Origin of the sequence: Acinetobacter sp. ANC 5414 (assembly GCF_013004295.1) — a bacterium.
Taxonomy (GTDB): Bacteria; Pseudomonadota; Gammaproteobacteria; order Pseudomonadales; family Moraxellaceae; genus Acinetobacter.
Genome location: NZ_JABERM010000032.1, coordinates 1 through 57,671 on the forward strand (window position 1 = coordinate 1; position 57,671 = coordinate 57,671).

The window sequence follows — 57,671 nt, forward strand, 5'->3', positions numbered from 1 at the left end:
GTGATGTCCTAAAAAGACTACCCACCCATAAAGTCACAGAAATTGAGGATTTGCTACCTCATCGTTGGAAACCTGAACCTCGTTAAAACATAGCAATGGGATTCAGCGGATGCTTACTGCTTAATTAAAATATCGTGGTATTGAAATCACTCAGAATAAAAAGTACGCATAAAATTTTAATAACATGGCGTTGTGCAAATTATCCCATCGATCACAAGCATGATGAGCTGTATTTGAATGATGCTAGCTTGTCTCGGATTAAACTGGATTTTATTCCACTGATTGTTTGAGCGCCGATTACACTACCTTTAGCGGCTTGGCTATTTAGAAATAGACTTTCAACGGTGAATTTCTAAAGAATGTCTTTATGCAGCTGTCTGACATTTGGAATTTCGGTGTAGCGTAATACACGATAACCGGCTTCATGCAGCATGTGGTCACGAAATTTATCTTCTTCAACTTTGTATAAATGCGTCGTTTTCCTAATTAATAAAATAGTTGTCAAATAAAATTTAAATTATGAAATCTATTTTGCATATTTGAATCAATCAAATTTAGTTAAAATCAAAATGTAAATATTCAAATATTAGATTAGAAATCTGATCTTAATCGCTTACAATGCTAGGTTAGTTAATTTCTTATATGTTTAATGATACAACACAGATTTAAAACTTATATTTCATTTATTTACTTAATTTTTATAAATTTTTTCTTGAGCTCAATTATCATAGCAAACAGTTATTCTTTGATTAACTTAATTAGGGGGGGACATGATCGAATCGTTGTGTAATGTAGATGAAACGAACGTTGATCAACATACTTTCAAAGTCTTAGAGTTGAATGATGAACATTTTAATACCTTGAGAGATTATTTAATCTCTAAATTACCAGAGCATTATTTATCTTCTAAATCATTTGCAAGAACTATGGAAAGTCTTGGTCATGCTGTAGCCTATGAAAAACTAAAATTAAAATTTCCAATTTCTCCTAAAATTCGTTCAGGTGATATAGGAGAAATTATTTCCTGTACTTATATGGAAGAACAATTAGGATATTTAGTTCCAATTAGAAAATTACAATGGCGTGATCATAGAAATATGGCTATGCGTGGTGATGATGTTATTGCACTGAAATTTGAAGAGGATAATATTCACTTCATTAAATGTGAGGCAAAATCTGCAAAAAGTTTAAGTACGAATACACTAGTAGAAGCCAGAAAAGAATTAGATTCTTACGATGGTAGGCCTTCACCTCATTCGATAGATTTTATTATTGAGCGATTGTTTGAAACCGAAAATGATTCAATAGCTGCTCAACTTGAATCTTACATTTATAAACAATCCATGAAAAATAATGATGTTAAACATTTACTTTTTGTAATTACCAAATCAAATCCGAATAGCCTTCAAAAGGATGCATTCAATAATTATAAAGGTGGTTTCCCTCAAATTTCGATCGGGCTTAAAGTAAATAAACATTCTGAATTAATTGATGAAATTTTTTGTGGTTTAGACAAAATTTATGAATAATGAATCTATAGATCAACTAATTGAACAGCATTTAGAGCCAGGATATAGAGGACGTCTCTTAGACAGAGGCTTATCTAGATCAATGATATGGCATGATGGTCTTTTGCCTGAAAATGCACCTCATTATTCGGAAGATCTATCTTATGATTTATTATCATACGGATATTCATTGTTATCTCTTGCAATTAAAAGTATTGAAACGAATGGTAATCTTGATTTGCGTCTCAAAGCATTTGAGAAAGCTGCTACTGCATTAATGGTTGTGGTAAATGGTGGCGATAAAAATTATACCCAAAGAGCATTCCATATTCTTCTATCAGCTTCAGCATATCATTTGGCACATTATTCAGCCAAAGCCTATAGTTTACTAAAGAAATATGAATATTTATCTAACAGTAATATTTTAGAAAATGCTCTAAGATTACTTATAACTAGAAATTTAAAAAAATTAAATCAATCTATTCCAATTTGGAAAATTGAAATAAAGAAAAAATTAGATGAGTTTGTAGATATAGAAAGTAGATCAACTATTGAAGAACTAGATGATATTTCTGCAAATTTTAATTTTATTAATCTTGTGCTAACAGAGAGATATTTAGAAGTTTTATATGATTTTTTGAATGCACTAGAAACAGGTGATGCTCGTATTATAGACAGGATTGAAGAAAATTTAGTTAAAAATATCTCGATTAGTTTGGAATATAATTTTTTAGAAGAATGGTGGATCTTCAGAATAACTAAATATCTACTGCGGGATTTATGGTATCAAACGTATCATTATATACTTCCAAAAAATAATGATGACGTTAATTGGAATCATTTTAGATTAAAGTTTATTAAAAATTTACTAAAAAAGAAAAATGCAGAAATTGACTTATGGCCCTCTCAAATTGAGGGTGCTAAAAGAGCAATAAATGATTCTGAAAATTTAATAATATCTTTACCAACAAGTGCTGGAAAAACCAGGATTGCTGAATTATGTATTTTAAGAGCTTTATCTCAAAGTAAAAAAGTAATGTTTATTACACCGTTAAGGGCTCTTTCTGTTCAAACAGAAATGACCTTATCAAGTACCTTTTCAAATCTCGGTATTAAAGTTTCCTCTCTATATGGTGGTCTTGGCTTATATGGATTTCAAAAAAATCAGTTTGAAGATAGTAATATTTTAATTGGTACACCTGAGAAGTTAGAATTTGTTTTAAAAAATGATCCAGAGCTATTACAAGAAATTGGCTTAGTAATTTTAGATGAAGGCCATATGCTAGGTTTAGGTGAGCGAGAGATTAAATTTGAGACTTTAGTTCAAAATTTATTAAATAGACCAGACGCTTATTCAAGGAGAATTGTCTGTTTATCTGCTATTTTACCTAGCGGAACTGATTTGGATGATTTTGTTGACTGGCTTGGGTATCCAAGTGAAGGTAAAGCTATTACTTCTGAATGGAGACCTACAGACTTACGTTTTGGCGAAATTTATATAAATAATGACTTAAATAGTTACAGATTAGATTTTACCCTTGGGACTCATAATCCTTTCATTCCTATATTTATTCAGAAAAAATCTGTAAGTTCTAGAAGTCAATTTCCAAATAAAATTCAAGATTTAAGTCTTAGCATAGCCCATAAATATGTTAATGATGGTCAGAGTATTTTAATTTACTGTCCTGAAAAAAAATCTGTAAATATTTTAGCAAAACGCATCATTGATATTAATAGACAGGGTCATTTATGTCTTGATCTTGGCGAAATAAAAAGTGATTTTTATACTGCGGCCTTGAACCAAGGAAAAGAATTACTAGGACCTACTCATCCAGTAATACTTTGTCTAACATTAGGTATTATTATACACCATGGAAGTCTACCTAAAGAATACCGTACAGCAGTTGAGTTGTTACTTAAAAATACTCGCGTAAATTTAATTATTTCCTCACCGACTCTAGCTCAAGGATTGAATTTACAAGCGAATGTTGTACTTTTTTATTCTATTTATCGATTTGGTAGACCAATTCCAGCATCTGAATTTAGAAATGTTATTGGGAGAGCGGGAAGGTCATTTGTTGATTTACAAGGAATAGTGTTATTTCCTAATTGTAAAAATGAGAGAAAAAAAACAGCACAATGGAATTCTCTAATTTTAAATAAAGATAATATGTCTTTAAATAGTGGTTTAGGAATGTTGGTGCTGGAGTTAATTAATAGAGTAACTATTAGCTTAGGTGAGGAAAATATTCATGAAATTTATGAATATATTATTAATTCTAATTATATATTTGATTTCCCTGAAGTGCACAATGAGTCCGAAGATGAAATTGTTAAAGCACAACAACAGTGGAAAAAATATTTAGGATTATTAGATTGCTCTATAATTAATTTAATAGGTATTGAAGATATAGCTATTGAAGAGATAGCTGAATATATTGATGTATTATTAAGAAACTCATTTTTTTATAAACAGATCAGTAGACTATCTTCAAGTGAACAATTGCTTTTTAAAGGTTTGATTGAAAAACGTGCAGAATATTTATGGAATACTACCACTATTGAATCAAGACAACAGGTATATTTTTCTGGTGTTAGTTTAGAAACTATCAATGATAGTCAAGGTGTTATAGAAAATATTTTTTCTCTTATTGGTGAAGTTCAAATAGAACTTACCTTAGATGATTCGAATAATAAAATTATAAGTTCTTTATTAATTCAAATAGCAGAAAATATTTTTTATATTCATGAATTTTCTCCAAAAAGCTTTCCAGAGAATTGGAAGAATATATTAGATGATTGGTTAAATGGACGAAATTACTTAATTATTGATAATACTGATATTGTTATAGATTTTATTGAAAAGTATGTAGCTTATAATCTCATTTGGGCGATTGAGTTTTTTAAGATACGTTATAATAGAGGTGTTGATAATAATATTGAACAAAATACCTTTGACTATATAAGTCAGGTATTTGATTATGGATGCCTGAATAAAAATGCCTTATTTCTAATGCAGTTAGGTTTAAAATCTAGAAAGCAGGCATATGAGATTGCTGAATATTTAAACTTTTCAGATATAGGATCATTAGTTAAATGGTTAAAACAAACAAATTTACATCGTAATATCAATATTCTAGGTGAAAAAAATACTAAATCCTTAATAGATCTTTCTATGGGGATAGGAAGAGATCAAATAGATTTAATTAGTAAATGTTTAGATGATTTGATTGTAACTTGGTCTATTGATGATCCATTAGATTATATTTTTACTAATATTAAATTAGTAAATATTGATAAAACGACATATATATTATCTAGTACAGCTGAGATTATTGGAAAATTACAACTTCACCTAAACTTAGATTTAATGGATATCATTCATTTATATATTCAAGAAAATCATAAACTTGATATTTTTTTTCAATGTTTAGAATATGATGATGTAGTAATGATTGGCTGATTTTTACAAAGTAATAAAAGTTATCATAATTGTTTAATGATCAAATATTCGGTGTTGAAAAAACAATTTAAGGAGACGAGTATTTGCGTTTCAACTTATCGTGATGACTAGGTTTCAGTGTTAAAACAGCTTGAAAATGTTAAATAATTTAGTTTTTCATCTAAAGCAATTAACCAATCATAAAGTTCAATAAAATCTAAACGTCTCTCAAAATTTTCAACTTTAGCGACATAGGATTGATGTTTTTTTAAAGACGAGGCTAACTGTACCTGAGTCATTTTTTTCGACTCACGTAGTTCAATTAATTCGTTAATAACTTTCCTATACCTAGGATCATGTATTGAGCTCATGGCTCAAAATGTTGTACTATTCCCACAAATATCCCAAAATGGGATATTTTTTATTAGTATATACTGGGTGTTATATTTTATGTCATTAAATCATGGACTTAACTATTATTTGGTTAAATATTTGTCGAATCAAAATTTTAGAGGCAGTGAATTTAAAGAAATATTTAATGGCTTTATAAAAGAATATCCAGAGTTTTCGTCAAATAATAGTTATCAGCGTACTTATCGTATTATAAGAGAACTGGTTAATTGTGATTTGATGACTCTTAAGCGTACTCACCATAACTACAAATACACTTCAAATTACTCGGTTTCATCTCTAAATAGTTTTTTGTTAAAACAAGATACTACGACGGACTTTAAGGATAAATTAAAAAGTGAATTTACGGAAGTAAATTTAAATATAGAAAAAATTCGTTTAGAAATTAACTTTTTTGATAAATATATGAAAGAGTATCCGATCCTAAAAGACACTATCCTTCAATTTAAAAAGAAAAGTGAACAACAACTCACTTACTTAGAATCTCAAATTTGTGTCTTAAATATGATTAGGACAAATGTTTAATATGAGCTAATTTTCATGTGAACGACTATAAACTAAGCATGATTTTTATTATGTAAGCGTTTTTGGATACTTCTTAGATGAATACTATCTGTTTTTTGTGATAGGGGTAATTTGCTACGAGAAATTTGATCTTTTATGTATTGTATTTGATTTTCTGTAAATACCCCAGTATCAAAAGATTGAATGTAATTTATCCATTCTGAGCCTTGAAAAACATTATGAGGTAAATGCGTTTTAAAAGTGCAATCCTCACTAAATACTACTAGTGAATGAATATTTGAAGATATACTTTTTGAATCAAGTATGAATTTTAATACACTGATATGGCGATAATTTTGAAGGATAGGATTCTGAAATTCATAAGATTTCTTAGGGAATTTTTGAACCCATTTTTGTTTGGATTCTGATGCATAAATCCAGCCACTATAGTTTTTTGTTTCAATAACGAACAAGCCATATCTACATACTATAATGTGGTCAATTTGAGTAGTATATTCATATGCATCTCTTATTGTGACGTTGTCGTATATAAAATATTCATCATTTAGTTCTGTTAGAAAATCTTTCTTAATTTTTTTCTCCCCAATAAGTCCTTTCATTTCTGATGTTACATCTTTCTTTTTATGCTGCATAATCGTTATTAAAATGAGTAATGCAGAACTTACAATAAAAATAACGAGAGACATTTTTAAACTAAAAAGGATGAAAAGTGGATTAAAACATGCTTGGGGAGGAAAAAAATATTCTAATTTTTTAAAGAGTTAAAGATTGATCGTTTTTAAACTTTATGATTATTTTTGAATCAAATATATAGGAAGGATAGATACATTCTATTTAAATAATAGACCTCTTGCGAAAGTCAAAACCACCTCAATATAAATTTTATGAGATATCAGAAATTAAACTGTTTTTCAGATTCTGAATTTAAGCGCTTGGTTGGCGTACCTCGACAAGTTTTTACTGAAATGGTAGAGGTTTTAGAAAAAGCAGAATCACTCAAAAAGAAATCAGGTCGTCCTCATACTTTAGCTATAGAGGATCAGTTGTTATTAACGCTCAATTACTTACGGAACTACAGCACTCAACTGGAATTGGCGGCAAATTACCATATCGCTGAAAGTAATGTGAATCGAACCATTAAAAAGGTTGAAGATGCATTGATGAAATCAAGATGTTTTACTCTGCCAAAACGAAGCATTACCACAGCAGACGAACACTTTAACTGGGTCATTATCGATGCGACAGAATGTTCAATAGAACGCCTGAAAAAAAAATCAGAGTAAGTTCTACAGTGGTAAAAAGAAGAAACATACGCTAAAAACACAAGTGATCTATCATCCGAAGAGCAAACAAATCATAGGGCTAGATATATCGAATGGCAGTCAGCATGACATTAAACTGGCAAGAAAAACGGTTAAGAAATTCAAACATTGTGAATATGTTATGACCGATTTAGGTTACTATGGATTAGAGCAAGATGGCTTTAAATTATTGATGCCAATAAAGAAAAAGAAGAATTTACCTTTATTTGCTGTTGAGAAAAAGTACAATAAAATGATTGGAAAAATACGAGTTGTGATCGAACACATCAATAGTCAATTGAAAACATTTAGAATATTAAGTGAACGCTATCGAAATAGACGGAAAAGATTCGGTTTACGCATTAACTTAATCGCTGCACTGGTAAACCGGATAAATTTTCAATAATGACTTTCGCAAGAGATCTAATGAATTTATATTTTGTTCACGACTCATTTTAAAAAATTAAAGTGTTGATCTTAGAAAAAACATCAATTTTATATCTACACTTTGTAGAATTTATATCACTTAAGGGTAATCCCAACAAAATAAGCATGTACAAAATAAAAATAGCAGTTTTTAACTGCTATTTTTATGGTTTTCAAATCACTTTTAAAAAACAAACTCGATACCTGCACCATACAACCAGCCTTTTTCTGAGTCAGTTGCTTGTTGGAATTCGGTTTCTTTCAACCCTTTTTCATATTGATAGGCAACATCAACAAAAGGTTTAATTCGTTTGGTAATCTCGTAACGAGTTTTCAACCCTGTCTTTAATTCGGATAATCCAGTTTTCGAAGCATAGTCGGAGTCATCACTGAACACAGCATCCATTTCTAGATAAGGTTGTGTAATTAACTTTTGGGTTAACAAGAAATCACGTTCTACTTCAAAACTTGCCCCCCAGAAATTATTCTCCCCTCCATAAAGATATGCTTGTGTTTCAAAGAAATAAGGCGCTAATCCTAATATACCAACAACGCCATCCACTCGATTATTGTTGTTATTTCTATCTTCACTATATCTTACACCAGCTTGTATATCCCAAAAGGGTGCTACATTGCGACTGTAAAGTGCAGATGCATCATATTTAGGATCATTTCCTTCTGACTTATCTAAATTTGCTTTGATAAATATACGATTTTCATCTGTTCCAATCAAAGTTTCAAATTTTGTTCCTAGATTACCTTTACCGTCTTCATCAACCATCCATTCATTTTTAAGTTTTGTCGTTTGATAAATTTGTCCACCATGTTCTTTAAGGTGATTATCATGAGGTGAGTTATAGCTCTCACGCTCAATCTGGACACTTTTACCCCCCATATTTGCATTTTCCATTGAAGAATATTTTGGATAAACTGCTTGTGGGGAATATCGTAAACCTCCTGGTTCTTGTAATAGAATTTTCATTCCTTTAGACAGGGGTTTTGACTGCATGTCCTTACTTTCTGACATAGGGATATCATTTGCAAAAACTAAACCTGAAAATCCGATTAGAGCAACTGATAAAAGTGTTTTTGAAAATAATTTTTTAGTGATGGGCATGTTGATTAACTCCCTTATCATTTGTGAGGGGCTGAGCAACAATCTCTTTCGTATCAGTATCGTTGCTATCTACATTTGCCACAATAAGCTTATTCATCATTCCAGCAGACATGTGATATAACAAATGGCAGTGGATAGCCCATTCACCTAATTCATCAGCAGTAAGTAAAGTCGTAACCGTTTTACCTGGTGGAACAATTACTGTATGTTTATTTGGCATATTGCTTGGATCTTGACCATTTTCAAGCTGCATAAACATTCCATGTAAATGCATTGGGTGAGCCATCATACTGTCATTGACGAATTTCAAGCGAATACGTTCGCCATATTTCACTTTAAACGGCTCTGTTTCATTGAACTTCTTACCGTTAATAGTCCAAATATACCGCTCCATGTTTCCACCAAGACGGATCTCTATCTCACGTTCAGGTGCACGAGTATCTTTTTGAGGATCTAACGATTGCAAATCACTATATTGAAGTACTTTTTGCCCCACTGGAGTGGAGGCATTTGCCCAGCCATATACCACTTCTTCATCATGTTTTTTTGATACAGATGAATTAGCTTTATTTATTGGCATATCGTGATTCATACCATGCATCGAATGGTCTACTGATGCTTTGTTTGGCATCGACGGTATATCGTGATCCATACCGTGCATTGAATGGTCTTCTGATGCTTTTTTTGGCATCGATGGCATATCGTGATCCATACCATGCATCGAATGGTCTGCTGATGCTTTGTTTGGGATCGACGGCATATCATGATTCATACCTGACGAAGAGCCATGATCCATCCCCATATCTTCCATAGTCAATAAAGAGCGTGGACGTGGTTTTGGCATATCAACTTGTTTTACATGTGATGTATTTTCATCATGTAAGGTTCCAACCGAAAAACCAGTACGATCAATAGATTCAGCTTCGATTTGATAATGTGCTTGTTTGGGTTCGACAATGACATCATAAGTTTCAGCAGTACCTATACGAAATTCATCTACAGGGACAGGTTTTACAGGTTGGCCATCAGCGCTAACCACTGTCATTTTTAAGTTTGGAATGCGTACATCAAAAAATGACATTGCAGAAGCATTGATAAAACGGAGGCGAACTTTTTCACCCGCTTTAAAATTACCGGTCCAATTTTGTTGAGGTGTTTTGCCATTCATTAAAAATGTATAGCCTGTTACATCGGACATATCTGTTTTCAGCATCCGCATCTGATTCCACATAGAGCGGTCTTGCCACGTTGCCTTCAATCCATCACGCTTAACTTGTTTGATGACATCGAATACTGTTTCTCGACGGTTCTGATAATAGTCTGCTTCTTTTTTAAGATTTTTCATGACTTGATCACTTGTCGAATTATGAAAATCAGAAAGCAAAACAACATAATCTCTATCGGCTTTTTCATTTGGCGATAAAGGGACTTTATTTTTAGGATAAATAACTAAAGCACCATATAAGCCGTCTTGTTCTTGCCCTTTACTATGGGAATGATACCAATAAGTACCATTTTGGCGGACCTTGAATTTATATTCATAGGTTTTATTGGGAGCGATACCCTCAAACTGGTTGAACCCTGGTACACCATCCATGATTCCGGGTAATATCAAACCATGCCAATGGATTGAAGAGTCCTGATTATTCAACTTATTATGAACACGAATAACGGCATCATCTCCTTCTTCAAATTCAAGAAGAGGGGCAACGAACTTACCATTGACGGTAATTCTCTGGAGCGGTTTTCCTGTAATATTTACAGTCTGTTCCGCAATCGTTAAATCATATTCTTTAACTGCCGCCATTACCCAAGTTGATGAAAATAAACCAACTCCAATTAAGAGTACATGACTTAACTTATTTGACATTTTATCTCACCTTTAGAAAGGTCAAGATTGAAGTATTAAGGCAAATAGAAAAGTATTAGCTTTAATACTTCTTTCTCGCTTTTTATAAATCTGATTATTTATTTGATGGATTAGGCATATTCATTTTTGAATGATCCATTTTCGAATGGTCCATATTCATCATGGAGTGATCCATTTTCGACATATCAGATGAATTTGCAGGTTGATGCTGGCTATGTTCTTGCTGAACCTTATCATCTTTTTTCATCTTACAAGGTTTTGAACAAGGTTCTTGGCTCTTTACCGTTTTAGTAGTACTCGGACTTGCGGTTGATACCTCTTTTGCCCAAGATTGTGTACCTGCGATTAAAGTTCCGAGACACATTAAAGTAGTTAAACTACGACGTAATACAGTTTTCATAAGCTTCTCTAAAAGTAAGTTTCTTGGTACTACAATAAAGTGAAGCCCTGAACATCTAAGTGACTTGAAAATGACATTTTTGTAATCTATCTCAATCTGGGGTTTTATAACGTTATTATAGTTTTAGTGAATAACTTAGGATTCTGAGATGAGAATATTATTGGTTGAAGATGAACACAAAACTGGTGACTATCTCAAACAAGGTTTATCCGAAGCGGGTTATATTACGGACTGGGTTACAGATGGATTAACCGGTAAACATCAGGCTCTTTCTGAAGAATACGATTTAATTATCTTGGATGTCATGTTACCAGGACTGGATGGTTGGAATATTATTGATGATATTCGTAAAAGTGGCAAAACAATGCCCATTCTGTTCCTGACAGCCAGAGATCAGATAGAAGATCGAGTAAAAGGTTTAGAGTTAGGCGCTGATGATTATTTAGTAAAGCCTTTTGCTTTTGCAGAGCTTCTTGCTCGAATCAAAACTCTCCTTAGACGAGGGCAACAAAGAGAAGATAATAATAATATTATTAAGATTGCTGATTTAGAACTTGATTTGAGAAAACGTCGGGTAACACGAGCAGGTCAACGCATTGATCTGACGGCAAAAGAATTCGCGCTTATGGAACTTTTCATGCGTAGACGAGGTGAAATTTTACCAAGAGCGCTTATTGCTTCTCAAATTTGGGATATGAATTTTGATAGTGATACGAATGTCGTTGAAGTCGCTATTAAAAGATTAAGAAGTAAAGTTGATAGTAACTTTACCCCCAAATTAATTCAGAATATTCGAGGAATGGGGTATGTACTAGAGGTAGAGGATGAATAATAACTTATTCAAATCGATCAGTTTTCGGATCGGTATTATTTTCTCCTTATCTACTATTTTCATTCTAATTATTATGGGTTTATTCATAAATAAATTAGTAATGCATCATTTTGAAACTCAAGACCGTACCCAATTAGAAGGTAAAATCCAGCTTATTCAGAATCTTCTCCAACAGCATCCTAAAAATTCTCCAGAACTTGATCTATATTTGAAAGATGCTTTAGTTGGACACCATGATCTTATGGTCCAAATAGAACGACCGGCAGGTCAGATTTTATTTAGTTCAACACCTTCAATCATTAATACTCAACAGTTAATCAAGTCAGCAAATAACCCTTGGATTAAATGGAAAATTAAGAATAAGACCTATCGTGGCATGATCTACAACACGGATATAAACAAAAATACTGAAATACAATCTGTACGCATTATTGTGGGGATCGATACATCTGAACATCTACATTTTTTAAATGATTTTAAGCGTCAACTTTTTTACATTGGTTTAGCCGGTACGATTTGTTTAATGTTTTTAGGCTGGTTTGCAACCTGGAGAGGTTTAAGACCCGTGCAAAAAATGGCTAAGGTCGCAGAAGGCATTTCTGCCCAACATCTTTCAGAACGTTTAGAAGTTGAGCACACACCAACAGAACTAAAATCATTAGCAATTGCCTTCAATGATATGCTCGACAGACTAGAATCAGCTTTAGAAAGGCTTTCCGATTTTTCATCTGATTTAGCGCATGAAATTAGAACACCGATTAATAACTTAATGACTCAAACTCAAGTATGTCTTGCCCGTAAACGAGATACCAGTACCTATCAAGAAGTACTATTTTCTAATTTAGAAGAATTAGAACGTTTGGCTCGAATGGTATCCGATATGCTTTTCTTGGCAAAAGCAGAACATGGCCTAAAATTACAGAACTTACAGAATATTGACCTGGTTAAAGAAGTTACAGCCTTATTTGATTTCTATGATGCGCTAGCTGCCGAAAAAAATATGACGCTTCAACAAACAGGATCTGGAAATGTCAAAGGTGCTCCTGCTATGTTACGTCGAGCACTCAGCAATCTATTATCTAATGCAGTTAAATATGGAAATAAGAATTCTACAATACGCATAAAACTTCAACAGAATTTAGATAACACAATATTTTCAATTGAAAATGAAGGTTCTGAAATTTCTCCTGAACAACTATCCAGATTATTTGATCGATTTTATCGAACAGATGCATCTAGACAAAGAACAGAGGAAGGAACCGGCTTAGGGCTTGCGATAACCAAATCAATTCTTGATATGCTGGGGGCGACTATTAAAGCTGAATACATCAATGGTCGAATCGTTTTTACTATTGTTTTTCAAAGTGAATACATGCAAGGGTAATCGATTTAACTCATTTTTTGAGCCTCTACCATTTACCGGAGTTGATCTTACATAAAGTTCAAGCTGAGACCCAGAGTTATTCCAGCACCTATCAGGGCAATTGTGTAGCCAATTATGATGGCTCGGCCAAACTGTGCACCCCCTGTCATCCATGCAATTGTGGCTTTGCTTAACATGTTGCTCAGTGTAGCAAGCCCGAGAGCGATAGTAGCAATCTCTGTTGTTAAGCCTTGAGTACTATGCAGACGGGCGAGTGAGACTAAAATAGCATCTACATCTGCTAGCCCGGAAATAGTCGATAGTACAAAGATGCCGCTGGTGCCCAACCATTGTTTTGCTGCCGGAACCAAGACTGCCATGACAGCCAGGAAAGCAGCGAAGCTAAATGCTGTCCCAAGATCAAAAGGAGCCATTGTTTCTATTGTTCGATCGTTGTTTTCAGCGCTAGTAATTTGGCGTTGTCTCCACAGTGCCATACCCAGCAGCAGGATTCCCGCAATCATCATTGCACCACCAAAAGTGCTTAGAAGTGCTGGCTCAATGACGCCTATCAGCACCACCATACGGAAAAACATGATGCCACAGGCAGCTAATGTTCCAGAAATAGAAGCACTGACCATGACGGGATGCTGGCGTGCATAGCGTGCCAGTGCGACAGTTGCGGCTGTAGAAGATGCCAAACCACCCAATAGACCTGTCCAGAGTATGCCTCTTTCTGAACCGGTAAGCCGCATGGCAAAATGACCTGCCAGAGAGAGTCCGGCAATCAGGATCACTGCCCACCATAACTGGTAAGGATTTAATGCAGCAAAAGGTCCCAGACCCGTATTGGGTAAGTAGGGTAATATAACGACAGAAAGTACCAGCAACTGCAGGGATGCGGTTAATTCACGATGCTCTATCAAGCGTAGCCAACCGTGTAAGGTTGGCTTGAGATCCAAAAATACAGCGACGATTACAGCCGCGGTTAATGCTAAAGTAACATTACCATGGGATGCATATGCACCTAAAACTAATGTCAACAGCATCGCGATCGTCGTGGTAGCGCTTAGATTACCGGAAAGTTTTGCGGTACGCGCGTAGGACACTGTTAATAATAAGGAAAGCCCTAATACGGCCGCGACCAGCGGCCAAGGCCCGAAGTTTGGTTGTAAATGACCGAGCACTCCTCCGAGCAATCCTGTCAATGTGAAGGTACGTAGGCCTGCTACTCGGCTGCCCTCGGGCAATTCACGATCGTGCCATCCTCGTTCTAAACCAATGAGCAGGCCGATGGCAAGTGCTGCAATAAGACCTGGTACATCTGGTGGAAGAAAAGAACTCTCTATCATAACTTTTTATTTCGCAGGCGAAGGGCATTCGTGATGACTGAAGCTGAACTAAAACTCATCGCCAAGGCCGCAATCATGGGTGACAATAACCAACCGGTAAATGGATAGAGTACGCCAGCTGCGATTGGGATACCCAAGGCATTGTAAAGGAAAGCAAACATGAGGTTCTGTTTCATGTTGCCAACAGTAGCTTCCGAAAGGGAACGGGCAACCGCGATACCGCGTAAATCCCCCTTGACCAGCGTAACTTGAGCACTATTCATTGCGACATCAGTTCCGGTCCCCATAGCGATACCGACATCAGCCTTGGCTAGTGCTGGTGCATCATTGATTCCATCGCCGGCCATTGCCACGATGCGACCTTCCTTCTGCAATTTGCTGACCAGTTCTAGTTTATCTGCGGGTTTAACTTCACCATGTACCTCATCAATACCCAGACGTGCTGCGACTGAACGGGCAGTGGTGAGACCATCTCCTGTTGCCATCACGATACGTAGTCCAGCTTCCTTCAGGGTGGCAAGTGCTTCAGGGGTACTTTTTTTGATGGGATCGGATACTGCAAGCAGGCCGGCCAATTCACCATTGATGGCTAGATGCATCACACTTGCACCTTCTGAACGCAGCTCTTCGGCTTGCGGAATCAGAGATTGTACCGAGATACCTAATTGCTCCATCAGTGCTGTGTTGCCCAAAGCTAACTGACGATCGCCCACTTGACCTCGAACACCAATCCCTGAGCCTGATTCAAAATTATCTGGTGTTTCAAGAGACAGGCCACGTTCGTGTGCTGCATTTACAATCGCTTCGGCTAGCGGGTGTTCACTGCCTTGATCAAGACTGGCGGCTAAACGTAATACTTCAGATTCATCGAAACCTGATGCGGCAACCACACGATCGAATACAGGGCGTCCTTCGGTCAACGTACCTGTTTTATCGATGATTAGTGTGTCAATCTTGCGCAGATTCTCAATGGCTGCTGCATCGCGGAACAACACACCATGAGTAGCACCTTGACCCGTTGCAACCATGATAGACATTGGAGTTGCCAAGCCTAGTGCACAAGGACAGGCAATAATGAGTACTGCCACAGCATTGATTAATGCATAAACCCAGCTCGACTCTTCTGGGCCGAACAATCCCCATCCAAAGAAGGTAAGCAAGGCAATGGTCACTACAGCCATGACGAACCAACCTGCTACCTGATCAGCCATACGTTGCATTGGTGCTCTCGAGCGTTGAGCTTGTGCCACCATCTGTACGATCTGGGACAACATGGTACTTGAACCAATTTTCTCTGAACGCATGATCAATGAACCATTGGTATTCAGGGTAGCGCCAATGACTTTATCGCCGACACGTTTAGTGATTGGTAAAGGTTCGCCTGTCAGCATTGATTCATCTACTGAACTACTTCCTTCAGTGACTACACCATCCACAGGAACTTTTTCACCTGGGCGGATGCGAAGTAAATCTCCTACATGGACATGAGTCAGAGGAACGTCTTCCTCAGTTCCATCGGACAGAATTCGGCGAGCTGTTTTAGGAGCAAGTCCGAGTAGTGACTTAATTGCAGCAGAAGTTTGCGAACGTGCTTTTAATTCTAGTATTTGTCCCAGTAGGGTCAACGAAATAATGACCGCTGAAGCTTCAAAGTAAACAGCGACACGGCCCATGGAAATAAATGAGTCTGGAAAGATTTGTGGCGCTACAGTTGCAACCACACTGTAAATAAAAGCAGCCCCTGTACCTAGACCGATCAGGGTCCACATGTTCGGGCTGCGATTCACGACCGATTGCCAACCACGGGAAAAAAATGGCCAACCTGCCCAGAGTACGATCGGCAGTGACAACACTAATTCAATCCAGCTCTGAACCGCCATGTCGAACAGGTTCAGTTGATGGCCAAACATCGCCAAAAAAGTCACGACTATGGTCAGTGGCAGTGTACACCAGAAGCGTCGACGGAAATCACGTAACTCAGGATTCTCATCTTCCTCTAACTCGGGAATGAGTGGCTCCAGTGTCATTCCACATTTAGGACAGTTTCCAGGATGATCTTGTTTAATTTCTGGATGCATTGGGCACGTATAGATGGTCGTGCCTGTTGTGCTTGTCTCATTAACGGATTGAGTAGTCTGATGATGCTGTGTATGTGCATCGGCAGTCGTCGTTGCGGGTTTAGCGATATATTGCACCGGGCTGCTATGAAACTTTGATTGACATTTATCACTGCAAAAAAAGTAAGTTTTCCCCTTAAATTCCTCATGGTATTTCGATTCTTCAGTGACGGTCATACCACAGACTGGGTCTTTCAGTACGTCTGTTGTAGCCTGTGCCATATGGTCCTGGTTATGATTTTTTTGATCTGACATAAATAATTCTCTTATGGCAAAGTGGTTTTATGGCCGAATTTTGGAATAAATCTCGGAGTCTGTTGAGCATAGCTGTCATAGACAGCGCCAAACTGTTTACTCATTTCAGCCTCTTCCTTAATTGCCAAGCGGCTGTACATTAAGAGTAAGATTGGAAACATAATCAGTGTCAGTAAAGTTGGCCATTGCAATAAAAACCCCAGCAAGATCAAGATAAAAGCCACGTATTGGGGGTGACGTATGCGCGCATAGGGTCCGGTTACTGCCAATTGGTGATGACGTTGTGCGTGGTACAACACGTTCCATGCTGATGACAGTAAATAGAAACCATAGCCCAAAAAAATATAACTCGCGATGTGCAGAATGCCAAAATGTGGATCACCCTTTTCGCCTAGTAGCGTTGACCATAAGTGACCTGAGTTATGCGACAGCAAGTCAAGTTCAGGAAAGCGAGTTTGTAGCCAGCCTGACAACAGATAAATTGTTAAAGGGAAACCATACATCTCGACAAACAATGCAATGATGAAAGCAGAGAAAGCGCTAAAAGTACGCCAGTCTCGTGCTGTGGCGGGTTTAAAAAAACTGAAGGCAAACATGATAAAAATTGCCGAATTTATGATGACGAGCCACCACAGACCATAGGCCGATTCCGCATGATTCATGAGGACTCTCCTGGTTCTCGCGATTTTTTATTATCTGATGTGCCTGATTTATTCTGTTGGTGGTGATGTCCATGCCCCCCATGCATAAAAATATGCATGAGTGGGCAAGCTAAAAGAAGTAAATAGGGCAAAGCACCAAGGGTATGAGCCAAATGCTCTGTTAAGAGAAAATAGGCTGCCACACCACCAATCACCAATAGACCTATTGCATAACGTGTAGACCAAAAGTTAGGTATTGAATTATGTTCTTGAGGTTGATGGTTCATGGTGCTTCCCTCTAATAAATAGATGATTACTTAGTTGCGGCGGGAGGCATACTATCCATCATCATCTGCATCATGGATTGCATCATGTCCATACGTTTTTCCATCATCTGCTGACGGTCAGCCATATTTGCATTCATGCTTTGGTTGCCCATCTGTTTCATCATACTCATACCTCCTTGCATGAGTTTCATGTGCTCAGCCATAAGTTTCTGACGTTCTTGTGGGGTTTTTGCAGCCATCATCTTTTCATGCATGGCTTGCATTGCCTTCATGTGCTGATCCATTACAGCCATTTTGTCTGTAGTCATCGTGCCAGTAGCTGTCTTTTGAACAGTTAATGTGGATGGAGGGGTATTTTCTGGGTGATGAGTTTTATGTTCTTGAGGATTTTGGGCTAATGCACCTAGAGAGGCAGTGGTTATACAAAGTCCGAGCAAAGTTTTGCGGATATAAGTCATGATATTTTCCTTCCATCAGTTGATAAGCCGATACAACCTTTAAATGAGTGAAGCAAACAAATAGAGAGAGGTATTTTTCGTTTATTTGCTCCACTCATTCTTTTGATGAAGTTGATCGCTGGTTATGCCACCGGTGTTTTAGGTAGGTGGTAGCTCGTTATAGTCAAATTTTTATCTCTATCGAATAGATTTTATCACTTGAGCCTATTGATTTTTAAAAATGACAAAAATGTAATTTTGAAGTCATCGCTCTGTTTCTGTCTTTCACTAATAATTGAAATATAAGAGGAGATGATGTGGTCTCATTCAATATAGATTTTATAACGTCATCTCTAATGAACTACCGGATCAAGAGGAAACGTAAATGAAATTATTTCAAAATAAAATGACTGCTCTACGTCATGTTTTAGTCGGTGTAACGATGGTCGTGGCGACTACAACTACGTTCGCTCATGTGAGTTTAGTGAGTGCGACTCCTGCGATAAATGCATCTGTCCTTAGCCAACCAAAGAACTTAACCCTTAACTTTGGTGCAGAGGTTATGTTGATGAATGTTAAGTTACTGGATGCTCAGCGAAGAGATGTTCCTTTAAAATATGAAGTTAATCATGACTTAAAGAAATCCTTTGATATAGCTCTCCCGAAACTGAAAAAAGGTAAATATACCGTGGTCTGGACAACAATGGGGAAGGATGGTCACAACATGAATGGTGAATATAGTTTCACTATTAAATCAACAAAATAAGAATTAATTACATTACTTTTCAACATGCCAGTGAAGTGCTGGCATGCTGTCCTAGAATGGAAAAAATAATGATTTCTGAATATTGGATGTGGGCAGCTTGGTTAACTAAGGTTATTTTATACTTAAGTGTAGCTTTTGTCGTTGGTGGAGCCTTTTGCTATTTTTTACTGAGACAATATCTTGAACTAAAAGAATCGATTCTTAAATATATTACAATTGGTGCCGGATTAGGCCTAATTGCCAGTACCTTAGGTTTTTTTATTCTGATCGGTAGTTTTGCCAATACTGGTATTAAAGGTATGTGGGATCCCACGTATATTAATATACTGCTGAATACCCCGCCAGGGTATGCACACATTCTTCGTTCGATTAGTTTTGCTCTTTTACTTCTTCTCATGGTGGTTAAACTTAACAGGAAAAAAAGTCAGTTTTCTATAACTCAAAGTTCAATATTAGGTGTTTTACTAACCCCAATTATCTTTAGTTTTTCTCAGCTCGGACATGTCGCTAATTTAAGCTTACTTGCTCAAATTTTATTATCAATCCATATCCTAGTTATGTCGTTATGGATGGGGGCGTTGTATCCGTTATGGAAAACCAGTCGAAAAATAAGTGGTTTACCCTTAAAAGATCGCATGCATGTATTTGGACGTATTGCGGCTTTTATTGTTGCAATATTAATCGCCTGTGGCGCAAGTATAGCCTTTCTTTTATTTAAGGATTTGAATACTTTAATCAATACTCCATATGGCTATGGTTTCATGGTTAAGATGTTTTTTGTTATAGGTATTCTACTTTTAGCCGCCTTCAATAAATGGTATTTCACCCCGCGTCTTCAACATCCTAAATTCGCTAAACACCTTAGTCATGCCATTTTATTTGAGATGTTATTAGGCTTATCAATCCTTTTGACAACAGGTTATATAACCACTGTCGTGGGTATTGAATAAGAGAATTCCAAAATAAGGTTGTTGAGGAAATCTAACATTCGTGTACCTATCTTTGATTATATGTTAACTAAGTACTTATAAAGTTTCATACATTAAGGTAGTCACCGGTTTTTAGCTTATCTTCTTATTGGAGGGATTATCTCATCGACCCTTCTTACATTGGTTTTATTGCCCGTACTATACAGATGGGTCAATGAACGAAACACAAATCATTTATAAATATTAGAAAAGGGTGAACCAACTTATTTCAAGTTGGTTCACCTGACTGCATGAGAGTTTATTCTGTTTTGTTTTTAAGCTGATCAAGAAGTTCACGTAATATAATGGGATCAATTGGTTCATTGTTATTTAACGAGTTTTCTAAAAAATTAACGTGTGCATTGATGAAATGATTTGAAGGTTTTGCAAGTATTCTTTCTTTTAATTTATCGATTTCAGAAAGCTCATCAAATGCTAAATTTATATATGTATCCAAAGATGTGATAGATTTGTGGCCAGTCCATTCAAGCATAATTTGTTTTAATCGATATGTATTTAATAGCATTTTTCGAAATTCATCACCATTCGACAATTCATGTTCTAAAATTAAAGATTTAAATTTTTCTGTGATAAATCGATGGCGGAACATGTGAGCACAGACTTGGGAGGAAAGATTTGCCTCTTTGGACCAATTATTCATATAAGTAGTCAAAGTATCTGGTTGTAATGGTTGACCTGATGTGTGGGAAATAAAAATATAATCATGATTAATGCCCTTTTTTTGCAGTATCGGATTTCTATAGTATTGAACATAAAAGCGTAAATTGAGTAAAAAAGTTCTTGAAACAGGGATTTCGCGTGTCTTATTTAAACGATTATTTTTTAAATTTATAATTTCTAGTAAAGGTGAGTTTGATTTACCCTTTAAAGCTGATCTTAGGGAATTCATGGATATAGAGCAGACTTCTGTTCTTCTACCGCCTGTATTTTCAAGTGCCTGGAGAAGACATAAGTTTCTAAGTCTTAAGGGCTCATTCATGGAGTTATTTATATGATTCAAAAGTTTATTATAGTCATCGAGTGAAACAGGATAGCGTTTGCGTTTAGGTGAAGGTGGAGGGAAAGAATAATGAAAATAACTAGGGTTAGACCTTTGTTTATTATTTTCTCTAGGTACTTTTTTATTTTTACTACTTAAAGATATTTTATAATTTTTCCCAATCCCAATAAAATTATTAATATTATAAAGTTCTGCAATAAAAAAAAGAAAATCAATAATTTGATAAGCAATACTTATAATTTGGTTATTAGAGCGAACATAAGGATCATCTTGCAAATAATCCATAAAATCCGAAAATAAATTATTGTCAAATTGTGAGAAATTTTCTATTCTCTTACAAGAAAAAGTAAATCTGATAAAGTGAGTCAAATGATTGGCAAATATTCTATACGTACCACCATTATATTTTTGAGAATAACCAAATTTTAATTTATAAATAAGATATGAATTTGCTTCATAGCATGGAATACCATTAGGGTAAACTAAAAAGGGTAAGGCATCAATATTAAAAAATTTTATATCTTGTTTGGATGTGGAAAGGTAATTTGGTAACGATAAATTACTAATCATTGAATATAGTTTTTTATTCTTCATGATAAATAATCTCGTTAGTAGAGCTTAACAATTTTTCAAAATACTTTAATTTCTTATTAATTTCATCAATAATATACTTGTTATCTGTGCTTAAAGCTAAATGAGAAATTGTTGATTTTAGATCATATATTATTTTATTTAGTGTTAAGTTATTGATTTTTAGGTTGTTATTCTCTGCTTCTAACTCTTTAATCTTATCCTTTTTATTACTTGAACTTATACTAATTAAAGATAAAGCTTTTAGTCTCAATTTATTGAAATGAATATAGGTCATATTTGAATATTTGTTTATATAAAGTTTATGTGTGTTTAGTGATAAAGAAATAATTCCATATTCATTGTTATAGTATTTTGCAAGATTTGTTTGAGATGAAATTGCATTTTTTATTTCATCATCATTAATATAATTAAATGGTTTTTTTATTACAATATTAAGTAAATCAATCTCAGATTGAATTGAATCTTCAATTTCGGAAATATTAAATTTTTTCATATTTCATCCTCAATTATTAATATTAATTCAAACTCCTGAATAGTATTATTGTTTTTATCTTTGCTGGTGAAAAATCTAGGTTGAAGGTCAATTATATGTTCGTCGATAAGATAGTTAATTTTATTTGATAATTTATTTGAAAAATTAAAATTATTAATACTGGCTATTTCTAGGTCATTAACATTAAAATGCTTTAATAATACTATGCGTAGGTCTTCGATATTTTTAATAAGTGGACCTGATTTTCCTAAATAGGCTCCAGTGATTGTATGCGATTTTACGCCATTAAGAACGCTTCCTGTTAAGGGTTCAGTAATATAATGATATAAATGTTCAATATCGGTGTGTCCAAGAAAGTGACGTAATGTATCTAAACCATCAAAACTTTTTGACCAAAAAAACATCATAGCAAAAAAACGCCTTAATTGATGTTGGCGTATATAATATCTTCTATATTCATTTGGGGAGTATTCTACTATTTTAGTTTGAAAATAATCACAAAATAAATTTAGAAGACTAGAGTAGTCACTGGTTGATAGCTTTCGCCATGTATTAGAAGAATAAGAATATTTATTTATTAGATTAATACTTGAGAGGGTAGAAAGTTTATTTTCTAAAATGGTTTGATTGAATTTTTCAAGTTTATAAATAACTTTTGCTATAATACTTGGGATTGGTCTTGACATTTTTTCGCGATGAAAATTAATGCCACCAACACCACTTTTTCGATTATCAAATATAACTTCAAATTCTTTGAAATCTGTTAATGATGGATCAATATTTTCAGGTAATAAACAATCTAGTGGATGTAAATCAATAATTTCTGAATTACGTCTAGCTGTAATGGAGCCTAATGCAACTAATATAGAGGCTAACAAAACATTATAAAAATCTATAAAACCATGATTTTTACGTAAATAGATAAAATAATTGTCATCTTTAGGTATTTTAAACTCTTTAATACCTATTTTTTTTAATGTGATTGGAAAGTTTGTACTGTTATAAAAATCATTAAAATTTCCTTCTTTATTTTTGATGAATAAAGAATATTTAATCATTGTATCAAGTAATATATCTAAATATTTATGAATAAATTCAAAAGAATCACGTATAGCTTTAAAAGTTACATCAGCAGGCAGTGTTGCAAATCTCCCCAAATCCTTTAAAGGGGTTATTTTATTTATTCTTTTCACTCCTATAGTATTAAAGTTGGAAATATTGATTTGCGCACAATCATTTTGAGAGTGGACAAATACAATTTTTTTAAGTTCTTTATTTGAGATTGAAGGTCTTGGTATGAAAAGTTTTCTTCATCACTAGTCGTGTAGGGAAGACATAAGTATTCTGTTTTAGCTTTGTCATCGATTAAGTTTAATTGCTGCAAACTACCAGGTTGTTGATTAAATACGATGATGCGATCTTCAAGAGATTTAATGAAAAAATTTTTTTTTACTTTATTGGGATTATATGTAGGGTAACCTTCATTACAATAGAGCCAGTATTTAGACTTTCTTAACTCTTCTAATGTTAAGTCAAGTTCATCGTTATGATTATGATTAATAAAAAAAGGATATTTTTCTTCAAATTTAATTACATCGTTTATATCTATTTCTTTAATTTTATCTTTTAGAAAATCTGTAACAAATGTATTGTAATTTATTGATGCATTGATTTTTCCATTATTTGAAATGTTGACTAGATAATCGACTATGTAGTCTTCATTAATCTTATTTAAACCATATTTGCTTAATTCTAAAATATGAGAATTAATCAAAATAGAATTTATAAAGTAAATTATATTTGTTAAATTAATGCTTATGGTTTGATTTTTTAATAAAAATCCTTCATTGTAAATAGGGTGGCTTTGAATGCAAAGCCAGTATTTAAAAGTGTTTAGTACTTTTGGTCTTTCTGTTAGTAAAGTATTATTATCAATTTTGATTTTATTGAAGTTGACTGTTATTGTTCCTTTATTTAATTTAACGACCCATATATTTGATTCAAATTTTGTATTATTACAAAACCAAAAAGGATTTCTTACTTCTGATAGCTTTAAATTGTGTACAGTGGATGTTTTTTCAAAAGATTTTTCAATTAATCCATAATCATTGGGGTTGCGTATCATCTCATTCTTTAATAAGGTAAGTTCTTTCTTTGACATATTTTCTATATTTTTATTAGGGTCAGAGAAAATTTCTTTTAATTCATTATTTACTATCATTGATAAATATTCCTTCAATTATTTTATGTTTAATTGGGTTTTTTCTCGCTATTTCATACATTTCTATAATATCTTTAGTTAAATATAAGCATTGTTGTAAATTGTTTTGAAATGATTCAATCTGTGATATTACATAATTTGCACTTGTGTACCACCATTTTAAATGTTTTTTTATATCTTTTTTATTATAAGATGTCTCTTCAAAAAAATATTTAATTGCAAGAAAAATTTGTAGAAGAGGCACTGTTATTAAATAAACACCTATATAATTATTTTTATCTTCATTAATTTTTTTCTCAATATTTATTTCATGAAATCCTTTTTCAATATGATAAGGTATATCCTTGAATGCATGATTATTTATGAATTTATCAAGTTCTTGTTTAGTGAAATCTACAGATTCAAATAAGTAAATTGAGTCTTTCATTGATTCGTAAATAAGAGCATTTTGAAATATTCGTAACCATCTGTTCGTATAAAACTTCCATAGAGTATCTGGTAGATATGAATCAATCAATTTAGGGTTATATTCCTTATGGCCTAGAGCTATACTCATTTTATTTACAGACATCGTTTCATAGTAAACACGTACTCCACAGCTTGCTCTAAATCTTGTTAATGTTAAATTTCGGAAAATATGACTACTTTCATCATTGTTAAGTAATACATCACCATTTTTATAACTTATTATTTCATATGATTTTTTTAGACCATTAATGACAGTGGTACAGGTGCCATTCTCAATTTTTTTTACTCTTTGTGGTTTTGTGAACACAGTTCTTGAAGCTAATAGCATGTATTCATAATCTTGATTATTTTCTGATTTCAAATAATTTCTTGCAATACTAGTAATTTTTATGATGTCTTTAATTATTTTTACTGATTGAGGGTTTAATTTAACTAATTGTTCAGCATAATTTACTCCTCTTCTCTTTTTAAAAGACTTGCTATACCAAGATTCCCCAATTTTAAAAAGACCTACATTACTTTTATTATCATATAATTTCCAATTTATTAGCCAAGATTCAGTAATTGCGGGATGTTGATTAATTAATAGTATAAGAAAAGGATATAAGGTATTGTAGTTTGAATAAAAAATTTCATCTTTAATGATATCTATTTCCTTACTTGAGCCTTTTATACCTAAAAAAACAGGATAAGACTGAAGGGTTTTATGTTTAAAAGGGTTTTCATAATAAGTTCGGAATGTATTATTTTTATTTAGAATTCCAACTGGTACATTATTTTTTAAAGTATTGTTTTGGCTTACTTTAACTTCTCCCTTGCTAACGCATTCAATAAAAAAATTATATTTTTCATTTGTTTTTTGTGTAAGTAATTCTGAACAGTAAATTATATGGTCAATTTCATTAATTATTCTAATAAAAATTAGTTCTTTTGCTTCACTATCTGTATAACTTATTGGAATTTGTGTTACTAATTTATTATGTATTAACTGTTCTTTTTCGTCTTTTATCAAGTTTGTTGTAGTGTTTTTATGTGTACATTTTTTATAAATTGGTCTGAGTATTTCTGTGATAGGTTCTTGCCATATTCCATAGTTAACTAATACATTGTACATATCAACCATAGAACTCCATCTCGTGTGAAAATGACCAATATTATAGTTTTTTATTTTTGCATCTATTAAGCATAAATTATAAACAATAAGCATGCTTTCAAATGCGTATTCTGAGGACATTGCTCTCTGCATGTCTTTAATATTTGGATAGACTACAATTAAAACTCTAAATAAACTAATTAGATGTCCAATCTTTTTTAACAAGGTAGTTGATATGATTTTTTTCCCATAAATGATCATTATATGATGTAATTTATTTGTGAATTCTTTTCCATATGTGTCGTAAATAATACTGATATTGAGATTTAGGATTTTATTATCATTACTGCAGATATTCCAACCTTGATAATATTCAATTTTTTCTATATTTTTTTTCATGTTTTTATATAGAAATATACAATTTTCTACATTGTTATTTATTGTATTAAATGAAAGGAGGATTGTAGTTTTACTTGTATTTATCAATATGGCTAGATTGTTGAATACCGATTGAATCTCATAGCTATAATGGTATTTATTGCAATTAGTTGTATCCAATTCAGTATAGATAAATCCTATGAAGCATCGTAGATGGCTCTCTAGTGCTTCAGAGGATGTTAAATCGAATATTGAGTGTCTACTTGATGTCTGTCTCAAACATTCGATATATGTACAATAAAGTGCTATTAGTGATGTAATTTTATTAAGTTTCTTCTCTTCTTGTTTTAGCCAATTATAGCTATCTGTATCTAATGTTTTTGAGTGATCATAATCCTTAAGATATCTAACTTTCATAGGATGATCTATCCATGATGATTGTCAAATAATTAAAGATCAAAAAACACACTAAGTCAATGAAAAATATATAAGGAAACTATTTGATAACTTTAATCAATTAGGAAAAGTGAATGGTCATCTAACTCAATAATCACTAAAACTTGTAGCGATTCATTAAGTAAAACGAAATCGGTGACCTTACGATTGAACTTGTTGCGAATTTTAAGATTATGACTGGTAATTAATGCACTAAAAGCAACTTGTGCCAAGACATGATATTGAGGAAAGGCTTCTTTTAAACGCACGTACATTCTGCATTCATAAGGCGTAATGATACGTTTTGGATAAAACTTTTTTTTGGTTTTGAAATATTGCTGAGCACACAGGATGATCAATGCAAGACTGGCAATAATACCAATCACAAGAAAGGTAGATGAACTGGAATTAAACACGATACGAATCTACAGATAAGAAAAAACCCACTCAAGTAGAGTGGGTTTTTAGAATTTGGCTCTCCAACCTGGGCTCGAACCAGGGACCTGCGGATTAACAGTCCGTCGCTCTACCGACTGAGCTATTGGAGAATCTGGTACGCATTCTATGTATCTAAGCTGAAGGGGTCAAGGGCTTATGCTTAAAAAAACCATGAAAATGAATTGAATGTTTTAAAAATAAACTTATTGCTGATTATTTAAGTGATTTTATGAGGTCTATATAATTTTCTTTGCTTTGTAAGGGGTGTGCTTTACGGCATTCGTTGATCAATTGCATCAGCTCGGCTTGGGTAAGCTCAGGTTTGAGTTGTTGTTGAATGTGTTTTAAAACCTCTGGGTTCTTTTGGGGTAAGTTACGGGTGCAATGAAATAAGCGTTCATACATGAGCGCGGAAGCCTGCTTTTTATTTTCAGAATTTTGACTGCATTGAAACACTGCGAACATGACAACAATCAAAATAATCCAGAAAATGAGAGATTTTAACCAGGTTGCATTCATGGTGGCTTATTAAAATATTTTTATTAGAATTAACATAACTAAATTTTAATAAGTGAACAATAGATAGGGGAATGATCAACAATTTTAATCAAGAGAGGTGATCCCAGAAAACAGATCAAAAGTACGGGTTGTACAAGATGTGAAAAGGAATTTGGCGGATAAAAAAAGCCCACTTCATCATGAGTGGGCTTTTTAGAATCTGGCTCTTCCACCTGGGCTCGAACCAGGGACCTGCGGATTAACAGTCCGTCGCTCTACCGACTGAGCTATGGAAGAATAGATGGCTCTCCAACCTGGGCTCGAACCAGGGACCTGCGGATTAACAGTCCGTCGCTCTACCGACTGAGCTATTGGAGAATCTGATGCGCATTTTAGGGATGAAAAGCTAAGTCGTCAACACGTAAATATAAACAAATGAATCATTTGCCTTATAATTATGCAGATATGCCCTAAAAATAAAAAAACCACCCATAAAGGGTGGTTTTTTATGCAAAAAAATAAAATTTATTTCAAATCTTATTTTTCAACGCCAGCTTCTTGGCCAGCATATTTAGCATTTGCATAATCCCAGTTTACCAAGCTTTCTAGGAAAGTTTTGATGTAAGTAGGACGTGCATTACGGTAGTCGATGTAATAAGCATGTTCCCAAACGTCAATCGTCAACACTGCAACTTTACCGTGAGCAAGTGGAGTGTCAGCATTTGAGGTTTTAAGAATAGAAAGGTTGCCATTTACTTCGTCAGCAACCAACCAAGCCCAACCTGAACCGAATTGAGTTGTTGCAGCAGCAGCAAATTCTTCAGCAAATTTTTCATAAGAACCGAAAGCTTCATCAATTTTAGCAGCTAAAGCACCAGTCGCTTTACCACCACCGTTTTTAGCCATACAGTTCCAGTAGAAGGTATGGTTCCAAACTTGAGCAGCGTTGTTGAATACGCCAGCTTTAGCAGCATCACCAGCAGATGCTTTGATGATTTCTTCTAAAGTTTTACCTTCAAGGTCAGTACCCTTGATCAGGTTATTCAAGTTTACAACGTAAGTGTTGTGATGTTTGTCGTGATGGTATTCTAAAGTTTCTTTGCTGATGTGTGGAGCAAGATCTTCGTAACCGTATGGTAGTGCCGGTAAAGTAATCGTTGTCATGTTTTCAATTCCTTGCGTTTTGCTGGGTTTTGACATTAAGTGGCCTTATTGTAATAGATTCTTTGCCTAAATTGCGCATTGCTTATAAATAACAATACAGAATAAAGCCTGAATTTATACGTATAAAGAAAATGTCAAACCGTCAAATTTAAATTAAATCGGATTGTTTAATTCGAAGTAACTATACTCAATATCGAACTGTTCTGAAATAGCTTTTGCAAGGCGTTGTACGCCATAACGCTCGGTTGCATGATGCCCACACGCATAATAATGCACATTCAATTCTTTGGCTTCATAATAGGTGCGTTCACTGACTTCACCAGAAATATAAGCATCACAATTTTGCTCAGCCGCTTTGCCAATAAAATCTTGTGCACCACCGGTACAAAAGCCGATTTTTTGGATTGATGTTTTATTAGCAGCAAGATGAATGGCATTAAAATCTAAACGCTGCGATACATACAGTTTAAATTCTGCAGCAGACACAGGCTGTTTTAAATAACCAATATTACCAATCGGATTACGTTCGCTTGGGTCTAAAGCTTCAATATTTTCTAAGGCTAAAAGATCCGCAATCGCCGCATTATTACCTAAAGTAGGGTGGCTATCTAAAGGTAAGTGATAACCCACCAATGAAATATCATGTTGAATGAGGCTTTTTATACGTTTACCGCGCATGCCGGTAATCGGGTAGGGTTCGCCTTTCCAGAAGTAGCCGTGATGAACAAGAAGCAAATCAGCACCTTGTTCAATCGCTGCATCAATCGCATCTTGAGATGCAGTCACCGCACACAATATTTTATTTACATCGGATTTGCCTTCAATTTGCAAACCATTGGGTGCATAGTCTTTAAATTCGTGTGATTTCAGGGTTTGGTTACACCACTGAATAATCTCATTGAGCTTTGCCATAAATTTTTAAACAGCCTAAATATTTAACATCATCAAAACATATTTTGAATTGTAACTAAAGCATGACAAAACTCTTGCATTATTTTATGTTTCCTACTGTGTTTCATTTTACAATAACGCATAAATTACTTAGTCATCAATGAATTAAAATATTGTTAGAGGAAATTAACGTGCGTCGCACCTTTACATGGTTACCTTGGGTTTTACTCATTTTGGTCACGCTGGGTTTTCTTGCATGGCAACAATACCAGCAGCCTAAAGCACCTGTTGCATCTGACGGTGTAAAAATGCCGGTAGAGAAAGTAGAGCCTTTAGTCAGTACCACGAGAACAGGCGGTATTGAATCCTACAATGCTGCGGTTAAAGTTGCTGCTCCTGCGGTAGTAAATATTTTTACCACCCAGAAAGTGAAAAAATCTGAACATCCTTTGTTAAATGATCCTGCATTTCGTGAATTTTTTGGTGATCAAGTGCCAGATCAATTCGGTCAGGAGCAAAATGAAAATAGCCTAGGTTCTGGTGTTATTGTTCGTTCGGATGGTTATATCTTGACTAATAATCATGTGATTGCACAGGCTGATCAAATTGTAGTGGGATTGAATGATGGGCGTCGTGCGGTAGCAAAAATTATTGGTACCGATCCCGATTCTGATCTTGCCGTGATTAAGATTGAGCTCGACAAGCTGCCGGTTTTGCCTTTTAAACTCAGTGCTAATGAAGTGGGGGATGTTGTTCTTGCCATTGGTAATCCATTTGGTGTGGGTCAAACCGTCACTCAGGGGATTATTTCTGCCACCAACCGTTCAGATTTGGGGATCAACACTTATGAAGACTTCATTCAAACCGATGCTGCCATTAATCCGGGTAACTCGGGTGGTGCGCTGATTGATGTGGCGGGTAATTTGATTGGGGTAAACACGGCTATTTTCTCGCAATCGGGTGGTTCATTGGGTATTGGTTTCGCCATCCCTGCGAAGGTTTGTCAGCAAATCCTGAATTCAATTTTAAAAGATGGTCGCGTGGTTCGTGGCTGGTTGGGTATCAGCCTCATGCCAGTGCAACAGGAAAATATTCTTGAGCCTAAACAAACAGGTGTCGTGGTTGCAGACGTGCTTCCTCAAGGTCCTGCAGCCAAGGCTGGAATCAAGAAAGGTGATAAAATTATTCAGGTAAATGGTGAAACCATTACTTCTGCATCGCACTTGATTAATTATGTGGCGTTGCAAGCTCCGAATAGCAGAATCAAAATTGAAGTGATTCGAGATGAGAAACCATTAACCCTGAATGTGGTGGTGACTGAACGTAAAGCACAGAATAATAATTCACAATATATTCCTTTACCTGAGTGATAAAATAATCTTTACATTCATCCATATTGAGATCGGATGAATGGAGAAAAGCGCATTTCGATGCGCTTTTTTTATTGTTTATCCATTATTTCAATACGAATTTTTATATCTCAATCAATTTATGGTTATGGATAGCGTAACTTGATATTGGATAGATATTTCCAGATTTGATCTTAAAAAAGAGCCAATTAAGATCATTGTTTTTATGATGACTTGAATAGTTATGGATTATTTAGGCAAAAAAAAGCCCGCTTTAATGCTGCGGGCTTTTTCGTATTTGGCTCTCCAACCTGGGCTCGAACCAGGGACCTGCGGATTAACAGTCCGTCGCTCTACCGACTGAGCTATTGGAGAATCTGCATGCGATTATAAGGAGATTTTGTAGAGGGTCAAGCTAAAAGTGTCATGATTCCTTAATTTTTGTGCTGTATGCTTTTTATTTAGACAAATAAATCAAAAATGTTAAAAAAACTTGCACAGCCAAAATCGGCTTGTTAGATTAAATGCATAACAGAGCGTTTGAATGAAAGTTCAAACAGTGTGGATTTAAACCAACTTGCCAGCACTAAAATGGCTAAACAGGAGAAAGCGAATGCATACGCTGACGATTGCCGAAATCTTTTCAAATTTATCTTTTTATCAAGACAATTACCTTTCTATCATTCAAGATCCACAGCGCTATCAAACTGCCGTTGAAGATGCTTATGTCCAAGTGTGGCCTGTAGGAACTCAAGCCTTATATTTGGGTGATTTGTTGCAGCTTTGGTTTAGTGATAAATGGTTGATTGATTCACCTTGTCAGTTATTACTAGAAAGCTATTCAAATGGTCGTAAGCAACCTTTGCAACGTGATCATGATCTGTATTTGTATCAACTGAATGGCAGCGCTTTATCCGGACGCAATAACTCGAAAGTTTGGTCAGTATCGGAACAGAAGAAACTCGCTGTATCTCTCGATAGCGTGTTTAAATATTTATGTATTTATAAAGCGACGTCACGTCCAGAAGTGCCTTTTCCAGAGCTAACGAAATCACTTAAATCGGCTGTTTAATGATGAGTGATTGCTAGAACTTAAGTTACTTAAGTTCTAGTTGAATCAGGACGTGCTCCAAATACAGCATTTTTTGTATTAACGAATAATCATACACGTCGCAGTAGCATGGGCATAAAGTTTGCCATCTTCATCAATAATTTTACCTTCAGAAATCCCTAAGTTCTTGCTGATATTAATAATGGTGCCCACGGCATGAAGTTCTTTGTCTGTGGGAATGGGACGGCACATTTTTATATTCAAGTCGATGGTGCCATAGCCTACACCTGCTTCCAGCATACTGTGTACCGCACAACCGGTGACGGAATCCAGTACTGTTGCGGCAAAACCGCCATGTACGCTTCCTAAAGGATTTAAGTGGCGATGATCTGCTTTTACTTTGAAATGAATGATTCCTTCTGAAACTTCATAGGGCTGCATTGGTATGGTCTCACTCATACTTGCAGGTGGGATTTTCCCTGTACACATGGCTTGTAAAAGTTGCAGTCCTGTCATTTCTTTGGGGGCCATTGCGATCTTCCTGGATGATTATTAAGTTCTAAAAAAGCACTGCTGAATACGTTAGTTGGTTGCTGCATATTCATCTAGTCAACTCAGATAATGTTATATGCTTGAGTCATGCTATTTATTATAGGTTTTTGGTAAGTATCTGCTTTAAAACATAAGGTTAATATAATATTTAAATTAGACGGTGGGGTGTATATAAAAATTTTTATCAATTTTATTTTTACAAATATTTTAAATAAAAACAATTATTTGTATTTTTAAAGCATTGGAGTGACAAGGAGTAATCAAATAAAGTGATCTCTAAAAGCGTTAAGTTGAAGTTTGTGATGAGCTTGAACAGGGGGTTACAAGTTTATTTGATATAAGGCATTAGAGATAAAGATTGGAGCTTATGTCTAAATCTGTATATCTATGATAATGAATAATAGAAGCCCGTCGTTGAATATGGATGCTCAACAATGTTCTTAAAAATAACTTTGGCAATGATTGCCTTTGCTGCAAATTCAGTGTTGTGTCGTTTGGCTTTAGCGGGACATGAAATTGACCCGTTAAGCTTTAGTGTGATTCGTGTTTGTAGTGGTGCTGGGGTTTTATTGATACTGTGGATGCTCAGTCAGAGGCATCAGCTCATACAATGGCATTTAAATAGCGCATTAGCTTTGGCGATTTATATTGTGGCATTTTCATATGCTTATCTTAAAATTGATGCGGGTGTGGGCGCACTTTTACTGTTTGGAACAGTGCAATTGACCATGGTGTTTTATGCTGTTTTTCATGGTGAGAAACTGAACTTAAAACGTGGTTTGGGCTTGATGATGGCATTAACCGGAATCATTATTTTGCTGTTACCGGGTACGAGTGCACCGAGTTTGAGTTATTCGATCATTATGATGATTTCAGGTTTGGCTTGGGCTGCATACAGTATTTTGGGTAAGAACATGCAAAATCCATTATCGGGTAGTGTGGGTAATTTTCTTCTGGCGATCCCTTTGGTGATGATTGTCTATTTTGTATTGCATCAAGATGCAATAATCACTCCTCAAGGTGTTGCTCTGGCAGTGCTGTCAGGTGGCGTAACCTCTGGGGGCGCCTATGTATTGTGGTATTCCATTGTTAAGCGTATAGATCGTATAGATGCAAGTACTGTGCAATTGAGTGTGCCATGTTTAGCTATTTTGGGTGGTTCACTTTTTATTGGTGAAACAATTGGGCTACGGATTATTTTATCTACCGTGATTGTCTTGTTGGGAATTTTTTTGGTTATTTATGCAGGCAAGCATAGCGTTAAAGGCAATCACTAAGTCATTTTTTATATTGAATAAAGCTTTATTGTTAAAAAACCCGCGATCAACGCAGGTTTTTCTCAGCTAACTTATTGCTAAGTTATAGATTATTTTTCGGCAGCAATTGAAGCAATCGCAGCGTCAACGCCTTCGATTGAATCAGCAGCTTTCTTGATACGCGCTAACGCATCTACAAGCACTTCGTCAGCAGTTGCATAAGAAATACGCATATAACCGCCTAGGCCGAATGCATCACCAGGAACAACGGCAACACCTGTTTCTTCCAATAACCATGCAGAGAATTCTGTGCAAGATTTTAAGCCTTTTGCACGAATCAATGGACGGATGTTTGCGTATGCATAGAATGCGCCATCAGCAGGTAAGCAAGTAATACCTTTGATGTCGTTCAAGCCTTTCACAACCAGGTCATGACGACGTTTGAATGCTTCAATCATTGGCTCAAGAACGTCTTGAGGACCGTTCAATGCAGCTTCAGCAGCAACTTGAGAAATCGAAGTTGGGTTTGAAGTTGATTGAGACTGGATTTTTTTCATTGCGCCAATCAATTTAGCAGGACCCGCTGCATAGCCAATACGCCAGCCAGTCATTGCATAGGCTTTAGACACACCGTTCAGCACGATTACGCGGTCATAAAGATCGGGAGCAACAGTTGCGATGTTGTAGAACTCGTCATCCCAACGGATTGGTTCATACATGTCATCTGAAGCAACCAACACTTCTGGGTATTTGCGAAGCACTTCAGCCAAAGCTTCTAATTCAGCTTTAGTGTAGATCATGCCTGTAGGGTTAGAAGGGCTGTTCAATACCACTAAACGGGTTTTGTCAGTGATTGCTGCTTCTAATTGAGCAGGCGTGATTTTGAAACGTTGTTCTTCACCACATTTAACAACAACTGGAACACCTTCAGCGATGATCACCATGTCTGGATAGCTGACCCAGTATGGCGCAGGTATGATTACTTCATCACCTTTGTTTAACAAGGCAAGTGCCAAGTTAAAGAAGGATTGTTTACCACCGCAAGAAACCAGAATCTGGTTTGCTGCATAGTCAAGATTATTGTCGCGTTTGAATTTTGCGATAATCGCTTTTTTAAGACCTGGAGTACCGTCAACAGCGGTATATTTGGTAAAACCGTTGTTAATCGCAGTAATTGCTGCATCTTTGATGTGTTGTGGGGTATCAAAATCTGGTTCACCTGCACCCAAACCAATTACGTTTTTACCAGCAGCTTTAAGTTCAGCAGCTTTATTGGTAACAGCAAGTGTAGGGGACGGTTTGATGGCATTGACACGATCAGAGAGACGTACGTCCACGGCAGTATTCCTTCTTATAGGGATTAAAAAATAAAAAAGCACACTATCTTAGCCTAAAAAACAGGAGAAAGGGGGGTGAGAAATATACGATATGTAAAAAATATATTTTTATGAATAATTGTTTTAATAATTTTGGCTTTAATGGATACGATTTTATGTTTTTATAAGAATAGAAAATAACTCAAGAAATTGAATGTTTGGAAAGAGCTTTAACCTAAATAACGCGACTGGATGAAATAAAAAAGTTTAAACATAAAAATGGCTACATTGAAGTAGCCATTTTTAAGATGCAATTTAAATAGAATAATTACATGAAACGAGACAAGTCTTCTTCAGGACGTGCAGTCAGTACGTCAACACCAGTTTTGGTGACTAAAAGCGTGTGTTCATATTGTGCAGATAACTTATGATCTTTAGTTACTACAGTCCATTTGTCACCTAACAATTTAGTTTGCCAAACACCAGCATTCACCATAGGTTCGATGGTGAAGGTCATGCCTTCTTCAAGCACCATGCCTGTATCTGGTTGACCATAATGCAGGACTTGCGGTTCATCATGAAAAGTTGTACCAATACCGTGACCACAATATTCACGTACTACGCTAAAGCGTTCAGATTCAACATAGTTTTGAATGGCATGACCAATGTCACCAATGGTTGAACCGGGTTTAACCGTTTCCATGCCACGATACATCGCTTCTTGAGCAACTTTACACAGGCGATCAGCCAAAATTGAGGTTTCACCACCGACGATGTACATCATGTTGGTATCGCCGTGGTAGCCGTCTTTGATGACAGTGACATCGATATTTAAAATATCACCTTTCTTTAACACCTTAGCGTCAGATGGAATGCCGTGGCACACCACATGGTTCACAGATGTACAAATCACATGCTGGAATGCAGGGCGACCAGGCGCTGCACCGTAACCTAAACATGCTGGAATGGCATCTTGTTTATTGACAATATAGTCATGACAAATCGTATCAAGCTCAAGGGTCGTCACACCCGGAACAACATGCGGTTTGATCATATCCAAGACTTCTGCTGCCAGTCGTCCCGCCACACGCATTTTTTCAATTTCGTCAGGGGTTTTGATGAGTCGACGTGGAGCTTGGTAAGTACTGTTCATGATCTCTAAAAACTTTTGGAAATTTGTATGTGACTATGGTATAAATAGCCGCCCATTTTATCAAATGCTTTTTCGTGAATATATTTCACGGGCTTTGTTGGATGGGGCAACAAAATCCGCACATATATCGACACATTTCTCTGGGTGCCTTTCGAGGTGGAGAATGCGGGTATATGGAGGCCTAACCCAAACTTTAAGGTATAGAAAATGGCAGATTACAACGTAAGCATGCGCGACCTTCTTCAAGCTGGCGCGCACTTTGGTCACCAAACTCGTTTCTGGAATCCAAAGATGCGTGAATACATCTTTGGTGCGCGTAACAAAATTCACATCATTAACCTTGAACACACTGTTCCTGCGTTAAATGATGCTTTGAACTTTGTTAACAATCTTGCTAGCAAAAAGAACAAAGTATTGTTCGTTGGTACTAAACGTGCTGCATCTAACATCATCCGTGAACAAGCGCAACGCGCTGGTCAACCATATGTTGATCACCGTTGGTTAGGTGGTATGTTGACGAACTGGAAAACTCTTCGTCAATCAATCAACCGTTTAAAAGACCTTCAAACTCAATCTCAAGACGGTACTTTCCTTAAGCTTACTAAACGTGAAGCTTTAGAGCGTAGTCGCGAGATGGAAAAACTTGAACGTGCTTTAGGCGGCGTTAAAAACATGGGTGGTTTACCTGACGCATTATTCGTAATTGACGTTGACCACGAATCAATCGCGATTAAAGAAGCTAAAAACCTTGGTATTCCAGTAATCGGTATCGTTGATACAAACTCTAACCCAGACAACGTAGACTACGTTATCCCAGGTAATGACGATGCAATCCGTGCTGTTACACTTTATGCTTCTGCTATGGCTGATGCGATTCTTGCTGGTAAAGAGTACGCTCAATCACAAGCAAACGCTCAAGCGAAAGCTGAAGACGTTAAAGAAGCTCCAGAGGCTTAATGCGTTTTGACGCAAGGTTGTCATTTTTGCGACATGTAATGGTGGCAAATTAAGCGTCAAGAAAGCAGAACGGCCCAGAGAACACTTTGGGCCGTTTTTGTTGAACAGATTCATTTTTCTACCGTATTTAGGAGAACAACATGACTGCAGTTACTGCGAGCATGGTAAAAGAATTACGTGACCGTACTGGTCTTGCAATGATGGAATGCAAAAAAGCATTAACAGAATCGAATGGTGATGTTGAGTTAGCGATTGATAACCTTCGTAAATCTGGTCAAGCAAAAGCAGCTAAAAAAGCGGGTAACATTGCTGCTGATGGCGCGATCACGATTGCTCAAGAAGGCAACAAAGCGATTCTTTTAGAAGTAAACTGCCAAACTGACTTCGTTGCTAAAGATGAAAACTTTGCTGGTTTCTCTGCTAAAGTTGCTGCTGCTGCACTTGCTGCAAACGTAACTGATGCGGCTCAAATCGCTGAATTAAAACTTGAAGATGGCCAAACTGTTGAAGAAGCGCGTATTGCTCTTGTTCAAAAAATCGGTGAAAACATCCAAGTTCGTCGTGCGAAAATTGTTGAAGGCGAAAACCTTGCAGTTTACAAACACGGTTTAAAAATCGGTGTTGTTGTGTCTTACACAGGTGATGCTGCGACTGGTAAAGGTATTGCAATGCACGTTGCTGCGTTCAATCCGGTTGCTGTAAATGCTGAAGGTGTATCTGCTGATCTTATCGCTAAAGAAAAAGAAATTGCTGAAGCGAAAGCATTAGAATCTGGTAAACCAGCAAACATCGTTGAAAAAATGGTAACTGGTTCAGTTGAAAAATACTTGAACGAAGTTGTTCTTGAGCGTCAAATGTACGTAATCGACAACGACAAGAAAGTTGCTGATGTTCTTAAATCAACTGGTACTACAGTTGCTCAATTCATTCGCTTCGAAGTAGGTGAAGGTATTGAGAAGAAAGCAGAAATGAGCTTCGCTGAAGAAGTTGCTGCTGCTCAAGCTGCTGCAAAATAATTTTTGCCTTTAGGTAAAACTATTTTGTGAAAAAAGCCCCATTTGGGGCTTTTTTTATGAAGATGGTTTTTATAAAAATAGTTAAATTTTTAAGGGATAATGAGATGGTTAATAAAACCAATATCGGGATTGGCGCAGTTATTGTTGTCTTAATTGCCGCATATTTTGGAATGGATTTACAAGAACAGCAGAATCCTTCAAATCAATCGCTCACGGATTTAGAACGGCAAACTGAAATTTTATCGAAATCAGAATATCAGAATGCATCTATAGATTCGAAATCAGCAAATTTATCCATTCAAAATGATGATAAAAAAATTCAACAGGCATTTCGAGAACAAAAAAGTGATATTCAAGTCCAATCCAGCGGGCAAGTGAAAGCTATTTTGCCTGATGATAATAACGGTTCACGTCATCAAAAATTCATTCTGGAATTGGGTAATGGGCAAACGGTATTGGTCGCTCACAATATTGACTTAAGTCCGCGCCTGGATGACTTGGAAAAGGGTGAAATTGTCCAATTTTATGGTGAATATGAGTACAGTGATCAAGGTGGTGTAATTCACTGGACGCACCGTGACCCACAAAAAAGCCATGCCGACGGTTGGTTGAAGTATAGAGGAAGAACCTATCAATAAAGGTTCTTCGAAAGGCTAAAATGATGATGGTATCTAAATCGCTGTCATTTGCGATTTTTGGCGTTTTTTACATTTGGGTATCAATTTACCTAGATAGGCATCCATACACCATACTGGGCCAATGAGGAGGAATTGGAGGTCTTTAAAGAAAGAAGGCTTTTTACCTTCGACTTTGTGCCCGTAAAATTGCCCAATCCAAGCCAAAACAAAAATTGCGATATAGAATCCGGCACCTACAGGTAAGATAAAAATAAGCCACGCCATGACAACGAGTAGGGCAGCCATTGCCACAGCAAGTACCAGATCGAGGCGCGCATAAAAGACAAAAGTTAAGACCAATATCAGGGCGGTGAATAACGCACTGAAATGAGCAAGAATTCCAATGATTGAAAAAAGAATTGCTGGCACACAAACCCAGTGAATGGCTTTGTTGGTTTTGTCTTGATGACTCTCACTATATTCATCTAACCATTCGGTTATTGTTTTCATCATCCACTCCAGCTGGATTTAGGATCCATAGACTTATTTTTATTTAAATAAAATATAAACCAGAACCAGAAGCGGGTCAAAATTCAATCATCGTGATTTATAATCAAGCTCTCAGGTGATCTAAAAGACGTTATAGGTTGTTGGTATTTTATTGTCAGGAGTGGCTTCTGTAACAGGAGCAGGGTATCGGTAAATTAAGCCTGCTTTTTGATAGACATTAAAAAAGCCACTGTGAAGTGGCTTTTAAGTCAAATGTATTAGGAGGCTAGCATTATCTTATGAATTTGGACCATCAACACGTTCAATGTTTACTTTTGCAGTACCTGCGTTAGTAATACCTAACTGTTTCGCAGCGCCATAAGACAAGTCTAGAACTCGGTTGCCATGGAATGGACCACGATCATTCACTTTCACTACTACACTCTTACCATTGGTTTTATTGGTTACGCGAATATAACAGTTCAATGGCAGGCTACGGTGAGCTGCAGTGAGTCCATTCATATCGAATGTTTCACCGCTTGCTGTTTTACGACCATGAAACTGGCGACCGTACCAAGATGCTGCGCCGGTTTGGCTAAATTTACGAACTGTGTTTGATGCAACAGTGTTTAGCTTTTCAATCACTGAAGGCTCGTCTTCAGGAATTTCAATTTTTGCTGCAATGGTTTGACGACGGATTTTATCGCCAGAACGCTCAGTGATTGAAAGACTATTTAAGTTTGAGAAGTGTGAATTAAAATTTTGAGCGTCTTTATTGAGCACACGCGTGGCTAAGCGAGAGTTGTCATGATCTGTATTGAATGATGACTGTACCAATTCCGCTTGAGACTGACTCAGGGCAAAAGTGGTGGTTAAGGCTAAAATATACTTTATCGATGAATGCATTATTAAACTCCTAAAGACTGCGGCTTTTATTTCAATTAAGCGATTGAAATGCAAGCAATCCAGTCTGTTAATTCTCTTTTGCAACTACATTTGACGAGATGGATAATATTCATGCCATGCATAAGCTGTCTACGTTTTAATTGAAAATATTACAAAAAGGACAGAAATAGAACGTTTTTCGGTTAAAAAATAACCAATATTGTAACAATACATTTAAAATGCCTGTTTTGTGCGCCATTTTGCATAAAAAAATCTTGACTTTGGTTATTTTTCGTAAAAACTAGTCTTAACGACTGGCGATTTCAGTGCCTAACTGCCATACCGCAGTGGCGTACATACGGCTCTTGTTATATGTCGTAATGACTTGAAAGTTTGGGTAAGTTATATAATAAATTGGCGCATAGCTGTCTTGAAGCTGAATAATATTCACTATATCGAGATCATCTATTTTCACAATCGGATTTGTTGGTGTAACACCTTGATTCTTTAAGACTCCATAAGGTGTGGGTTGTTCCAAATCTTTGGCGATAATCGATTCTGGATTATTTCCTATATAGCGTGCAGCAAAGCCAATTGGTTGATTGCGTTGCCAGCCATGTTGAGCCAAATAATTGGCAATCGAACCAATCGCATCTACCGCTGAATTTCTAAGGTCAATATGGCCGTCAGCATCATAGTCAACGCCTAGTTTGGGAATGTTGCTTGGCATAAATTGAGGGTAGCCGATTGCACCTGCATAAGAACCTGTCACTGAACTGGTTGGAACACCATCTTTATAGGTCCATGCAATCAGTGCAGAGAGTTCATCCTGAAAATATTGTGCACGGCGTTCATAACCAAAACCTAAAGTTGCCAAGGCATCACGGGTGACGAAATTGCCTTTATTGGCACCAAAACCGGTTTCTACCCCTAAAACACCTAAAATCACCGATTGAGGCACACCAAACTGCTGTTCTGCACGGTTTAAAGTGTCGGCATATTGAGTTTTAAAACGCACCCCGCGTTGAATGGTGCTTTCAGCCATAAAGTTGGTTTTATATTGGTACCAGGGCTTACTTTCACCTGGACGGTTCATGATATTGATAATATTAGGCAGGTTTTTTGAGCCATTCATGGCCCAGTCGACTTGCTCGGCACTTAAGCCATAAGTCTGCATGGTTTTTTGCTTGAAGCTGTTATATGCAGGGTGATTGTAAAAATCATTGGCTTGGCAGAAACTGGTGATGGAAAGTGCACCGAGAAGTAAAGGAAGACGTTTAATTTTGTTATAAAAGTTGATATTTAACATATTACTCAAAGTTCCAAAAACATAATCAGTGTGTGTCAATTGACATCACGACGCTAAAAGCTGCCATTTCAGAATGAATGACTGAAAATCTATCGCATGAAAGGTAACAGAATTTCTATTGGGGCCTAAGATAACATTGACCAGCGCTGCATCAACACGTACGTATACAAAAAAAGACAAAGATCGTAGGTCTGTGCATAAATCCGCGTATTTGAGACCGGTTTTCTTGGCTATGCTTTGCAATTGTCAGTTGAAGGACAAAAATAAAAGATCATCAGCCTGTTTTAGCTGATCAAGCCTGGTTTTTACATCGTTTGCAATGATACGGTCTATCTAGGCTTAGGGTAAGAAATTTAGCAGCAATTGTGCTTTCTCAAGTGGTGTTTGGTTGAAAATACATCAGAATATTTTGTGCCCTTGGACTGCGACTTGTAGCGAGAAAATCATCCGATTTTAAGCGGTGATGCAAAATAATGTGCTCTTATAGCCTTTTGTGCCAGATCTGCAAAAAAAAAGCCTATATAAAGGCAAAAACATAGCGAGGACTGATTGTCCTATTTCTGAAATCAAGGTCATACAAAGCCAATCTGTAATACCTGATCAAGATAAATTCGCATAAAGGTGGTATTGATTCATTGTACTTATTAGTTGAGAGTGAAATTTTGCCATAAAAAAACCCAGCGACTGCTAGGTTTTGATATTTTAAAAATGCTTAAACATGAAATAAGGTATCGTGATATTCCGCAAGTGCCAGAAGCTCAGCTTTATTTAAATTCGGAATGATTTTATCCACGGCCATATGGACTGCTTTAGTCACTGCAGCAGAACCCAGATCCGCAGCTTTACGCTTGATCATGCCTAAATCTAGGGTCTTATTAAAGTCACTCATAAAATGACGCACGGTCGCTTCGGCAAATTGCTTATACAATTCAGTGAGTGCCGCTTTATTAACGTCATTACCGGCTTTAATTTCCGCATAACTGTGTTTTAGATTGGTCACCAAACTTGCATCCAAACGTTCGCCTACACGCAAGTTGCCTTCCGCATCTTTAAACAAGCTTTTTTCAGAAAACTCAATCGATTGTTTGACCACATCATTTGGAGATTTACTCATCAACTGTTTCAATAAAACTGCAACGGTTGATTTGATATAACCCGCAAGTTTTTCAGCCGTATCACGTTTATCACTGGCTGGGAAATGATGAACAAGTTCGGTCAAAATGGCATCAATGATTTCTTCATTAATCAGCAATGCTATTTTATCGCGTAAAGGGTAAAGCGGTTCGCTGGAATTTTTCTTTTCCTGAGCGGTTTGAATACTGGTTAATAATTCTGCAGAAGGAATAAACCCAAAAAATGGCATGTTAAAAAACCTCAATGTTCTTCATTTTATTGTCGCGCCAAACGAATGGGGCGAGGCATCCATGTCGCATCCGATACACGGCAAGGATTGATGTCTAATCCACCACGACGTGTATAAGTTGCATATACCATCAGCTTTTCCGGAGCAAGGTTTTGCCAGATGTCGGCAAACATCTGTTCCACGCATTGTTCATGGAAACCATTATGCTGACGGTAAGAAATAATATAAGCTAAAATACTGCGATAACAAGGTTTTTTACCCTGATATCGAATAAAAACCGTGCCCCAATCAGGCTGGCCAGTGACTGGACAGTTACTGCGTAGTAAATGTGAATACAGTTGAATTTCGACTTCATCACTATTTTCTGGATCTAATTTTAATAAAGTCGCATCTGGATGGTTCTCTAAGCGTTCAGGGCTTAAATCATCGATACAGATCCCTTCAGGTTTGGAACTCTCCAGATCATCGGCCTGAAATAAAGTCAGGCTGATCGGCGCGCCCGCCGCTGCGGATAAGTCTTTTTCAACCGTGGCAATAAAAGCGTCTTTTGAATCGAATTTGGTAAAGTTCATACTATTAAAGTAGAGCTTTAATGATTTTGATTCGATCAGGTTCGGTGAAGATGCCGGTAAGGTAATACGACCAATTGCCACTTGAGGAATGCCGGCAGCATTAAGCCAGGAAATTTCAAAAACATGCCACCAGTCTTGACCTTGTTGAATTCCTTCAACGTGAGCATATTTTTCCCGCGCTTGCGCACGTGCAATTGGAAACAGAATATCGGGTTGATATTCTGTTGGATAATTGGTGTCTTTACCTAAGAGAGAATGTTCTACACTCATTATTCACGCATTCCTGAACCACGAGAAAGTAAATAGTAAGCTATGCCGTAAAGCGCTACGCAACATAAGGTGATGACGCTCAATGAAACTGAAACATTGACATCACTATGACCTAAAATGCCGAAACGGAAGGCATTGACCATATATACGATCGGGTTAATTAAAGAGAGATTTTGCCAAAATGGACTTAAAGCACTAATGGCATAGAATACACCACCTAAATAGGTGAGTGGAGTCAGTACAAAGGTTGGAATAATTGAAATATCGTCAAAAGATTTTGCATAAACCGCATTAATCAGCCCACCGAGTGAAAATAATAATGAGGTAATTAAAACGGTATATATAGTCACAAACCAGTTGGTGATATATAAGTCAGTAAAGAACAGACTCATGGCCGTCACAATAATACCGACCAAAACACCTCGACAGACGCCACCAATCACATAGCCCCAAAGAATCATATGCAGGGGCACAGGACTCATGATCAGTTCTTCAATGCTTTTTTGGAATTTTGCGCTAAAGAAACTGGAAGATACATTGGCATAACTGTTGGTGATCACTGCCATCATAATCAGGCCGGGCACAATAAACTGCATATAGCTAAAACCGCCCATTGTGCCAATTCGTGAACCCACCAGATTACCAAAGATCACGAAATACAAACTCATGGTAATCGCTGGTGGTAACAAGGTTTGTGGCCAGATGCGCATAAAACGACGCACTTCTTTATGAACCAGGGTATACAGCGCAACACTGAGTTGATTAAAGTTCATTGCGCAGCTCCATCAAGATTTTTTTCCACCATTTTCACAAACAGTTCTTCTAAGCGATTCGATTTATTACGCATACTGCGCACTTGAATGCCTTGCGCTTCCATAAGCTGGAACAATTCATTCACGGTATGTGCCTTATCCATGGTGACTTCTAAAGTGACAGGATCAATTAAATTAAAACGCACACCAATAATTTCAATATTAATCGGTTGAATCGGTTCAACCAGATCAAAAATAAAGGATTCTTCACTGAGCTGGTTTAAGAAAGATTTCATGCTGGTATCTTCTTTAATCACGCCGCGGTCGATAATGGCAATGCGACGGCATAGCATTTCAGCTTCTTCTAGATAATGCGTAGTCAGAATAATTGATGTACCTTTTTCGTTCATTTCAGTGAGAAAATCCCACATTGAACGGCGTAATTCAATATCTACACCGGCAGTCGGTTCATCTAAAATGAGCAGCCGAGGTTGATGCATCATGGCACGGGCGATCATCAAACGGCGTTTCATTCCGCCAGAGAGCATGCGTGCCTGTATGCCACGTTTTTCCCATAAGCCTAATTTTTCTAAATATTCTTCAGCTCGCCTTTCTGCAATTTTTTTAGGAATACCGTAATAGCCGGCTTGAGTCACCAAAATATCAAAGGTTTTTTCAAACTGACCAAAGTTGAATTCTTGCGGTACGACACCCAGGCATTGTTTGGCTTCTGAAGGGTGGGTATCCAGATTATGGCCAAAAATTTCCACTGTACCGGAGGTTTTTTTGGTCAGTGAGCTAATGATGCTGATGGTGGTTGATTTACCCGCACCATTTGGACCAAGGAGGGCATAAAACTCACCTTCAGGTACCGTTAGGTTGATTCCTTTTAGTGCTTGAAAACCGTTACGATAGGTTTTGGATACGTCCCTCAAGGTCAATGCATCAGTCATGAAATTCTCACCTGGTGAATAGTATGAGTATTGTGAGTGATCTTGCTGAATAAACCAAGTAAATAAGCAGGAATTGTCTGTTGCAATAATGGAACATTGCTCAAAGTATAAGCACAAAAATTGATGACTTATATATAGTTGCTTTACCTTACGGTTTTTTTTGTTATGATGTGCATCGCGCGCTCATAGCTCAACTGGATAGAGTACAGGTCTCCGAAGCCTGTGGCGTGGGTTCGAGTCCCGCTGAGCGCACCAAATTTTTTAAAAAGAGGACATTTTGTCCTCTTTTTTTATATTGGTGAGTTTAGTTTCCAATCGGCCAACGTCTGTTTACTGACTTGCCGGCATTGTTATAGTTAATAACTTTGGCGTAGTTACCGACTGCCGTTGCATTTTCTGGAATATCTTTCGTCACCACACTGCCTGCACCAATCGTTACATTGTTTCCAATATACACATTGTCGATCACACAGACATTGGGTCCGATATAAACATTGTCACCAATGATGGCTGCTTGACTGCCACCATTCGCACCAATAGTCATGTATTGTGAAAGATTAACGTTGTTGCCAATAATCGTAGTTGGATTGACCACTAATGGCCCACCATGACCGATATAGAGTCCATAACCGATTTTTGTGGTGCAATGAATATCAATTCCGTATTTTTTCTTTTTATAATAAAAAATTGGATAAGCAAATTTCGCAATAATCGATTTTGAGCCAGCTAAACGAAGCCAAAAACTGAAATTAAAGCCACGATTAAAAAAGTAGTTTTTAATAAATGAACTGAATTTCGTGTTGCCACAATATCGATATAAGTCGCTTAAAATCAATTGAACTAACATTGCGTCAGACTCGTTAAAAATGCTGTGTCATTTTACTCGATTCAACTGAAGAATGATCTATAGGCATGATGCATGCAATGATCTACTAAAATTGAAAATTATCAACTGTATTTTTTTTATACAATTACTTTAGAATGTTAACCGGTCTTGCCAGAAAAATTGTATACGCTTATAGTAAAACTACAGTAGGTCGTAGATGACGCTACAAAGTAGTTGGACGGATCAATGACAGCTCGTTGAGTTTACAACCTTAGGGTTAAACAAGAAATCAGCACTAGCCTTCCAACATAAAAGCCCGCAGAAATGCGGGCTTTCTTATTTTTAAATCAAAAAAATTTTATGATTTAAATTTTAAAAAGCTTAGGCGTGTAGAGAGGAAATGATAATGTTTTGAGTTATTTCTAGCTTTTTGTCCGCACGATTTAAAATAGATGTCATGTATCTGATTATAAAAAATTACATTGCCAAAAAATCTAACATCTCCAAGTAATGTCTATGACAGAACATATGCTATAAAAAGGTTCATTAAATCAACTAAGAAGAGAACCCACCATGACTCAAATGATTGAGGTGAAAGTAAAAGACCAGTTTAGTAAGATACATGAAGTGCAGGCATTACTTCGGGATCTTCCTGAAAATGCTGAGTTGAATAAACTGTCAATATTTCAAAGAATTGAACATATTATTATAGAGGGTGAAATTATACGGCCCAGTATTGAACTGCTTTTTGAGAGCCGTAATTCGGACAGCATCTATCGCATTATCGAGTAATGCAAATATGATTAAATATGTAGCTTATTTAAATAAAGTATCAGAGATTAAAAAACTCACCTACAGGGTGAGTTTTTTAATGCGCCTAAGTTTAAATGAGTGGTTTCTATTGGTTTAAGGGAGTTATTGATTATCAAAGAAATTAAATAAAAAAGTTCACCGAAGTGAGCTAAAGGATAAGCTTATAATAAATTTATTTCGACATCATATTTATCAAATTCTTGAATAATGCTGTGAATGACTTTAATTCCAATCTCATCATTACAGCTAAATTGTTCGTCCTTACCCTGCGCGCTGTCATAACATTCAATCTGTTGAATCAGCCAACGATTCTCAATGTCTGTTTTGTGAATGATGACTCGAACAGGTTGCAGGTTTTCACTGACTTGGCGCGGCAATACACTGGTAATGGCAAGTTGGATGTTGGCCAATTCATCTGTAGTACTTAAAAATGTAACCACCCAATGGCCTACTTTTTTTAAGTACATTGGATTATCCGCTGGATGAAATTCTAAATAATGTCGAGACGTCATAATGAATTCCCCTGAAATACTTACTATATGAAGTTTTTAGAGAATATTCGCCATTGAGCAAAGGTCGTATTTAGATGGGATTTTTAAGATTTTACTTTATACAATTTGATTATGATGATGTTGATCTCGTTGTTTTATCGAAAGAAAAATTCAATACTATGGTCTAGCTAAGACCTGAAATGAATCATAAAACAGAAAAATCCTCTTAAATTTTATGAGGCATTTAGCTTTTGTAGAGAAAAATTGATTTGTTTTAAACATTGATTCAACTCGTGGGCGGGAATACGACTTTCTTGTAATTCTGTAATCCATTGCATCTGACACAGTTTTAAACTGCGTAAGTCTTGGGTTTCTAGAATTCGAGTAGTCAGTTGTTTTGCCATTAAGCCGCAGTTTTGTTGTAGAAGATGTGCCATTAATTGTTTTACTTGCTCAAAGTTTAAAGCTTCAACAGATACTTCTATGACTTCTTTTTCTACTTCAGTATCTGCTATTGATGCAATAGAGGGAGATAAAGAAGGTGTGGTAATAGGTTCAGCCAACTTCTCAGCAAGTGCTGTTGTGGTTTGAGTTGAGAGGCTGGTTTCAATTTCACTATTAACGACAGGTGAAGAAACCGTTGTTTGAATTGGCTCATCGCTAGAACAAGCAATTAAGCCCATATCGAGTAATTGTTCGAGTAATTCTACTGGTGCAATACGTTTTTTAAATTGTTCATTAAGGAGATTAAAATCTTCTGTTCCAATAAGGAGTAACAGTCGACGTTGGCGAGCATTCAAATCCATTGAACGCTGTTTTAAACTTTCAATGCCTAAGTCAGTTTTGTGATATTGAGACATGCCTTAATTTACTCTCCAAAATAAATTAAGGCAGATTGTAGTTAGTAATAATGACAATAATATGTAAAAATATTACAAATCAAAAGATTATAAGGTAACGATCTTTGCATTTTCGATTGCCTTACGCAGGTAAGGGTCTAGGTCTTCTTGACGAAGCAGCCACTGCATATAATCTGCAGGTAAATCAGTGATGGCAGTGCCACGGTGTTTACCAAAATTAATGCTACGTGGAATACGCGCATCTTCAGATGCTTCATAAAGTTCTTCAATAGTTTTAATTTTTAGATGATGGATTTCATGCATCAAAATATTCGCCGTTAAAATAATATCCATATCGGCACGATGTGCTTTTTTAATCATATCGCGGGCTTTTGCACTGCCTTTGGTAATCATATAAATGAGCGCAGAAATATTATGAGCTTCGGCATCGGGCCAGACTAAACGGGCAAGGGCAAGGGTACAAATGGCTTTAATATTTTTGGAATCTACGCCACATTTTTCAAGTGCGCGAATATCGTAATCAATATTGTGACCAATAATGTAAGTGGTGTCGCTTGGCAGGGTGAAGGTCGTATAGTGGGGCTGATCGACTAACTCAGACTCTAAAATATGATGTACCGCCATTGCCGCATAAGAAATGGGTTCATCTACACTATAGAGTTGGTCAAAAATTTGTGTCTTGTCGAGGGTAAGTTTTCCATCATTAATTTGAACCGGTGCATACGCAATCTCAATCGGCTGTCCATTTAAGGTATGGGTTTCTGTATCGAGAATAATTGCTTGCATGACCTGATCCATAAATAGCGGAAGTTTGAATAAATTTAACACTTTCAAATGCGCTGACACAAACTCAAAACAGCGACTTTTAACTATTCTGTCTTATTTCTGCCCAGAGATGATGTTTAAATAGTCTTGTTTTAATTCATCGCTCGAAATGAGACCTTTATATAAATATAAAGGCAGCCCATCTTCATGATCCATCAATTTTATGGCTTGAGTGCCATCACGGTATTCAAATATTGCACATGGCAGATAGTCGCGATCTAAAATGATAAAACGTTTTTGTTTAATGGCGATTTCATGATTTATAAACGTTTGTTTAAGCAATCGTAAAAATACGCTTTGATTTCGGCTTAATTCATTCAATTCACGAATGCGGTCACTATCATTTTGATGATGACTTTTTAGATGGAGTTTTTGTTGATAAGTCATCGGTGCAGAATAGCGACGTACAACTTTGTTAACGGGTTTGTCTTTTTTTAAACTTCGTATAGCGTAACCCAATAGAAAACTAAGAATAAGGCAAATAAAAGCAAGCATGTTTTTCGGATTACATATTGTTAGATATTTGTAAGAGTATAAAACCAGTTCTTTAAAAATCAATTATTTAAGTTGAAGAAAATCCCCTCATTTTTTGTGCTGCTCGTTTGGTCGGAAATTACATTGTTTAAAATCAAGAATAAAGGTAATAGTTCTTATCTTCATGATAATTAAATCATCACAATAAAAAATGTATAGGGAAATGCAAATATGAATAAAACATTGCTAACAGTGTTAATGAGTAGCTCAGTCATATTTTTAACGGCTTGTGGAAGTGGCGATAATGATTGGGTCTTCAATGGGCCGAATAGTGGAATACCTGTAAATAATATTCAAAATCCTGTAGTGAATGTGACAGCCTACACCACGGACGGTATGCCTGAAGTGGCTGCAGACAGTCAGCTGATGACATATAAAATGTTAGGTGTTGATAATAAGGAAGTTACAGCAACGGCTTTGGTGTTTGTTCCAAAAACTGTACAGCCTGCAAATGGTTGGCCAATTGTCGTCTGGGCGCATGGTACAACGGGTGTGGCAGATAAATGCGCACCTAGTCAGCAAGGATTGCTGGGAACTGAAGGATTGCTAAAAAAACTATTGGCAGAAGGCTATGTTGTGGTGGCTCCTGATTATGAAGGTTTGGGCTCACCTGGTAATCATCCATTCCTCAATTTAAAAAGTGAAGCCTTTTCTATTACCGATGCTGTAGTGGCAACACGTGATTACCTAAATCGACAAGGTAAGAAAGCTGCTCCACAATGGGTGACGATTGGTCACTCTCAGGGCGGACATGCTGCTTTGGGTGCAGCACAGTATGCTTCAAGAGCAAAACTTGATTATAAAGGAACGATTGCGATTGCACCGCCATCAAACCTTGCTGCAATATTACAAGGGGGTGAAAACGCGGTGAAAGATCAGCCTGCAAATATACAAATACCTGTTTTAGCATCTTTAGATACATATACTTCTTTGATTGTTGCAGGAATGCAAAGACATAAAATTTCGGTCAGTTATGCTGAGGTCTTTAAGGCAGATACTGCAAAAATTGCACCTATTGCAGAAACAGAATGTGCAGGTCCGGTGGGAGCAGCTTTAGCTAAAGGAATGACTGATTATGTTTCATTACCTGAGCATTTTGGTTCTTTAAATGGTTATGGGCGAAATCAGGATAATTTTATGTCGATACCGGTAATTCAAAACTTCTTAGTCAAAGACTCACAACCGGGTACGGTAAAATTAAGTCAGCCTGTGATTATTTATCAAGGTGGAAAAGATCCAACTGTACCTCAAGCAGCAACTGATCTGCTGAAAGCAAGCGCAGAAGCTAAAGGAACGAAAATTCAATATATAACCAATGCAAACTGGGACCATACTACGGTATATACATCTAATTCTGATAGCTTTGTAGCCAATGTTAAAACTCTGTTTGCACAATAGCCCTTAACTTTGTTAAGAATTTCTGTTTAGAAAGAAGCCGGGATTCAACATTACATATATAAAGAATAAGTAATGTTGAATCTCTAATGCCAACTCAATAACTTAGTTTGACCTAAATAGCTTATGTTTTTAATTAAACATAAGCTATTTTTATTTAAAACTGAACAAAGTTCATTCTCGATATTTATAAACTTCATGCTACAATACGCGCCAATCTTAGCACGGCTTAAAAGCCCTAATTTATAGGACCTCGCTAATGTTTGCCAATATCTCGATTTCTGAATTTGACCCGGAATTAGCTAAAGCAATTGATGCTGAAGGTGAGCGCCAAGAAGCGCACATCGAGCTAATCGCTTCTGAAAACTATTGCTCTCCAGCAATTATGGAAGCTCAAGGCTCAAAACTCACTAACAAATATGCGGAAGGCTACCCTGGTAAACGCTATTATGGCGGTTGCGAATATGTAGACATCATCGAACAATTGGCGATTGACCGTGCTAAAGAACTCTTTGGTGCTGACTATGCTAACGTTCAGCCACATGCTGGTTCACAAGCAAACTCTGCTGTTTACCTGGCGCTTCTTAACCCGGGCGATACAGTTTTGGGTATGAGCTTGGCTCACGGTGGTCACTTGACTCACGGTGCAAAAGTTAGCTTCTCTGGTAAAACGTATAATGCGATTCAGTACGGCTTAAATGTTGAAACTGGCGAGATCGATTACGAAGAAGTTGAACGTTTAGCTGTAGAACACAAGCCACGCATGATCGTTGCTGGTTTCTCTGCATATAGCCAAATCGTTGATTGGCAACGTTTCCGTGACATCGCGGACAAGGTTGGCGCTTACCTGTTTGTAGATATGGCTCACGTTGCTGGTTTGGTTGCTGCGGGTGTTTACCCAAGCCCAGTACAAATCGCTGACGTTACAACAACAACGACGCATAAAACACTTCGTGGCCCACGTTCAGGTTTAATCCTGGCTAAAGCAAACGAAGAGATTGAGAAAAAACTTCAATCTGCAGTATTCCCAGGTAACCAAGGTGGCCCATTGGTTCACGCTGTTGCGGCTAAAGCAATCTGCTTTAAAGAAGCAATGACACCTGAATACAAAGAATATCAAAAACAAGTTGTGGTAAATGCTAAAGCAATGGCTGAAGTATTAATCGCACGTGGTTACGATATCGTTTCTGGTGGTACTGAAAACCATTTGTTCTTATTGTCATTGATCAAACAAGATGTGACTGGTAAGGAAGCGGATGCTTGGTTAGGTGCTGCTCACATTACTGTGAACAAAAATGCTGTACCAAATGACCCGCGTTCTCCGTTCGTGACTTCTGGTATCCGTATTGGTACTCCTGCTGTAACAACGCGTGGTTTCGGCGAAGCTGAAGTACGTGAACTTGCTGGCTGGATCGCAGACATCTTGGATGCGAAAGGCGATGAAGCAGTAATCGCTACGGTTAAAGAAAAAGTTGCGGCTGTTTGTGCTAAATTTCCTGTTTACGCAAAATAAGTTAACGACTTGAGAAAGCCCCCTCAAAGGGGCTTTTTTTATATATGATTAAAAGTCATATTTTTCGAATATCATATTTCTGCTATAACAGAACAATACTCCATAAAAGATATAACTCATTTTGCTATTGCTCTAATGACATCTTTCGTTCAAAGGAATCAGGTAAATGGCTAAACCAACAATTATTATTTCTCAACAAGATCTTCAACGTTTAGAAACCATGCTTGATCATCAATCTAAACTGAGTCCAACGATGCAGCATCTTGAAGACGAGCTTGCGCGTGCTGAGGTTGTTGCTCCACAAGATGTTCCTGAAAATGTAGTGACCATGAATGCGCGTGTGCGTATTGTTATTGCGCCTGCAAGTGAATCTACGGATATTACCTTGGTGTATCCGCATGATTTTCGGGGTGAAAAAGGGCAAGTCAATGTACTTGCACCGGTAGGCGCAGCAATTTTGGGACTGGCAGAAGGACAAGAAATTGAATGGCCACAGCCGGATGGTCATTTGATGAAAGTGAAGATTGAAAAAGTGTTGTATCAGCCAGAACGTGAAGGCGATTACCTATAATCGTTTTGAATAAAAAGCCCCAAATCTAGGGGCTTTTTTGATGCAGACAAAAATAATTAATGCTTACTAATTTTATCCAGATAACCCATCATAAATGCTGAAATGACAAAGGTCAGGTGCATAATGATGTACCACATGATTTTGTCATTAGGAATATTTTTGGCATCCATAAAAATGCGCAGCAGATGAATAGATGAAATCGCGACGATGGAAGCAGCAACTTTAAGTTTAAGTGAGTTTGCATCCATGGTGCCAAGCCAGTTGAGGCGGGTATCTTCATTTTTAATTTTCAGTTGTGAAACAAAGTTTTCATAACCTGAAAACATTACCATTACAATCAGGCCACCCACTAGAGTCATATCCACTAAAGACAAAATCACAAGAATTAAGTCTGCTTCAGAATATTCAAAAATAAGTGGTAGAACATGCCCGACTTCCTGAAAGAATTTAATTGCCAAAAGCAGCAATGCAAATGAAAGCCCAAAATAGACTGGGGCTAAAATCCAGCGTGCTGCATACATGGTATTGTGAAAGAAACGTTCCATTCATTCCTCAAGCTATATTCTTAATATTTTGACTTGATCATAAATAATTCAATTTAAAAATTCGACATTTTTTTTATGTTTTTTAAAGGCTTGTAATTATTTAAACACTTCACTTATATCACTCACCGTATACTTAAAAGTTCAACCGCTAAATCAGGAATCTTCAAAACTTAAGCAGGTATTGTGCTGATCACTGTCAAACGTTTGACAGTGTTTAAAATAGTTTAAGGGCAGACTGTATTTCAACAACACAACGTTGCAATAAAAATTGAAATATAAGGAATAGCCATGAGCCAAACTCAAACCAAGCCCTATGATCCGAACTATCAATATCAACATATTCAAGTCAAACCGATTACCGGTCGCATTGGTGCGGAAATTGAAGGAATCAAACTCTCTTCAACTTTAGACCAAGAAACGGTCTATGAAATTAACCATGCTCTAGTTAAATATAAAGCGATCTTCTTTAAAAATCAGCAGCACTTAACCGATGATGAACAAGAAGGTTTTGCTGCATTATTAGGAAAGCCATTGAATCATCCAACCGTTCCCGTGAAAAGTGGAACGGCGCATGTACTTGAGCTGGATTCACGTGGTGGTCGAGCAGATACATGGCATACCGATATTACTTTTATTGAAGATTATCCAAAGGCTTCCATTTTACGCAGCATTGTTGCACCGGCAGCAGGCGGAGATACGGTTTGGGCAAATACGACATCTGCCTATAATGATCTGCCAGAAGAACTCAAAAAATTGGCAGATCGCTTGCGCGCAGTGCATAGCAATGATTTTGACTATGCTTCCAAAGCGGCTAAAACAGATACCGAAAATTATCAAAAATATCGTGAGTTATTTAACTCGACTGAATATGAAACAGAGCATCCATTGGTGCGTGTGCATCCTGAAAGCGGTGAGAAAACATTATTATTGGGTCACTTCTTCAAACGCTTTGTCGGTTATAACAGCCAAGATTCACGTCGCTTGTTTGAACTATTCCAAGACTATGCCGTAAATTTAGAGAACATCGTTCGTTGGCGCTGGAGCGTAGGGGATGTCGCAATCTGGGATAACCGTGCCACACAACACCGTGCAATTAATGACTATGGTGATGACCTGCGTGTAGTACGTCGTGTCACCATTGAAGGGGAGATTCCGTTTGGTGTAGATGGTCGTCCAAGTGTGAGCTTGAAGAAAGTCGTGAAACAGGACATTTCCAATTTTACCTTTGAAAACGGTCAAATTTTAGAAAAAGCATCCTAATAACTCAATTGTAAGATGGCGCTGTGTAGAATCGATATTGATCTGAATTCGAGATATACATAGCGCTAAAAATTGGTTGGTCTACAGAGATTCAGAACCTAGTATTTAATTTACTAGGTTTTTTTAATGAGAACATCAATTTCATATGCTCAGTCGTGCAGAGAAGTTAAAGCAAATTTTCAAGGAGGATGCGGTCTTTTCAGCATTCAATGCACAATCACATCAAACGTTAATGCAGCAGGTAAAATATCTACGTTTTTTACCCCAACAACAGATTTTACGTTATCAGCAAAAACTGGATGATATCTATGTGCTGTTGTCTGGACGGATGCAGATTGGCTGGTTGCTCAGTGAGGGCGAGTTTAAAGTCAGTGATTATGTGAAAATGTATTCGGTATTTAATCTGGTGCCATTTTTACAGCAAAAGCCGCTTAATTTTGATTTTTATGCCGTAGAGCAAGTTGAAGTTGCCGTGATTTCAGGGCAGGTTTTTCTGGAGCAATTACAGCAGCAGCCACAAACCATGTGGCAGATCATTCAATTACTGAGTGAGCGAATGTATGGCTTGATGGAGAAAAACCGTTATCTGCAAACCGCGAGCATCAATCAAAAGATTGCGCGACATTTAATGATCTTGGGGCAGCAGGCAACCCCCACAAGTCAGGAGCCTTCAACGATTCAATTCAAAATGAGCCAACAGGAATTTGCCGAATTACTGAATGTGTCCCGACAAACCTTAAATAAGCAGCTGCAATATTTTATACAGGAACGCATTGTAGAGTGGAATTATAGCCAGATTCGGATCATTGATCTTCAGCGCTTAAAACAAATCAGCCAGCTGTAGAGGATAGGTTGCTAAAAAAAGGCTAAACAAACTAATTTTTTTGGGTAATTGAATTCTGTATAAAAAAATTCAGGCAATAAAAAAGGCAAAGTAAAACTTTGCCTTTTTTGATCTGTACCGATCTTAGTGGTGGTGACCACCAGCGCCGTGTACATGACCGTGTTCTAATTCTTCAGCAGAAGCTTCACGAATTTCAACAATTTCAACTTCGAAAGTTAAGTCTTGACCAGCAAGTGGGAAGTTAGCATCCACAACGATTGTGTCGCCTTCAACTGCTTTAACAGTCACGATTTGCACGCCGTCATCAGTTTGAGCTTGGAACTGCATGCCCGGTTGGATGTTGTCCACGCCTTGGAACATTTGAGCAGGAACTTCTTGAACCATTTCTGGGTTATATTCGCCATAACCTTCAGCTGCAGGAACATTTACAGTAAATTTATCACCAACAGTTTTGCCTTCCAAAGCATTTTCTAAACCTGGGATGATGTTACCTGCACCGTGCAAATATGCAAGTGGTTCACCTTGTGATTGGTCGAGAGTTTCGCCTTCTGCGTTAGTCAACGTGTAGTGGAAAGAAACCACGAGGTCATTTGCAATAGCAGTCATGTTATTGATCCATTCAATTTTTAAAGGGGACATCATAAAGTGAAAAGCAGATTTTGTAGATCATATTTATCAAAAAACTGCATTTTCTACATTTTTAATGACATTTTCTTAATAATAGGGACGGTTTTTAAAATTTCAATGTAATTTTATCTTTGAAGCTGTTTTTCTTGTGACAAAATCCTTAGCGCTCAAAAGACCCGCATGAGTATCGCCATGAATGGCGGCTTGATGCAGTCGATATAAAGAAACATAAATCGACTTCGCCAGAAAACCTTGCACACTCACTTGCCCGAGTAATTTTCCCACTGCTTTATGATGGCTTAATGACACCAATGAACCTTTGTCGGAAAATTTGAACATCGGTTGTGGTTTGTCTTGAATGCGGGCTTTCATGGCATCCCCCAGCTGCGTTGCAAGTTCTAAACCGCCGAGACCTCCACCCATAATGACGATTTTATGCAGATTACTCATATTTGACCTATTTGTTCTTTTAAAGACAAAAAAAGAAGATGGCATATGGATGCCATCTTCAATTCATTGCTTTTGTTTAGATGGTTATACAGCTTACCTAACTTAAAGAAATGTCACGCGATTAGCTTAGTGGATAAGTTTTGACTTCCACCTCATCACTGGAGAAAAAAGTAAAAAGTTGTTTAAACCAAATCACAATTTTCTGGAAGAAATTGGCTTCTTCAATTTGTACATCATTTTCAATCGCAATGGTGCGAATCAACTGGTTGTTTTGATAAACCTGCACAGTTGCCAATTCCATCACTTTTGCTAATGGGGCAGTCAGTAGTTTTTCTTTGATTTCGACATTTAAGTGGGTTTTTGTTTCTTGTAATGGATCGATCACCTGAATCGTTCCATTGCCTGTATTCAACATGATGCGCTGATTTACGGTGTCATAGGTTTGCAGATCAATTGCATAAGGCTGGTCATATAAAGATGTAGTCACAATTTGCGGTTTACTGGTTTCCAGTTTAAACATTTTTAAAGTGGATTTGATCACCGGC

56 protein-coding genes, 5 tRNA genes and 4 pseudogenes (1 of these 65 running past the window's edge) are annotated in these 57,671 nt (G+C 36.7%); 22 read left to right on the top strand and 43 right to left on the bottom strand.

The window, feature by feature from the left end; translation table 11 throughout:
• Positions 1-352: 352 nt before the first annotated feature.
• A pseudogene (locus HLH18_RS16145) lies at positions 353-478 on the bottom strand (DUF2726 domain-containing protein); the annotation flags it as partial.
• Positions 479-770: 292 nt separating this feature from the next.
• Here HLH18_RS16145 and HLH18_RS13780 point away from each other — a divergent pair.
• Both HLH18_RS13780 and HLH18_RS13785 read left to right on the top strand, forming a co-directional pair.
• A complete protein-coding gene (locus HLH18_RS13780) occupies positions 771-1,529 on the top strand; it encodes a Hachiman antiphage defense system protein HamA (protein ID WP_171547290.1) in 759 nt (252 codons plus the stop codon).
• Positions 1,522-4,971: a DEAD/DEAH box helicase gene (locus HLH18_RS13785; RefSeq protein ID WP_171547291.1), complete on the top strand. Its 3,450-nt coding sequence runs from the start codon at positions 1,522-1,524 to the stop codon at positions 4,969-4,971. Before HLH18_RS13780 ends, HLH18_RS13785 begins: the two co-directional genes overlap by 8 nt.
• A 107-nt stretch (positions 4,972-5,078) precedes the next feature.
• On the opposite strand, the gene HLH18_RS13790 is transcribed toward HLH18_RS13785, so the two are convergent.
• Positions 5,079-5,321, bottom strand: a complete 243-nt coding sequence (locus HLH18_RS13790) for a helix-turn-helix domain-containing protein (RefSeq protein WP_171547292.1) — start codon at positions 5,319-5,321, stop codon at positions 5,079-5,081.
• A 79-nt stretch (positions 5,322-5,400) separates the two neighbouring features.
• Here HLH18_RS13790 and HLH18_RS13795 point away from each other — a divergent pair, with 79 nt between their 5' ends.
• Positions 5,401-5,886, top strand: a complete 486-nt coding sequence (locus HLH18_RS13795) for a hypothetical protein (protein WP_171547293.1) — start codon at positions 5,401-5,403, stop codon at positions 5,884-5,886.
• A gap of 32 nt (positions 5,887-5,918) precedes the next feature.
• Here the strand turns inward: HLH18_RS13795 and HLH18_RS13800 are convergent, their stop codons facing one another.
• Positions 5,919-6,572 (bottom strand): nuclease-related domain-containing protein, encoded by a 654-nt coding sequence (locus HLH18_RS13800; protein ID WP_171547294.1) that lies wholly within the window; start codon positions 6,570-6,572, stop codon positions 5,919-5,921.
• 198 nt (positions 6,573-6,770) lie between these two features.
• On the opposite strand from HLH18_RS13800, the gene HLH18_RS13805 reads away from it, so the two are divergent.
• Positions 6,771-7,593 (top strand): IS5 family transposase gene (locus tag HLH18_RS13805; protein WP_171547295.1). Its coding sequence is split into 2 segments (ribosomal slippage): positions 6,771-7,151 and positions 7,153-7,593, totalling 822 coding nucleotides; the frame shifts between segments, so codons are not numbered across the junction.
• Between the two features lie 204 nt (positions 7,594-7,797).
• Here HLH18_RS13805 and HLH18_RS13810 read toward each other — a convergent pair.
• The 3 genes from HLH18_RS13810 to HLH18_RS13820 form a co-directional block, all read right to left on the bottom strand.
• A complete protein-coding gene (locus HLH18_RS13810) occupies positions 7,798-8,730 on the bottom strand; it encodes a copper resistance protein B (RefSeq protein WP_171547296.1) in 933 nt (310 codons plus the stop codon).
• Positions 8,717-10,600, bottom strand: coding sequence for a copper resistance system multicopper oxidase (locus tag HLH18_RS13815; RefSeq protein ID WP_171547297.1), 1,884 nt, complete (start codon positions 10,598-10,600; stop codon positions 8,717-8,719). Before HLH18_RS13815 ends, HLH18_RS13810 begins: the two co-directional genes overlap by 14 nt.
• Before the next feature lie 94 nt (positions 10,601-10,694).
• Positions 10,695-11,000 carry a hypothetical protein gene (locus HLH18_RS13820; RefSeq protein ID WP_171547298.1) on the bottom strand — a complete coding sequence of 102 codons (306 nt, stop codon included), beginning with the start codon at positions 10,998-11,000 and terminating at the stop codon, positions 10,695-10,697.
• A gap of 148 nt (positions 11,001-11,148) precedes the next feature.
• On the opposite strand from HLH18_RS13820, the gene HLH18_RS13825 reads away from it, so the two are divergent.
• The gene (locus tag HLH18_RS13825) at positions 11,149-11,832 is read left to right on the top strand and encodes a heavy metal response regulator transcription factor (protein ID WP_171547299.1); all 684 of its coding nucleotides are present in this window, start codon (positions 11,149-11,151) and stop codon (positions 11,830-11,832) included.
• Entirely contained in the window at positions 11,825-13,216 is a 1,392-nt protein-coding gene (locus tag HLH18_RS13830; RefSeq protein ID WP_171547300.1) for a heavy metal sensor histidine kinase, read from the top strand. Before HLH18_RS13825 ends, HLH18_RS13830 begins: the two co-directional genes overlap by 8 nt.
• Before the next feature lie 47 nt (positions 13,217-13,263).
• Here HLH18_RS13830 and HLH18_RS13835 read toward each other — a convergent pair whose 3' ends face one another.
• From HLH18_RS13835 to HLH18_RS13855, 5 genes are read right to left on the bottom strand one after another with little or no spacing between them, the layout of a single operon-like run.
• A complete protein-coding gene (locus HLH18_RS13835) occupies positions 13,264-14,547 on the bottom strand; it encodes an MgtC/SapB family protein (RefSeq protein WP_171547301.1) in 1,284 nt (427 codons plus the stop codon).
• Positions 14,544-16,919: a heavy metal translocating P-type ATPase gene (locus HLH18_RS13840; RefSeq protein ID WP_086194809.1), complete on the bottom strand. Its 2,376-nt coding sequence runs from the start codon at positions 16,917-16,919 to the stop codon at positions 14,544-14,546. Before HLH18_RS13840 ends, HLH18_RS13835 begins: the two co-directional genes overlap by 4 nt.
• 11 nt (positions 16,920-16,930) lie before the next feature.
• Positions 16,931-17,581, bottom strand: coding sequence for a methyltransferase family protein (locus tag HLH18_RS13845; RefSeq protein ID WP_171547302.1), 651 nt, complete (start codon positions 17,579-17,581; stop codon positions 16,931-16,933).
• A complete protein-coding gene (locus HLH18_RS13850) occupies positions 17,578-17,847 on the bottom strand; it encodes a DUF2933 domain-containing protein (protein WP_171547303.1) in 270 nt (89 codons plus the stop codon). Before HLH18_RS13850 ends, HLH18_RS13845 begins: the two co-directional genes overlap by 4 nt.
• 26 nt (positions 17,848-17,873) lie before the next feature.
• Positions 17,874-18,305, bottom strand: a complete 432-nt coding sequence (locus HLH18_RS13855) for a hypothetical protein (protein WP_171547304.1) — start codon at positions 18,303-18,305, stop codon at positions 17,874-17,876.
• 364 nt (positions 18,306-18,669) lie between these two features.
• Between HLH18_RS13855 and HLH18_RS13860 the strand changes: the two genes are divergently transcribed.
• The 3 genes and pseudogenes from HLH18_RS13860 to HLH18_RS16370 all read left to right on the top strand — a co-directional run.
• Complete coding sequence (locus HLH18_RS13860; RefSeq protein WP_171547305.1) at positions 18,670-19,050, top strand: copper resistance CopC family protein; 381 nt, start codon at positions 18,670-18,672, stop codon at positions 19,048-19,050.
• 68 nt (positions 19,051-19,118) lie between these two features.
• Positions 19,119-20,000 (top strand): CopD family protein, encoded by an 882-nt coding sequence (locus tag HLH18_RS13865; protein ID WP_171547306.1) that lies wholly within the window; start codon positions 19,119-19,121, stop codon positions 19,998-20,000.
• A 105-nt stretch (positions 20,001-20,105) separates the two neighbouring features.
• Positions 20,106-20,219, top strand: a pseudogene (locus HLH18_RS16370) (hypothetical protein); the annotation flags it as partial.
• Between the two features lie 58 nt (positions 20,220-20,277).
• On the opposite strand, the gene HLH18_RS13870 reads toward HLH18_RS16370, so the two are convergent.
• From HLH18_RS13870 to HLH18_RS13920, 12 genes and pseudogenes are all read right to left on the bottom strand, one after another.
• Positions 20,278-21,633, bottom strand: coding sequence for a tyrosine-type recombinase/integrase (locus tag HLH18_RS13870; protein WP_171547307.1), 1,356 nt, complete (start codon positions 21,631-21,633; stop codon positions 20,278-20,280).
• Positions 21,623-22,126: a hypothetical protein gene (locus HLH18_RS13875; RefSeq protein ID WP_171547308.1), complete on the bottom strand. Its 504-nt coding sequence runs from the start codon at positions 22,124-22,126 to the stop codon at positions 21,623-21,625. The genes HLH18_RS13870 and HLH18_RS13875 overlap by 11 nt, the downstream gene beginning before the upstream one ends.
• Entirely contained in the window at positions 22,123-23,319 is a 1,197-nt protein-coding gene (locus HLH18_RS16150) for a hypothetical protein (RefSeq protein WP_250852439.1), read from the bottom strand. The genes HLH18_RS13875 and HLH18_RS16150 overlap by 4 nt, the downstream gene beginning before the upstream one ends.
• Before the next feature lie 2 nt (positions 23,320-23,321).
• On the bottom strand, positions 23,322-24,347 hold the full coding sequence (locus tag HLH18_RS16155; RefSeq protein ID WP_250852440.1) for a hypothetical protein: 1,026 nt from the start codon (positions 24,345-24,347) through the stop codon (positions 23,322-23,324).
• Positions 24,334-26,703 carry a hypothetical protein gene (locus HLH18_RS13885; RefSeq protein WP_171547309.1) on the bottom strand — a complete coding sequence of 790 codons (2,370 nt, stop codon included), beginning with the start codon at positions 26,701-26,703 and terminating at the stop codon, positions 24,334-24,336. The genes HLH18_RS16155 and HLH18_RS13885 overlap by 14 nt, the downstream gene beginning before the upstream one ends.
• A 116-nt stretch (positions 26,704-26,819) precedes the next feature.
• Positions 26,820-27,137, bottom strand: a pseudogene (locus HLH18_RS13890) (DUF2726 domain-containing protein); the annotation flags it as partial.
• 56 nt (positions 27,138-27,193) lie between these two features.
• Positions 27,194-27,269 (bottom strand) — tRNA-Asn (locus tag HLH18_RS13895).
• Between the two features lie 103 nt (positions 27,270-27,372).
• Positions 27,373-27,624, bottom strand: a complete 252-nt coding sequence (locus tag HLH18_RS13900; RefSeq protein WP_228139732.1) for a hypothetical protein — start codon at positions 27,622-27,624, stop codon at positions 27,373-27,375.
• Between the two features lie 254 nt (positions 27,625-27,878).
• Positions 27,879-27,954 (bottom strand) — tRNA-Asn (locus tag HLH18_RS13905).
• A 5-nt stretch (positions 27,955-27,959) separates the two neighbouring features.
• Positions 27,960-28,035 (bottom strand) — tRNA-Asn (locus tag HLH18_RS13910).
• A gap of 159 nt (positions 28,036-28,194) precedes the next feature.
• Entirely contained in the window at positions 28,195-28,821 is a 627-nt protein-coding gene (sodB, locus tag HLH18_RS13915; protein ID WP_171547311.1) for a superoxide dismutase SodB, read from the bottom strand.
• A gap of 153 nt (positions 28,822-28,974) precedes the next feature.
• Positions 28,975-29,733, bottom strand: coding sequence for a Nif3-like dinuclear metal center hexameric protein (locus HLH18_RS13920; protein WP_171547312.1), 759 nt, complete (start codon positions 29,731-29,733; stop codon positions 28,975-28,977).
• A gap of 170 nt (positions 29,734-29,903) precedes the next feature.
• On the opposite strand from HLH18_RS13920, the gene HLH18_RS13925 reads away from it, so the two are divergent.
• Positions 29,904-31,082, top strand: a complete 1,179-nt coding sequence (locus tag HLH18_RS13925; RefSeq protein ID WP_171547313.1) for a trypsin-like peptidase domain-containing protein — start codon at positions 29,904-29,906, stop codon at positions 31,080-31,082.
• A 278-nt stretch (positions 31,083-31,360) separates the two neighbouring features.
• On the opposite strand, the gene HLH18_RS13930 is transcribed toward HLH18_RS13925, so the two are convergent.
• Positions 31,361-31,436, bottom strand: a tRNA-Asn gene (locus HLH18_RS13930).
• Between the two features lie 238 nt (positions 31,437-31,674).
• On the opposite strand from HLH18_RS13930, the gene HLH18_RS13935 reads away from it, so the two are divergent.
• A complete protein-coding gene (locus HLH18_RS13935) occupies positions 31,675-32,133 on the top strand; it encodes a hypothetical protein (protein ID WP_171528630.1) in 459 nt (152 codons plus the stop codon).
• A 78-nt stretch (positions 32,134-32,211) separates the two neighbouring features.
• Here HLH18_RS13935 and HLH18_RS13940 read toward each other — a convergent pair whose 3' ends face one another.
• Positions 32,212-32,643: a PaaI family thioesterase gene (locus HLH18_RS13940; protein ID WP_171547314.1), complete on the bottom strand. Its 432-nt coding sequence runs from the start codon at positions 32,641-32,643 to the stop codon at positions 32,212-32,214.
• 455 nt (positions 32,644-33,098) lie between these two features.
• On the opposite strand from HLH18_RS13940, the gene HLH18_RS13945 reads away from it, so the two are divergent.
• On the top strand, positions 33,099-33,941 hold the full coding sequence (locus tag HLH18_RS13945; RefSeq protein WP_171547315.1) for a DMT family transporter: 843 nt from the start codon (positions 33,099-33,101) through the stop codon (positions 33,939-33,941).
• A gap of 89 nt (positions 33,942-34,030) precedes the next feature.
• Here the strand turns inward: HLH18_RS13945 and HLH18_RS13950 are convergent, their stop codons facing one another.
• Positions 34,031-35,257, bottom strand: coding sequence for a pyridoxal phosphate-dependent aminotransferase (locus HLH18_RS13950; RefSeq protein WP_131270104.1), 1,227 nt, complete (start codon positions 35,255-35,257; stop codon positions 34,031-34,033).
• A 307-nt stretch (positions 35,258-35,564) separates the two neighbouring features.
• Entirely contained in the window at positions 35,565-36,389 is an 825-nt protein-coding gene (gene map, locus HLH18_RS13955; RefSeq protein ID WP_171547316.1) for a type I methionyl aminopeptidase, read from the bottom strand.
• 207 nt (positions 36,390-36,596) lie between these two features.
• Here map and rpsB point away from each other — a divergent pair, with 207 nt between their 5' ends.
• The 3 genes from rpsB (at position 36,597) to HLH18_RS13970 (ending at position 39,000) form a co-directional block, all read left to right on the top strand.
• Positions 36,597-37,346 carry a 30S ribosomal protein S2 gene (gene rpsB / locus HLH18_RS13960; RefSeq protein WP_131286514.1) on the top strand — a complete coding sequence of 250 codons (750 nt, stop codon included), beginning with the start codon at positions 36,597-36,599 and terminating at the stop codon, positions 37,344-37,346.
• A gap of 140 nt (positions 37,347-37,486) precedes the next feature.
• Entirely contained in the window at positions 37,487-38,362 is an 876-nt protein-coding gene (gene tsf / locus HLH18_RS13965; protein WP_171547317.1) for a translation elongation factor Ts, read from the top strand.
• A 104-nt stretch (positions 38,363-38,466) separates the two neighbouring features.
• Positions 38,467-39,000, top strand: coding sequence for a DUF3465 domain-containing protein (locus tag HLH18_RS13970; RefSeq protein ID WP_171547370.1), 534 nt, complete (start codon positions 38,467-38,469; stop codon positions 38,998-39,000).
• Positions 39,001-39,033: 33 nt separating this feature from the next.
• On the opposite strand, the gene HLH18_RS13975 is transcribed toward HLH18_RS13970, so the two are convergent.
• The 7 genes from HLH18_RS13975 to HLH18_RS14005 form a co-directional block, all read right to left on the bottom strand.
• Positions 39,034-39,489, bottom strand: a complete 456-nt coding sequence (locus HLH18_RS13975) for an Mpo1 family 2-hydroxy fatty acid dioxygenase (protein WP_171547318.1) — start codon at positions 39,487-39,489, stop codon at positions 39,034-39,036.
• A gap of 276 nt (positions 39,490-39,765) precedes the next feature.
• A complete protein-coding gene (locus tag HLH18_RS13980; protein WP_131286504.1) occupies positions 39,766-40,374 on the bottom strand; it encodes a septal ring lytic transglycosylase RlpA family protein in 609 nt (202 codons plus the stop codon).
• 286 nt (positions 40,375-40,660) lie between these two features.
• Positions 40,661-41,662 (bottom strand): lytic murein transglycosylase B, encoded by a 1,002-nt coding sequence (mltB, locus tag HLH18_RS13985; RefSeq protein WP_171547319.1) that lies wholly within the window; start codon positions 41,660-41,662, stop codon positions 40,661-40,663.
• Positions 41,663-42,374: 712 nt separating this feature from the next.
• Positions 42,375-43,025 (bottom strand): hypothetical protein, encoded by a 651-nt coding sequence (locus tag HLH18_RS13990; RefSeq protein ID WP_171547320.1) that lies wholly within the window; start codon positions 43,023-43,025, stop codon positions 42,375-42,377.
• Between the two features lie 26 nt (positions 43,026-43,051).
• Positions 43,052-43,867: an NADPH-dependent 7-cyano-7-deazaguanine reductase QueF gene (gene queF / locus HLH18_RS13995; protein ID WP_171547321.1), complete on the bottom strand. Its 816-nt coding sequence runs from the start codon at positions 43,865-43,867 to the stop codon at positions 43,052-43,054.
• A complete protein-coding gene (locus HLH18_RS14000) occupies positions 43,867-44,640 on the bottom strand; it encodes an ABC transporter permease (RefSeq protein WP_131286496.1) in 774 nt (257 codons plus the stop codon). The genes queF and HLH18_RS14000 overlap by 1 nt, the downstream gene beginning before the upstream one ends.
• Positions 44,637-45,572, bottom strand: a complete 936-nt coding sequence (locus HLH18_RS14005; protein ID WP_171547322.1) for an ABC transporter ATP-binding protein — start codon at positions 45,570-45,572, stop codon at positions 44,637-44,639. The genes HLH18_RS14000 and HLH18_RS14005 overlap by 4 nt, the downstream gene beginning before the upstream one ends.
• A 179-nt stretch (positions 45,573-45,751) precedes the next feature.
• Here HLH18_RS14005 and HLH18_RS14010 point away from each other — a divergent pair.
• Positions 45,752-45,827 (top strand) — tRNA-Arg (locus HLH18_RS14010).
• A gap of 49 nt (positions 45,828-45,876) precedes the next feature.
• On the opposite strand, the gene HLH18_RS14015 is transcribed toward HLH18_RS14010, so the two are convergent.
• Positions 45,877-46,419 carry a serine O-acetyltransferase gene (locus HLH18_RS14015; protein WP_171547323.1) on the bottom strand — a complete coding sequence of 181 codons (543 nt, stop codon included), beginning with the start codon at positions 46,417-46,419 and terminating at the stop codon, positions 45,877-45,879.
• 552 nt (positions 46,420-46,971) lie between these two features.
• On the opposite strand from HLH18_RS14015, the gene HLH18_RS14020 reads away from it, so the two are divergent.
• Positions 46,972-47,190: a hypothetical protein gene (locus tag HLH18_RS14020; RefSeq protein WP_171547324.1), complete on the top strand. Its 219-nt coding sequence runs from the start codon at positions 46,972-46,974 to the stop codon at positions 47,188-47,190.
• 182 nt (positions 47,191-47,372) lie between these two features.
• Here HLH18_RS14020 and HLH18_RS14025 read toward each other — a convergent pair whose 3' ends face one another.
• The 4 genes from HLH18_RS14025 to HLH18_RS14040 all read right to left on the bottom strand — a co-directional run bounded on the left by HLH18_RS14025 (position 47,373) and on the right by HLH18_RS14040 (position 49,882).
• Positions 47,373-47,723 carry a hypothetical protein gene (locus tag HLH18_RS14025; protein WP_171547325.1) on the bottom strand — a complete coding sequence of 117 codons (351 nt, stop codon included), beginning with the start codon at positions 47,721-47,723 and terminating at the stop codon, positions 47,373-47,375.
• 212 nt (positions 47,724-47,935) lie between these two features.
• On the bottom strand, positions 47,936-48,562 hold the full coding sequence (locus HLH18_RS14030) for a hypothetical protein (protein ID WP_171547326.1): 627 nt from the start codon (positions 48,560-48,562) through the stop codon (positions 47,936-47,938).
• Positions 48,563-48,649: 87 nt separating this feature from the next.
• Positions 48,650-49,348, bottom strand: coding sequence for an exonuclease domain-containing protein (locus tag HLH18_RS14035; protein ID WP_131286484.1), 699 nt, complete (start codon positions 49,346-49,348; stop codon positions 48,650-48,652).
• Between the two features lie 93 nt (positions 49,349-49,441).
• A complete protein-coding gene (locus HLH18_RS14040; RefSeq protein ID WP_171547327.1) occupies positions 49,442-49,882 on the bottom strand; it encodes a hypothetical protein in 441 nt (146 codons plus the stop codon).
• A 210-nt stretch (positions 49,883-50,092) separates the two neighbouring features.
• On the opposite strand from HLH18_RS14040, the gene HLH18_RS14045 reads away from it, so the two are divergent.
• From HLH18_RS14045 to rnk, 3 genes are all read left to right on the top strand, one after another.
• Positions 50,093-51,319 carry an alpha/beta hydrolase gene (locus HLH18_RS14045; RefSeq protein ID WP_171547328.1) on the top strand — a complete coding sequence of 409 codons (1,227 nt, stop codon included), beginning with the start codon at positions 50,093-50,095 and terminating at the stop codon, positions 51,317-51,319.
• 256 nt (positions 51,320-51,575) lie between these two features.
• A complete protein-coding gene (gene glyA / locus HLH18_RS14050; protein WP_171547329.1) occupies positions 51,576-52,829 on the top strand; it encodes a serine hydroxymethyltransferase in 1,254 nt (417 codons plus the stop codon).
• A gap of 166 nt (positions 52,830-52,995) precedes the next feature.
• Positions 52,996-53,400 carry a nucleoside diphosphate kinase regulator gene (gene rnk / locus HLH18_RS14055; protein ID WP_171547330.1) on the top strand — a complete coding sequence of 135 codons (405 nt, stop codon included), beginning with the start codon at positions 52,996-52,998 and terminating at the stop codon, positions 53,398-53,400.
• A gap of 56 nt (positions 53,401-53,456) precedes the next feature.
• Here the strand turns inward: rnk and HLH18_RS14060 are convergent, their stop codons facing one another.
• Positions 53,457-53,945, bottom strand: coding sequence for a TIGR00645 family protein (locus HLH18_RS14060; RefSeq protein WP_171547331.1), 489 nt, complete (start codon positions 53,943-53,945; stop codon positions 53,457-53,459).
• 288 nt (positions 53,946-54,233) lie between these two features.
• Between HLH18_RS14060 and HLH18_RS14065 the strand changes: the two genes are divergently transcribed.
• Positions 54,234-55,205, top strand: coding sequence for a TauD/TfdA dioxygenase family protein (locus HLH18_RS14065; protein ID WP_171547332.1), 972 nt, complete (start codon positions 54,234-54,236; stop codon positions 55,203-55,205).
• Positions 55,206-55,350: 145 nt separating this feature from the next.
• Positions 55,351-56,049, top strand: a complete 699-nt coding sequence (locus HLH18_RS14070) for a Crp/Fnr family transcriptional regulator (RefSeq protein ID WP_171547333.1) — start codon at positions 55,351-55,353, stop codon at positions 56,047-56,049.
• 123 nt (positions 56,050-56,172) lie between these two features.
• Here HLH18_RS14070 and slyD read toward each other — a convergent pair whose 3' ends face one another.
• From slyD to HLH18_RS14085, 3 genes and pseudogenes are all read right to left on the bottom strand, one after another.
• Positions 56,173-56,655: a peptidylprolyl isomerase gene (gene slyD, locus HLH18_RS14075; RefSeq protein ID WP_131213491.1), complete on the bottom strand. Its 483-nt coding sequence runs from the start codon at positions 56,653-56,655 to the stop codon at positions 56,173-56,175.
• 135 nt (positions 56,656-56,790) lie between these two features.
• Positions 56,791-57,069: pseudogene (locus HLH18_RS14080) on the bottom strand (NAD(P)/FAD-dependent oxidoreductase); the annotation flags it as partial.
• Between the two features lie 178 nt (positions 57,070-57,247).
• A protein-coding gene (locus HLH18_RS14085) for a D-alanyl-D-alanine carboxypeptidase PBP6B (protein ID WP_171547334.1) crosses the window boundary here: on the bottom strand, positions 57,248-57,671 show its 3' end. Its footprint extends 887 nt past the window's final position; 424 of the gene's 1,311 nt are visible here — the last part of the coding sequence; its start codon lies beyond the right edge, outside the window; its stop codon occupies positions 57,248-57,250.

Coding starts and splice junctions, on each gene's coding strand:
- HLH18_RS13780 (WP_171547290.1), top strand. CDS start 771: ATGATCGAATCGTTGTGTAATGTAGATGAAACGAACGTTGATCAACAT.
- HLH18_RS13785 (WP_171547291.1), top strand. CDS start 1,522: ATGAATAATGAATCTATAGATCAACTAATTGAACAGCATTTAGAGCCA.
- HLH18_RS13790 (WP_171547292.1), bottom strand. CDS start 5,321: ATGAGCTCAATACATGATCCTAGGTATAGGAAAGTTATTAACGAATTA.
- HLH18_RS13795 (WP_171547293.1), top strand. CDS start 5,401: ATGTCATTAAATCATGGACTTAACTATTATTTGGTTAAATATTTGTCG.
- HLH18_RS13800 (WP_171547294.1), bottom strand. CDS start 6,572: ATGTCTCTCGTTATTTTTATTGTAAGTTCTGCATTACTCATTTTAATA.
- HLH18_RS13810 (WP_171547296.1), bottom strand. CDS start 8,730: ATGCCCATCACTAAAAAATTATTTTCAAAAACACTTTTATCAGTTGCT.
- HLH18_RS13815 (WP_171547297.1), bottom strand. CDS start 10,600: ATGTCAAATAAGTTAAGTCATGTACTCTTAATTGGAGTTGGTTTATTT.
- HLH18_RS13820 (WP_171547298.1), bottom strand. CDS start 11,000: ATGAAAACTGTATTACGTCGTAGTTTAACTACTTTAATGTGTCTCGGA.
- HLH18_RS13825 (WP_171547299.1), top strand. CDS start 11,149: ATGAGAATATTATTGGTTGAAGATGAACACAAAACTGGTGACTATCTC.
- HLH18_RS13830 (WP_171547300.1), top strand. CDS start 11,825: ATGAATAATAACTTATTCAAATCGATCAGTTTTCGGATCGGTATTATT.
- HLH18_RS13835 (WP_171547301.1), bottom strand. CDS start 14,547: ATGATAGAGAGTTCTTTTCTTCCACCAGATGTACCAGGTCTTATTGCA.
- HLH18_RS13840 (WP_086194809.1), bottom strand. CDS start 16,919: ATGTCAGATCAAAAAAATCATAACCAGGACCATATGGCACAGGCTACA.
- HLH18_RS13845 (WP_171547302.1), bottom strand. CDS start 17,581: ATGAATCATGCGGAATCGGCCTATGGTCTGTGGTGGCTCGTCATCATA.
- HLH18_RS13850 (WP_171547303.1), bottom strand. CDS start 17,847: ATGAACCATCAACCTCAAGAACATAATTCAATACCTAACTTTTGGTCT.
- HLH18_RS13855 (WP_171547304.1), bottom strand. CDS start 18,305: ATGACTTATATCCGCAAAACTTTGCTCGGACTTTGTATAACCACTGCC.
- HLH18_RS13860 (WP_171547305.1), top strand. CDS start 18,670: ATGAAATTATTTCAAAATAAAATGACTGCTCTACGTCATGTTTTAGTC.
- HLH18_RS13865 (WP_171547306.1), top strand. CDS start 19,119: ATGATTTCTGAATATTGGATGTGGGCAGCTTGGTTAACTAAGGTTATT.
- HLH18_RS13870 (WP_171547307.1), bottom strand. CDS start 21,633: ATGAAGAATAAAAAACTATATTCAATGATTAGTAATTTATCGTTACCA.
- HLH18_RS13875 (WP_171547308.1), bottom strand. CDS start 22,126: ATGAAAAAATTTAATATTTCCGAAATTGAAGATTCAATTCAATCTGAG.
- HLH18_RS16155 (WP_250852440.1), bottom strand. CDS start 24,347: ATGATAGTAAATAATGAATTAAAAGAAATTTTCTCTGACCCTAATAAA.
- HLH18_RS13885 (WP_171547309.1), bottom strand. CDS start 26,703: ATGAAAGTTAGATATCTTAAGGATTATGATCACTCAAAAACATTAGAT.
- HLH18_RS13900 (WP_228139732.1), bottom strand. CDS start 27,624: ATGTTCGCAGTGTTTCAATGCAGTCAAAATTCTGAAAATAAAAAGCAG.
- sodB (WP_171547311.1), bottom strand. CDS start 28,821: ATGACAACGATTACTTTACCGGCACTACCATACGGTTACGAAGATCTT.
- HLH18_RS13920 (WP_171547312.1), bottom strand. CDS start 29,733: ATGGCAAAGCTCAATGAGATTATTCAGTGGTGTAACCAAACCCTGAAA.
- HLH18_RS13935 (WP_171528630.1), top strand. CDS start 31,675: ATGCATACGCTGACGATTGCCGAAATCTTTTCAAATTTATCTTTTTAT.
- HLH18_RS13940 (WP_171547314.1), bottom strand. CDS start 32,643: ATGGCCCCCAAAGAAATGACAGGACTGCAACTTTTACAAGCCATGTGT.
- HLH18_RS13945 (WP_171547315.1), top strand. CDS start 33,099: ATGTTCTTAAAAATAACTTTGGCAATGATTGCCTTTGCTGCAAATTCA.
- map (WP_171547316.1), bottom strand. CDS start 36,389: ATGAACAGTACTTACCAAGCTCCACGTCGACTCATCAAAACCCCTGAC.
- rpsB (WP_131286514.1), top strand. CDS start 36,597: ATGGCAGATTACAACGTAAGCATGCGCGACCTTCTTCAAGCTGGCGCG.
- tsf (WP_171547317.1), top strand. CDS start 37,487: ATGACTGCAGTTACTGCGAGCATGGTAAAAGAATTACGTGACCGTACT.
- HLH18_RS13970 (WP_171547370.1), top strand. CDS start 38,467: ATGGTTAATAAAACCAATATCGGGATTGGCGCAGTTATTGTTGTCTTA.
- HLH18_RS13975 (WP_171547318.1), bottom strand. CDS start 39,489: ATGAAAACAATAACCGAATGGTTAGATGAATATAGTGAGAGTCATCAA.
- HLH18_RS13980 (WP_131286504.1), bottom strand. CDS start 40,374: ATGCATTCATCGATAAAGTATATTTTAGCCTTAACCACCACTTTTGCC.
- mltB (WP_171547319.1), bottom strand. CDS start 41,662: ATGTTAAATATCAACTTTTATAACAAAATTAAACGTCTTCCTTTACTT.
- HLH18_RS13990 (WP_171547320.1), bottom strand. CDS start 43,025: ATGCCATTTTTTGGGTTTATTCCTTCTGCAGAATTATTAACCAGTATT.
- queF (WP_171547321.1), bottom strand. CDS start 43,867: ATGAGTGTAGAACATTCTCTCTTAGGTAAAGACACCAATTATCCAACA.
- HLH18_RS14000 (WP_131286496.1), bottom strand. CDS start 44,640: ATGAACTTTAATCAACTCAGTGTTGCGCTGTATACCCTGGTTCATAAA.
- HLH18_RS14005 (WP_171547322.1), bottom strand. CDS start 45,572: ATGACTGATGCATTGACCTTGAGGGACGTATCCAAAACCTATCGTAAC.
- HLH18_RS14015 (WP_171547323.1), bottom strand. CDS start 46,419: ATGTTAGTTCAATTGATTTTAAGCGACTTATATCGATATTGTGGCAAC.
- HLH18_RS14020 (WP_171547324.1), top strand. CDS start 46,972: ATGACTCAAATGATTGAGGTGAAAGTAAAAGACCAGTTTAGTAAGATA.
- HLH18_RS14025 (WP_171547325.1), bottom strand. CDS start 47,723: ATGACGTCTCGACATTATTTAGAATTTCATCCAGCGGATAATCCAATG.
- HLH18_RS14030 (WP_171547326.1), bottom strand. CDS start 48,562: ATGTCTCAATATCACAAAACTGACTTAGGCATTGAAAGTTTAAAACAG.
- HLH18_RS14035 (WP_131286484.1), bottom strand. CDS start 49,348: ATGCAAGCAATTATTCTCGATACAGAAACCCATACCTTAAATGGACAG.
- HLH18_RS14040 (WP_171547327.1), bottom strand. CDS start 49,882: ATGCTTGCTTTTATTTGCCTTATTCTTAGTTTTCTATTGGGTTACGCT.
- HLH18_RS14045 (WP_171547328.1), top strand. CDS start 50,093: ATGAATAAAACATTGCTAACAGTGTTAATGAGTAGCTCAGTCATATTT.
- glyA (WP_171547329.1), top strand. CDS start 51,576: ATGTTTGCCAATATCTCGATTTCTGAATTTGACCCGGAATTAGCTAAA.
- rnk (WP_171547330.1), top strand. CDS start 52,996: ATGGCTAAACCAACAATTATTATTTCTCAACAAGATCTTCAACGTTTA.
- HLH18_RS14060 (WP_171547331.1), bottom strand. CDS start 53,945: ATGGAACGTTTCTTTCACAATACCATGTATGCAGCACGCTGGATTTTA.
- HLH18_RS14065 (WP_171547332.1), top strand. CDS start 54,234: ATGAGCCAAACTCAAACCAAGCCCTATGATCCGAACTATCAATATCAA.
- HLH18_RS14070 (WP_171547333.1), top strand. CDS start 55,351: ATGCTCAGTCGTGCAGAGAAGTTAAAGCAAATTTTCAAGGAGGATGCG.
- slyD (WP_131213491.1), bottom strand. CDS start 56,655: ATGACTGCTATTGCAAATGACCTCGTGGTTTCTTTCCACTACACGTTG.